Source organism: Rhodoferax sp. ZS1R8 (assembly GCF_056521325.1).
In genome coordinates, this window is the sequence record NZ_JBWMBA010000002.1 from 454,241 (window position 1) to 509,859 (window position 55,619).

Consider the following 55,619-nt stretch of genomic DNA (forward strand, 5'->3'; position numbering starts at 1 on the left):
TACTGGCGCGAAGCCATTGAGTACGCCGAACCCCAGGTCCAAGTGGCACTGGACGGCGACACCATCGTCGGTTTCGTCGGCTTCGACCGCTCGCGCGACAAGAGCACGCCGCAGACCATGGGGGAGATCTGGCACATCTATGTGGCGTCCAGCCACATTGGCCAAGGCGCTGGCCTGGCGCTGTGGGATGCTGCCCGCGAAGGGTTGATGGAAGAAGGCTGCACCCACGCCACCGTGTGGATCGCCATTGCCAACGACCGCGCACTGCGCTTCCACGAGCTGGCCGGCTTCAAGCGCGAGCCCAGCAGCGCCAAGACGGTGCCCATTGGCACCGCGCGCGTCGAAGAGATCCGTTTGAAGCGGGCTCTGAGCTAAATCAGGCTGCAGCCCCCGCGGGTTGTGCGTAAGCTGCTACTGAAAATGTAGCGGCTTGCTGTGTGCTAAGCGCCTACAGCTTTTTGACAACCGCGCTGCCAATCGAATAGCCCGCACCAAACGAGCAGATCACACCCACCTCACCTGCCTTGAAGTCGTCCTTGTGGCGGTGGAAGGCGATGATGGAGCCGGCCGATGCGGTGTTGGCAAACTCGTCCAGGATGATGGGTGCTTCTTCGGGGCTGACATCGCGGCCCAACAGCTTGCGGGTGATGAACTGGTTCATCGACAGGTTGGCCTGGTGCAACCAGTAGCGGCGCACGTCGGTGGGCGCCATGCTGTGCGCTTCCAGGTGGCTGCTGATGTGCTCGGCTGCCATGGGGCAGACTTCCTTGAACACGCGGCGCCCTTCCTGGCGGAACAGCTGGTCACGCTCTTCCGGGTCGCGGTCTTCGGCGCGGGACATGAAGCCCGCGTTGTTGCGGATCGCGTTGGAGAACGTGGTCTGCAGGCGTGTGCCCAAAATTTCGAAGGCGCCTTCTGGCGCCAGGTCCAGCCGCTCCACCAGGACGGCGGTGCACACATCACCAAAGATGAAGTGGCAGTCGCGGTCCATCCAGGCCAGGTGGGCCGATGTGATTTCGGGGTTGACCACCAGGATGGCGCGGGCCGAGCCCGAGCGCACCGCGTTGTAGGCCATCTCCAGCGCAAACGTGGCCGATGAGCAGGCCACGTTCATGTCAAACGCATAACCGTTGATGCCCAACGCGGTCTGGATTTCCACGCCCATCGCAGGGTAGGCGCGCTGCATGTTGGCGGCGGCGCAGTAGACGCCGTCTACATCGGCGGCGGTCTTGCCGGCGTTGTTGAGTGCGTCCTGGCCGGCTTTGACGGCAATTTCGGCCATCATGGAAATTTCGGTATCGGGGCGGGCCTTGAACTCTGGGCGCATGCGCCGGGGGTCCAGCACGCCGGACTTGTTCATCACATAGCGGCGCTTGATGCCGGAGGCCTTTTCGATGAACTCGACGTTGGAATCGGTGAGGGCGGTGCGGGTGCCGGCGGCGATCTCGTCTGCGTATTTTTCGTTTTCGAGTGCGGCGTAGGCGTTGAAGGCGGCCACCAACTCCTCATTGGTAATGACTTCGGGTGGCGTAAAGATGCCTGTGCTGCTGATGGCGACGCGGTGCATAGTAAAAAATTGTGTGAGGGGGATTTTGTATCGGCACTTGCGATGCCGGGCTGATTATGCGCTGGCTTTCTCTACGAAAACGGCAGTCGCCGCCGTTACAAGCCAAGGGGAAACCCGGTCGGGAATGGCGCTAAGCTCACAGAATTTACGCTAAGGAGATTCGCCATGACCGCAACAAAGTTTCGCGCCTGGGCCGCCACCAGCGCCGCAAGCCCCCTGGAGCGGCTGGATTACGACCCCGGCGAGCTGCAGCCGGAAGACGTGGAGATCGCGGTGGAATACTGCGGCGTCTGCCATTCCGACCTGGCCATGGTCGACAGCGAATGGTTCCCCGCCACCTATCCACTGGTGCCGGGCCACGAGATCATCGGCACCATCACCGCTGTGGGCGCGCAGGCCAAGGGCCGCAGCGTGGGCCAGCGCGTGGGCATAGGCTGGCACAGCAAGAGCTGCTGCCACTGCAATTTCTGCACAGGCGGTGAACAGAATCTGTGTCTGAAGCGCCAACCCACCATAGTCGGCCGCCACGGTGGTTTTGCCGACAAGGTGCGTGCGCACTGGGGCTGGGCTTTGCCCATACCTGAGGGCGTGGACCCAGCCAGCGCCGGCCCGCTGATGTGCGGCGGCGGCACGGCCTTCTTGCCCTTTGTGATCCACGACATCAAACCTACCGACAAGGTTGGCGTGGTCGGCATTGGTGGCCTGGGCCATCTGGCCGTCAAGTTCGCCCGCGCCTGGGGCTGTGAGGTGACAGCGTTCACGTCCACGCCCTCCAAACGGGAAGAGGCGCTGCTGCTGGGCGCGCACAAGACGGTCAGCAGCGTCGACGTGAAAGAGCTGAAGGCGATTGCCGGCACGCTGGACTTTTTGTTGGTGACCGTGGGCGCGAGCCTGGAGTGGGACGCGCTGATCAACACGCTGGCCCCCAAGGGCCGCCTGCACTTGGTTGGCGTGGTGACCGAGGCCATGAAAGTTCGCACCGGCGGGCTGCTGTCGTGGCAGCGCAGCATTTCCGCATCGCCCACACCGTCACCGGTCGTGTTGACGAAGATGATGGAGTTTTGCGCCCGCCACGGCATCGCGCCGCAGGTGGAGCATTTCCCCATGAGCAAGATGAACGATGCGCTGGACCATCTGCGATCGGGCAAGGCGCGGTATCGCGTCGTCCTGGATGCGGACTTCGCTTGATAATTTATGAGGAATAGGGCTGCAGCCCTCGTGGGACGCGCGTAAGCAGCTATTATTTTGATAGTGGTTTAGTGGACCCAAGCTTGGCAAGACTTGAACCCTAGAATGAGGCGATGGCAACAGACAGCTCCAACATGCGTTCTTTTTCTTCACTTTTTACTGCCGTCCTCCTGGTGGTAGCCGCCGCGTGCGCACATGCGGCCCAACCTATTACCAACTTCAATGTCGTGCTGCTGCAGCCCAGCCCGGTTATGGAAAAGCGCGTGGTCAGCATTGACGCCATGGCGGACTACATCAAGGCAGTCGAAGCTGCGTCGCGCGATGCCGTAGTTGCCAGCGGTGCCACGCAAGCCGTGGGCGGCTTCATCGTATTGGCCGTCAAGCCGGGCCAGAAGTCCAGGGTCTGGCTTGACTTTGACGCGTTGCTGGACCTGGGCATGCGCAAGCAGATCACCGACAGCGTCAAAGCCATCCCGCCGTTTGAGGTCACAGAGGGCCCCGTGGTGTTCGCGCTGAAAGTAGCGACCTGGGATGCCAAGGAATCCAGACGGGTTGCGCCGTCACCCGTCGAATGGAAGAAGGCAACCCGCAATGGCAAGCCGTTGGAGATTGGCAAGCTGGTAGAAAAGGTCTGGAGCGAATAACTTTTCGCAAGCACGGGCCGGTGGGGCCGGTTCTTAAGAACGATGCCTCGGTCTGTGGGGCACCGCACTACGCGCTTTTGAGATTAGCTGCACGATAGGTGCCTTGGCTATCGAAGAGAGGCACGCATTGCAAACCCATCCATTCAGAGTTGAATTTGAGGTTTTGGGTGGCATAAAGCTGCAACGACCTAGCGCGTTTCGCTAACCTGAACCGCCTGTCTCTATGGAACCATACCGTCTGCTGCGCCAGCAGTCCATTGAAATTCTTGCCGCAGCCATGCAGGACGGTTTTACCGACGCGGCCATTGGCCTTTGGGATCGTGTGGCGATCCACATCATTGCTCTTGTTGGAGAAGCTGGGTTCGATTCACTGTATGCGCGCAGTGTGTTCCTGGCCCGTGCAACGTTCCCCTGGCTCACTGAACCCACGGGCCCCCGCGGCGTGGATGCACGGTTTGCCGAACTCAGGGTCAGCTTTGAACAACACCCACCGGAGCTTTCCAGAGATGCCAATCGACTGCTGCTGGTCATCTTTACAGACACGCTGGCTTCATTGATTGGAGAGTCCCTGACAGAGCGCGTCCTGGTGTCTGCGTGGGGTGATTTTGCCCGCTACGAGACGAACAAGGGAGAAAAAGATGGGTAAAAAAGTCGGCATACGACTCCTGGAAACCGGGGTGCCGGGGCTGGACAATCTGCTGGGAGGCGGATTGCCCGAGTTCTCCTTCAACCTGATCGCGGGCATGCCCGGCTGCGGCAAGACGACGTTGGCGCACCAGATCATGTTTGCGTCGGCAAGCCCGGCCAACCGTGCACTCTTTTTCACGGTTCTTGGTGAGCCCGCTCTGAAGATGCTGCGCTACCAGCAGCAGTTCACATACTTTGATGTCGACAAGGTGAATGATTCCATTCGTTTCGTCAACCTGTCGGCTGAGTTGCTGGATGGAGACCTGGACCATGTGCTGTCTCGCATTGCCGATGAGGTAAAGGAGTTCGGCCCCCGTCTGGTCTTCGTGGACTCGTTTCGTTCGATCTTGAAGTCAGGCACGGATGTCGACCAGTGGGTCACTCACCAGCAGCAGTTCTTGCAGCGCCTGGGTGCCTTGATGTCCAGCTGGAGCGCCACCACTTTTCTGGTGGGTGAATATCCGTTGTCTGAAGCAGAGGCCAGCCCCATATTTGCGGTGGCGGACGGCATTCTGTGGCTGTCCCAGAATCTGCAGCGCAACTCGGTAGTACGCAAGATGCAGGTCATCAAGATGCGGGGTCAGGCGCAAGCCCCGGGGCTGCATACCTTCAGAATGAGTGAACGTGGTTTGCAGGTTTTTCCGCGCGCCATTGTCAAGCAAGGGCTGACTGCAGAGTCCGTGACCACGCACAACCACGTCGTACAGCGTTTGGCTATGGGGGTCTCCGGGCTCGACGACATGTTGGGCGGTGGCCTGCCCACGGGCTATTCATTGCTGGTAGTAGGTCCGTCCGGTTCCGGGAAAACCATACTGGCTATGGAGTTCCTGGCCGAAGGTGCACGCAGGGGTGAGCACGGTGTGATTGCGGCATTCGAAAAAAGCCCCAGCCAGCTACTGGGTAACAAGAAGCTTCACGCGATGATTGAGGCCGGGCAAGTCGGTGTCGTAGATACGCGCTCGCTGGATCTGTCCATTGACGAAACCTTGCATGACCTGATCGAGATGATCAACCGCACACAGGCGAAACGTATCGTGATCGACTCCCTGTCAGGCTTCGAACTGGCGTTGGCACCAGAGTTCAGTGAAGACTTTCGCGGCTCGTTGTATCGCTTGATCGCTGAATTGACAGGCATGGGGGTGACCATACTGATGACTTCTGAACTGGAAGACCGGTTTACCGATTTGCGCTTCAGCCCGTTTGGAAGTTCTTTTTTGGCCGACGCGATTGTCATGCAGCGTTACATCGAGATCGAAGGCCAGTTCAAGCGTGTAATTTCCGTTGTGAAGGTCCGTGGCAGCGGTCACAGCAAGGACATTCGTCAGTTCGACATAACAGATGAGGGCATTGTCATCGGTGATGCACTGACGGATTTCACAGGGGTGTTGACCGGCAGACCAACCTCGACCATAGCGTCCTCAACACCACAGGGAAAATGACGATGAAAAAAAGCACGGCGCCTGAAGAAGTCAAACATGAAGCAACGCTGGCCAGCCGCGAAAAACAGGTATCGATGCGTGAAGACGCCGCAGAAGTGCGAGAGGGCGTGTCTGACATTCGGGAAGACGCTGTACTGCAGCGCGAGGGCGTTACCCATGTCAGGGAGGACGAATCCAACTTGCGGGAGGTGGCCGCTACTCTCAGAGAAGCGGAAATCCGTCTAACTGAAGACGCAGCTGTAGCCAGCTCTGCCGAGCAGATTGATATGTTGCAGCAAGCCAATGCACATCTGGTGATAGCAACCCTTGACGCGAACAAACTGACTGAACAGGTGAAAACGGCCCAGGTCAAACTGGACCATCAGGCCCACCACGATAGTCTTACGGATTTGCCCAACCGCACACTGTTAAAGGACAGGTTGGGCCAGGCTATCGAGGCGGTGCGCCGCCACCGGGGCAAACTGGCTGTGCTCTTCATGGACCTGGACCGTTTCAAGACCATCAACGACTCCTTGGGGCATGGTGTTGGAGACCATTTGTTGCGATCGGTGGCCCAACGACTCGTGGCATGCATACGCCAATCCGACACTGTCTGTCGACACGGGGGAGATGAATTCGTACTGTTGCTTTCGACGATTGAGCATGCACAAGACGCTGCGCAGTTTGCCCAGAAAATACTGACCGAGCTGGCGCTGCCGCACCACATCGATGGACACGACCTCCATATCAGTGTGAGTATTGGTATTGGCATCTACCCCGCAGATGGCAAGGATGTGGACACCTTGTTGAAATCTGCCGACACCGCGATGTACCACGCCAAAGAACACGGGCGCAACAATTACAAATTCTTTGAGCCGGAAATGAATGCGCGTGCGGTTGAGCGCCAAACCATAGAAGCCAGCCTGCGCCGTGCGTTGGAGCGCCAGGAATTCGTGTTGCATTACCAGCCAAAGGTCGCGCTGCACGATGGCGCCATGGTTGGAGTGGAGGCACTTATCCGATGGCAGCACCCCCAGCGCGGTTTGCTGCAGCCAGACCAGTTTGTGCCGATCGCCGAAGACTGCGGCTTGATCCGTCCCATAGGACGTTGGGTACTGCGTGAGGCCTGTATGCAGGCCCAAGCGTGGTTGCGCGCCGGGTTGCGGCCCATCACGATGGCGGTCAACACCTCCGCGTTGGAATTTCGCGCGGAAGACTTTTTGACACATTTGCGTTCCGCTTTGGATGAGACACGTTTGCCGCCGCACTTTCTGGAGATAGAACTTACAGAGAGTGTGCTCATCCGTGATGCCGAAGCAGCGGAAGCTGTTTTGCATGGCATAGCGCAGTTGGGGGTGAAGCTGGCCATTGATGACTTTGGCACGGGCTACTCCAGCCTCAGCTACTTGAAGCGGTTCCCCATTGATACGCTGAAAATCGACAAGTCGTTTGTACAACAGATGACCAGCAATGCTGACGATGCGAGCATAGTGAATGCGGTGATCAGCATGGGTAAAAGCCTCAGGCAGCGCACCATCGCAGAGGGCGTTGAAACATCGGAACAACATGCCAGTCTCCTGGCCTTGCATTGCGACGAAGGGCAAGGCTACTATTTCGGCAGACCGGTTGTTGCAGGCGCCATCACGGCCTTGCTCCAGGCGAGCAATTCTCAGCCAGCAACCGCTGTTCAAGATGCGGCCATGGCAGGTTTGGTCCGGCAGTAAACTCCTGCCACCGCCGTGTCCACAGCAAAAGAATGCCAGCTACTGAATTATTCGTCACCTCCATGGGTACCGTGGCGGGCAAAGAATTGCTTATCCCCACCGGCAAGGAGGGGAGCTACTTCCCCCACGTCCAGGACTGGGTCACGGCGCAGCTCAAGGCCAAGAAGCCCGTCAAGGACGTCAGCAACCTGGTGCTGGTGAAGGGCATCAAGCAATGGGCGGTTTATGAGCAAAAGGCTGGCGCCAAGGCCACGCGCACCGTCTTCAAAATTACCTAGCGGGGGGGGGTATAGGCCGGCACGGACCAGCGCGGCATCCGCTACGCACTGCTGCCAGACATCACCACCTGGTTGCGGCCACAGGACTTGGCAACGTACAGCGCTTCATTGGCGCGCTTGAATACATCTGCGCTATTGTTGTCGGCAGGTCCCCAGACGCTGATGCCAATACTCACCGTCAGATGTCCCACGTCTGCGAATGTGGCGTGCTCTACCGTCGCACGAACTTTTTCCGCTACGGTCAGGGCCTCTTCCTTGTGGTTGGTTTCTGGTAGCAGCACGACGAATTCCTCGCCGCCGTAGCGGGCCACGAAGTCGGTGTTGCGGGTGTGTTCGGTCAGCATATTGGCCAGCTGTTGCAGCACCGCATCACCGGTGCCATGGCCGTAGGTGTCGTTCACGCGTTTGAAGTGGTCGGCATCCAGCACCAGCATGGCAAAGCTGCGTCCGCTGCGTCTACTGGCATGCACACAGGCATTCAATTTTTCGTTAAAGCAGCGGCGGTTGTACAGACCGGTCAGTACATCGCGGGTCGCCAATTGCTCCAATTGCTGGCTGGCCGTCTCCAGCGCTGCTGTGCGTTGCTGCACTTGTTGCTCCAGCGTCTGGTTGAGCGTTTCCAACTGGTGCTCGCGTTGCAGCAGCGATTCAGCCATGGATTGCATGGACTGGTTTAGCTGCGCCACTTCGCGCACTGCGTTGGCAGGTGGGTAGTGGTGGGATGGTTCGCGCCGCTCAATCTGCCGAGCCGCGGCCGCCAGCTGCTCTATGGGCTGGCTGACACTGCGTGCCACCCGCACCGTTACTAGTGTAAAAGCCAGCGTGGCGAACAAGCCTAAGAGCACCAGCCGGCTACGCAGCGCGTGCAGTGGTTGCAGCGCGGTGTGAAGGGGTTGGCGCACGACGATACGCCATCCCAGATCGTTCTGGGTGTGGGCGTCTACTGCAACTTGGCTGGTCAGGTAGTCTGACCCGTCGCTCCACCGTATGGTCGTATAGGACGGGTGTTCAGACAGGCCATCCGGAATCCCCGCTGAGCCCACCAGGGACTGCGGGTATAGCACGGCGCCTTTCTTGTCTACGATCAGTATGTCGGAGTTGGAATCTTTGCCCAGGTAACTGGTGGCACTTTGGACGGTATCCGTTACCCATCGCCAGTAACCGTGGGCGCCGACTACGCCTGTTACCAAGCCATCCTTGTTTTTGATGGGTGCAGCAAAATCGATGAAGCGCAGGGGTTCGCCGGACGCCTGGCTGGGCAAAAGCTTGGCCAGCGGCATGGCGTCGTGTACGTCACCGGTGTAAACGCCTTGCTGGGCCGCGATAAACCAGGGACGCTTGGCCACGGACTGGCCTTGCAGCATACCGCCAATGGCCTGGATAACCTTGCCATTGGCGTCTGCTACGCCCAGCCACGCAAATTCGCCGTGCAGTTTTTTGCGCAGTTCCAGGGACGAGAGAATGTCGGGATGCGCGAGGTCACCGCGGACAAAATGGAACTCCTGGCTGAGCAACGCTATTTCCAGTTCGCGCTCGCGCAGGTTGGCGGCGAGCAAATTGGCCGCCACCTGTGCGGTGGCATGCACCGTTTCGCCGGCGGTCGCCTCAATCTGATGCGTGGCCATGCGGCCAACATAGAGGCCCGCGCCGAGAAGCGTCAGCAGTGACAGACCGCCAAACCACAGTGCGAGGCGCCCTCGAATAGTGGCGGGTGTCAGCATTTCGCGTTGTATCAGCCGGGGGAACCGTTGCGCAGACGTATCAGCGTCAGTTGTAGCAGACGCGCATCGGCGCTGGCGCGGTGGCGCTGCACACCACGCTCGCTGCTGACCTGGGCCTTGACGGTATGCCACTGGTCAGCTTGCCGGTCGTTCAGCAGAGCACGCAGGTTATCGAGTTTGAAGCTCGGGCTCATGTCAGCCGCGTCAAACAGTGTGCCTATCCAGCTGTAGTCATTGACCCAGCCGTCCGAATACACGGTTTGGCCGGCCAACTGGGCGTTGATGGTGCGGGCCACATCCACCACAGATACCCCACGCTGCAAAATCAGCGCACGCGTGATGTGGTGGGTGGCTTCGGCCTGAGCGTCCCAATGGGTCCAATGGGCTTCAGGGCGTACCAGCGTACAGAAAGTATGGCCATTGGGCAGCACAAAGCCGATCTCGATCGGGTAGCTGTTGCGCCCGAAGCCGGATGCCTCAACGTCCAGCACAGTGGGCGGTAGGCTGGCGTCAAGGGCATGGGTCATATGCGCACATTTTGCATCCGGTTGGCCCTGCGACAATGGGTATTTTCCCCCTTAGACCCACCCCACCATGTCCAGCAGCTTGCTAGCCCTGATCGACGATATCGCCACCATTCTGGATGACGTGGCCGTGCTCTCCAAGGTCGCCGTCCAAAAAACGGCAGGTGTGCTGGGCGATGATCTGGCTCTCAATGCCCAGCAGGTAGCCGGCGTGTCGGCTGACCGTGAGCTTCCTGTAGTCTGGGCTGTGTGCAAGGGGTCACTGCTCAACAAGCTGATTTTGGTCCCCGCCGCGTTGCTGATCAGTGTCTTCATTCCCTGGGCAGTGACGCCGCTGTTGATGATCGGTGGGGCATATTTGTGCTTCGAGGGATTTGAGAAACTGGCGCATAAATTCCTGCACCACGACGAGGCTGCGCAGCAGGCCCACCGGTCTGAACTGTTGCAGGCCCTCAGCGACCCCCAGGCGGATCTGGTTGCGCTGGAGCGGGACAAGGTCAAGGGAGCGATACGCACCGATTTTGTGCTTTCGGCCGAGATCATCGCCATCACGCTGGGCACCGTGCAAACCCAGGCTTGGACAACCCAGTTGGCGGTGCTCAGCGGCATCGCAGTGCTGATGACCTTTGGGGTGTACGGCTTTGTGGCAGGTATCGTCAAAATGGACGATCTGGGGCTGCACTTAAGCCGGCTGCCAAACGGAGGGGGCATGCGCCGTGCGCAGCAGTCGCTGGGGCGGGGCTTGCTGGGCGCCGCACCGGGCATGATGAAAATCCTTGCTGTGGTGGGAACAGCGGCCATGTTCCTGGTGGGGGGCGGCATTCTGGTGCACGGCTTGGGGCCGCTGCACCACGCAGTGCAGGGCGTTATGGAACAGATCGGTACCAGCGGTGCCACGGCAAGGTTTGCACAGGCGATCTTGCCCTTGCTGGCAGAGGCACTCACCGGTGTCGCGGCAGGTGCATTGGTATTTGCCGGGCTGGACGCGGTTTCCCGCATGCGAAGCAAGGCGCGCGGATAGACGTCCAGCGGTCGCCAAGGCGACGGTTCGGGCGCCTATATTGCGTGGGCCTGTTGCTCGCGCATCCTCGTTGTGAATGCGCCAGCCGTCAGCGGCCGCGCAAAGTAGTAGCCCTGTACCTGTGCGCAGCCCAGCAGTGTCAGCAGATCGGCTTGTTCCTTGAATTCCACACCCTCGGCGACCACCGATAGACCCAGGCTGCGTGCCATTGCAATGATGGCCCCTGCGATGGCGGCGTCGTCCGGGTTGGTGTGGATATCATTGATAAACGAGCGGTCAATCTTGAGTTCGTCAATCGGAAAACGGCGCAGGTACGACAGGCTGGAATAGCCGGTACCAAAATCGTCCAGTGACAGTGATAGCCCCAATCGCTTGAGCGCTCGCAGGCTGCCCAACGTGCTGTCCAAGTCGTGCATCACCATGCTCTCTGTCAATTCCACAATGCACAGCGAAGGGTCGGCGCCGGTTTCCGCGAAGATCGCGGCGATGCGGTCGGTCAGGTCGTCCTGGCGGAATTGGCGGGCCGACATATTGATGGATACCCGCAGCGGCGCGATGCCCTGCTGGCGCCACTGCACCTGTTGCTTGCAGGCCTCCGTCAGTACCCATTCGCCCATCGGCAGTATCAAGCCAGTTTCTTCAGCCAGCCGTATGAACTCTATGGGATGGATCAAACCAATCTGTGGGTGCTGCCAGCGGATCAGAGCCTCGGCACCCACCACCTTGTGTGTCGCAAGATCAATCTTGGGCTGGTAGTGCAGCACGAATTCGCCGCGCTCCAGGGCTCGGCGCATGGCGCCCTCCATGTCCAAACGGCTGATGGCGGTGGAGCCCATCTCAGGGACGAACTGGCGCACGCTGTTGCGGCCCTGCTCTTTGACGCGGTACATGGCCATGTCCGCATACCGCAGCAGAATTTCACCGTGGTCTCCATCGCGCGGGTATAGCGACACGCCAATGCTGGCGGTCACGAAAATTTCACGTCCGGCTACCGTTGCCGGACGCGACAGTGTGTGCAAGATCTTTTCTGCAATCTGGTGCACTTCGTCCGGGTGCGGCAGGTCGGTAAGGATGATGACGAACTCGTCGCCACCCAACCGGGCAACCGTGTCGGTTTCGCCGACGCATGCGCTCAGGCGGTGGGCCACCTCTTTCAACAACGCGTCACCTGCGCTATGGCCAGAAGCGTCGTTGATGAGTTTGAAATGGTCCAGGTCCAGCAGCATCACGCCCAGCACATGGCCGTTGCGCTTGGCCCAGGCTATGGATTGTTCAATGCGGTCGCCCAACAGGTTCCGGTTCGCCAGCCCGGTCAAACTGTCGTGGTTGGATTGGTACTCCAGCGCGCGCTGGTAGCGCACGCGCTCGCTGATGTCGTTGATGACACTGACGAAATGGGTGGTGGCTCCACCGGCCAGATCATGTACCGGGGCGATATGGAGTTCGTTCCAGAACAGCGAGCCATCCTTGCGGTAGTTGCGCAACGTGGCTGAACCTTCGCGCTTTTCGCGCAGCGCCGCGCGGATGTGTTCCAGGTCAGGCTGGGAGAGGTCGTCTCCCACCAGGAAGCGCCCCTCCCGTCCCAGCACCTCTTCGGCACAGTAGCCCGTGATCCGCTCAAACGCCGGGTTGACATAGACGATGGAATGGTCATCTTGGTCGCTGCGGGTGATCATGATGCCGTTGCTGCTTGAGGCCAATGCCTTCTCATGCAGGTGACGGGTCTGGGCGTAGTCTGCGCGGCGCAGTTTGCGGTCGCTGACGTCTTGCTTGACTACCACCAAGTGGGTTGTGTGACCCTGGGCGTCGCGCAAGGTGGACACCAACCGCCGTTCCCAGTACACCGTGCCATCTCTACGCGTGCTTTGCACGTCCCCGTTCCAAACGTCGTCCGGTTGCTGGGACGCCAATAGATTGCGGTAGATGGCTTCGGTGGCTTCATCCTGTTGCCACGGGTACGGCCTTGCACCTATCACCTCGGCCTTGGAGAAGCCTGACATGTTCAGGAAGCCCTGGTTGCAATACTCCACGTCACCGTCGCGGTTCAAGACGACGATGCCAAACGGGCTTTGCTCAATGGCCTGCGTGAGTACCTCGGGGCGAACGGGTGTTCGATGTTCCAACGATTCGGTTGTGTCAGGGTTCATTGCCTAATCTATTTTTGTTGCGTCTACTAACGGACGCTTTCACACGCACGGGATTCTAGAGCCTTGGCGGCACCGGTTGCCGATGCTCATGTACAGTGGATGCGCACCTGTCGCCCGAGAGGTTCTTTTTTCTATTGAAGCAAATGCCTCCCGCTCTTTCGCCAACTGACAAGCCCGTTACCTCCCGCTCCGCAGCGTTTGGTCTGGCATTGGCGGCGACTGGAGCGGTTGCGTTCAGCGGCAAGGCGATCATCGTGAAGCTGGCCTACCGCCATGGGGTGGATGCGGTCACGTTGATCATGTTGCGCATGCTGTTTGCACTGCCGTTTTTTCTGGCGATGACCTGGTGGGCCAGCCGCAAGACGCCCCGCAACGCATTGGCGCCACTGTCGGCGAAGGACTGGCTGGGCGTGCTCTGGCTTGGCGTAACTGGCTATTACTTGGCGAGCTTTCTGGATTTTGCCGGGCTGCAGTACATCAGCGCTTCGCTGGAGCGGCTGATTCTGTACCTCAACCCCACACTGGTGCTGCTGCTGGGTTTTGTATTTGTAGGCCGGCGCATTGGGCGTGCACAGGCTATTGGCATGGCCATCAGCTATGGCGGCGTGCTGGTGGTGTTTGGCCACGAGGTGACGCTGCAGGGTGGTGATGTGGCCTTGGGCGCGGTGCTGGTGTTCCTCAGCGCGATCAGCTACGCGCTGTACCTGTTTTACAGCGGAGAAATCGTGCAGCGCCTGGGCTCTTTGCGCCTGGTGGGTCTGGCCACGTCGGTGGCCTGCCTGCTGTGCATCGCGCAATTTGTCATGTTGCGCCCGCTGGATACGGCATTCCATGTCGCGCCGCAGGTGGTCTGGCTATCAGTGCTCAATGCCACGCTGTGCACCGTGGTGCCGGTCATGCTGGTCATGATGGCGATCGAGCGCATTGGCTCTGGCCTGGCCGCCCAGGTCGGCATGGTCGGGCCGATGTCGACAATGGCCATGGGCGTGTTGCTGCTGGGTGAGCCCTTCACCGCCTGGCTGGTCGCTGGTACGGTTCTGGTGATTGCCGGCGTATTCGTGTGCAGCCGGGCGAGGGTATAGCGCGCACCCATTGGCGATCTTCCGTCAATTTTCTATACTTGCCCACAGTATCTGATTGGAGTTTTCATGTCCGACCTAGCCGAGTTTTTTGAGACCGCCAAGCTGCCCATCATGACCGAGGTGGCCCATTCGTTGGTGCGCACACTGAACGACCCGGACGCAAGCGCCGCCCAGATCGAGGCCATCATTTCCAAAGATCCGGCGCTGACGGCCAACCTGCTGCGTATGGCCAATAGCGCGCAGTTCGGTCTGAGTCGCCAGGTGCTGTCGCTAGAGCACGCAATCACGATGCTGGGCATGTCGCGCATCCGCTCGTTGGCACTGTCCACCAGCATCAGCACCGCCTTTCCCACCGTACCGGGGCTGGACCGCAAGGCCTTCTGGACCTACAGCATGGCCTGCGCTGGCTATGCGCAGTGGCTGGCCGGCGGCGCAGGGCTCGACCCGCAACAGGCCTGGCTGGCCGGCATGATGCTGCGCCTGGGTGAACTGCTGATTGGCCAACGCTCGCCCGACGCGCTGGTCGAGATCGAAGCACCAACCGCGCATGCACTTGCGCGGTGGGAGCGTGAACACAACCTGCTCGGCTTCGACGAAGTTCAAGTCACGGCAGTGCTGGCCCGCCACTGGAATTTCCCGGAGGCCATCGTGAATTGTCTACAGAGCGCCAGCGCGCCGATGACCGCCGAGACCTTCGACAAACTGTCCGGCGTCGTGCACCTGGCTGCGCTGCTGGCCGACAGCCCCAACCCCACGCCCGATCTGGTCAGTGAATTGCCGATGCCGGTCATCACCGCGTTGTCACTGGACCGCCACTGGATGGTGGGCCGCTTCCCCCGCGCCGAAAACTTCGTTGACGTAACGAGTCTTTAGAGGCAGACCCCCACGCTCCGCCGCTGCGCGAGTCGCCGCCCCACTACCAAAGGGGTCGCTGCGCACCCGTGGGGCTAAGTCGCCTTGGGGTGGCCCGGCGGCGAGTTGTTAAAACAGCTGCGTCAGGTGTACCGAGTCGGCAGTCTTCTCGACTTGTATCGTTGGGGGCCCGTTGCGCGCCAGGCGCAGCATGCGGGTATTGCCCGGCAGGATGTCGGCGACAAAGCCACGCAGCCCCCGTTTCTTGGCATGCCGCACCATGCTGCTCTGCAATGCAGTGCCCAGGCCACAGCCCTGCCAGTCGGGGTGCACCATGAAGGCCGTGTCTGCCAGGTTGGCCGTGGGGTCGATGAAGTAGCAAGATTGCCCGACGATCAACGACTCCTCGCGCGGCCCGGCGGTGGCAACAAATGCCACCTCGTTCTCATAGTTGACGTTGCATAGCCGCTGTACCTCGGCATTGGAGAGACCACGCACATGGCGGAAGAAGCGGGTGTAGACCTCGGCCTCGCTCAAGTGGTGGAACAGGTCGCGTATGCCCTGGGCGTCGCTGGACAGTGCGGGGCGCAGCATCACCGTGCGGCCGTCCTTCAGCGTGATCTTGGTCTCTTCTTCGACTGGGTAGGCGCGCAGGTTTTGCAGCGTCTGGTCGGCGCTGAGGTAGCCCAGCGCCTGGGCCTGCGCAAAGAGTTGGGGGCGGAACTGCGGGTGCGCCAGCTCGATCAGCGCCGTGGCGCGCTCGCGTATCGATTTGCCGAACAGGTAAGCGATACCGAATTCGGTGACCACATAGTGCACATCGGTGCGGGCAATGGTGGCGGATTCACCGGCCAGCAGCGATGGGCGTATGCGGGACTGAGTGCCCTCGGCGGTTGTCGACGTCAGACAGACGATGGGCTTGCCGCCGGGTGAGCGCGACGCACCCTGCAAAAATTCGCCCTGGCAGCCAATGCCACTGTAGAACTCGCCGCCGAACTGGTCTATGCAGACCTGGCCGGTCAGGTCCACCGAAAATGCCTGCGCGATGGCTACCATCTTGTGCTGTGCGGCAATGGCCGCAGGGTTGCAAACCGCGTCCATCGGTTCCATGCTGAAGAGGGGATTGCCGTCTATCAGATCGTACAGCGCGCGTGACCCCAGCGCCAGGCTGGCGACGATCTTGAACGGCTTGTCGGTCTTGCGTGCGCCGGTCAGGTTTCCGTTTTGCAGCAATGGGATGATGGCGTCGGAGATCAGATCCGAATGCACGCCCAGATCCTTGCGGTCCGTCAGGTACTGCAGCGCTTCATGCGCTACCTCGCCCAGGCCGATCTGCAGCGTGGAGCCATCGTCGATGATGCCGGCGATATAGCGCGCGATGCGCTGCACGTCGTCGGTCTGCACCGGCAAGCGCTTGAACTCGGTGACTGGTGTGCTGACCGGCACCAGATGGTCGATGCGGCTGACGTGCAGTGTGGAATCACCCAGCGAGCGCGGCATGGCCGGGTTGATCTCGGCAATCACGACGCGCGCGCGTGCCATTGCGGCAGGGATGATGTCAACCGATACGCCCAGGCTCACGTAGCCAAAGGCGTCGGGCGTGGACACCTGGACCAGTGCCACGTCCACGGCAATGCGGCCCAGCGCCATCATCTCGGGCACGCGCGCCGCCGACATCGGCACATAGTCCACCAGGCCTTGCTTGATGGCGGCGCGCATGTCGTTGCCGACAAAAAAGACCCGGTGCCGGAAACGCGTGGTGCTATGGCCGTTTGCGTCGTGGTCAAAGGCCCCCACGGTGAAGAAGTGCAGCAACTCCACATCTGCCGGCGGGCTGCGCATCTGCTCCAGCGTCTGCACCAGGCCGCGCGGCGCGGCGCAGCCGGTGCCCACAAACACATGGTCGCCGTTGCGAATATGTCCCAGCGCCAACTCGGCCGTGGTGACCTTGTCCGCAAACGGCTTCAGCGAAGGATGTAGTGTGGGTTTGCGTGCCATGGCTGCGTATCATCGGCCCTACCGCTACAGTTTGGCAACACGATTGCAGGAGAGACCACGATGGATTTGGGAATAGCAGGCAAATGGGCGCTGGTCTGCGGCGCCAGCAAGGGCTTGGGACTGGGTTGCGCGCAGGCGCTGGTGCAGGAGGGTGTCAACGTACTGATCGTCGCACGCGGCGCCGAGCAACTTGAAAAATCTGCTACAGAATTGGTAGCTGCTTACGCGCGTCCCACGGGGGCTAGCGTGCTATTCTGTGCACAAGATATCACGACTGCGGCGGGGCGGGCAGCCGTCTTTGCGGTGCGATCAGACTTCGACATCGTGGTGACAAACGCTGGCGGCCCGCCTCCCGGTGACTTTCGCGACTGGGACCGCGAAGCCTGGATCAAGGCGGTGGATGCCAATATGCTGACACCCATAGAACTGATCAAGGCCACCGTGGACGGTATGGCTGCGCGGGGCTTTGGTCGCATCGTCAACATCACGTCCAGTTCGGTGAAGGCGCCTATCGATGTGCTGGGCTTGTCCAACGGAGCGCGCAGCGGGCTGACGGGTTTTGTAGCCGGCGTGGCGCGCAGCAGCCTGGCGGCCAAGGGTGTGACGATCAACAACCTGCTGCCCGGTGTTTTCGACACCGACCGCATCAAGACCATGCTGGCCGCCAATTCCCAGAAGACCGGTCAGTCGGTAGAGGCGTTGGCCGATGCGCGGCGCCAGAACATTCCGGCACGGCGCTTCGGCACGCCGCAGGAGTTTGGTGCCATCTGCGCGTTTTTGTGCAGCCAGCAGGCCGGCTATATCAATGGGCAGAATGTGCTGGCCGATGGCGGGGCATATCCGGGCACCTATTAATGCGACCCCCTCGGGGGGGCAGCGAATTGCACGCAGTGAATGGGCGTGGGGCGCTATTTCTAGACGCCGGGGACCTGATCGGTGGGGTATTTCCAGAAGTCGCGTAGCAGGTAGTTCATCGGCAGATTCAGCGACGTATTTTTCGGTGGAATCGGTTTGGTGAACCAGCGGTCGTAGATGGTGTAAGCCTCTTTGGACACGATCAGGCGCTTCATCTCGTTGTCCAGGATCAACTTGAATTCCGGGTCGCCCTTGGACAGCATGATGGCCAGCGGTTCCACCGTCAGGAATTTGCCGATAACTTTCAGCTTTTCAGGCTCGGCACGGCTTGCAATCAGCCCGTAGAGCAAAACGTCGTCCATGACAAACGCGTCGGACTCGTTCTTTTCCACCATCTCTACACCGCGGGCGTGTTCCGGAGCTTCTTGCAAAACCAGGCGCAGCACACGTTCCCGGTTAGCCCGCTCGACAGCCTTGATGGGTGTAGATCCCTTGGTGGAGACAACCCGCTTGCCTTCCAGCCCAACGATGTCGGTGGCCGTTTCATTGGCGCGGACCAGGTAACGGGCACCGGTAATGTAATGGGGCACCGTGAACGCCACTTTGTTGCGCCGCTCGGCATTGTTGGTCGTGGAGCCGCACTCCATATCAACTTTGCCTTCTTCCACCATGGAAATGCGGTTGCTTGATGTGACCATCACATATTCAATGGTCAAGCTCTTCATGTCGAGCTTCTTCTTGACCGCGTCTGCTAGTCGGGCGCACAGGTCCAGTGCGTATCCCACTGGGCGCTTGTCGCCGTCCAGGTAGGAAAACGGCACTGACGACTCCCGGTGTCCTACAACAATCTTGCCGGTGGCGCGGATGTGGTCCAGCGTGGGGCCAGCGGACGCAATGGACGACAGGCACATCAGCGCCAGGCCAAGCGCCACAGGCGACTGGAGCCACTGAGCAGAGCGAAAAGATGTTTTGAGCATGCTGGTCTTCTTCGTAGTTTTTGGTGTGTCTGCCGCCACTGCGTGGATCCAACGCCCCGCAGCAAGAGTATCTGGTCGATGCCAGGCACTGTCCAATTCAATTCGCACATGGATCGATGTCTAAACTGTATTCTCGCGCATTCCTCTCTAACGGCCTGCGTTGAACTGGTGAATAATGGCCCAATCGCAAAACCAGCGTCCTGGGCGCAGGTATACCGGACACAGATGCCGCCGAATATGCAAACACCGTGCCAGCTGCGACGCTACACATTCGCGCCAGTGCTGTGGGCCTGCGCGTTGTCGCTGTGGGCAGCGTCATTGTTCGCCCAAACCGCCGCACCCGCGTCTGCTCCATTTGTTTCCCTCAGTGCGTATAAGTTGCGGGTGGTCGGCGGCCTGGCGGGGTTAAGCCAGTTCACGCGATGGGAAGAGCCGTTCTGGTCGCAGGAATTGGCACGCATGAGCGATGGCAAATTCAGCGCTGACATTGTGCCTTTCGACCGGGCGGGCGTACCGCAGGCCGAAATGCTGCACCTGTTGCAATTGGGAGTGGTCCCCTTCGGCACAGCCTTGTTAAGTTCGGTGACGGCGCGGGATCTGCCCTACACCGCGCCCGATCTGGCCGGGTTGAACCCCGATATTGCCAGCCTCAAAACCAGCGTGGCCGCCTTTCGTCCCTATCTCGAGAAGAATTTGCGTGAGCAGCACGGCATTGAGGTCTTGGCCATCTACACCTACCCAGCCCAGGTTGTGTTTTGCAACAAGGCCCTGGCAAGTTTGACCGAACTGGCGGGCCGAAGGGTACGGGTGTCGTCTGTCGCGCAGGCCGACTTTGTCAGCGCGCTGGGCGCGGTTCCGATCAATATCGCTTTCAGTGTTCTGGCCGCAGCCCTGAAGAACGGCAGTGTTGAGTGTGCGATCACCGGCTCCATGTCGGGCAATACGCTGGGCCTGCACACCATCGCCAGCCATTTGTACGCGATGCCGTTGAATTGGGGCCTGGCCATTTTTGGTGCCAATCGCGCAGCGTGGGAGTCGCTGCCCCCCGAACTCCGTGCACTGCTGCGCCGTGAACTGCCCAGGCTGGAAGCCTCCATTTGGGAAGAGTCTGAGCGCGATACCGCAGAGGGGGTCGCCTGTAACACCGGGTTGGGCCGCTGCGGGGCCGGGCGCAAGGGCGCTATGGTGCTGGTACCGGTTTCTGCAGAGGACGAGCGCAGGCGCCAGCAAATCTTCACCAGCAGCGTGCTGCCGCGCTGGCTGAAACGCTGCGGTGTGCGGTGCAGGGATGTCTGGAGCCAGACCGTTGGCCCAGCACGCAATATCGCCTTACCGGCAGCTCCATGATTTCTGCGTCTACCACGCGTATCCGGGCCACGGTGTGGGGTGTAGTCGCTGCCTTTTTGGTCGCGATCGCAGCCGGTGCCAGCTACCAGGTGTGGAACGCACGCCAGGTAGCCTTGGCCGAAAGCGAGGCCCAGGCCACGCGGTTCCTGTCAGGTGCCGAGGCCGCGTTCAACCGCGCCATGCTCAGCATCGACGTCTTGCTGGCCGGTACCGACGAATTCCTCGGGCTGTCCACGACCATTCCGCAATGGGTGGATGCCAACGCCGCCAGCCGCCTGCTGCGCAATGCCGCCAGCCAGAACCTTATGGTGCGTTTCGTTGCGCTGGTGGATGAAAAGGGTCGGGTGTTTGCGTCATCGGAGTCGTCTTTTGGCGCGCCTATGCAACGTGAACTGCCCCAGGTCTTCGTTGACGAGGCCATGTCCCAGCCCATGTCCACGCTGGTTGTCAGCGATGCGGTGGACAGCGTCACCAGCCAGGAGCGCGTGCTGTACTTTGGACGCTATGTCCGCATGGCCAACGGAAGCAACCTGCTGGCCGTGGCCGAGGTGCCGACTGCGATGCTGACATCGGTTTTGATGCAGGGCACGGACATTGCCGAACTGGAGGTCACGCTGGAGCGCGGTAACGGTCAGGTGTTGTTAGCTGTCCCGAATCAGGATGCCCGCAGCCTGAAAGACCTGACGCCGGGTCTGAGCACCGTGTCTGCGGCGGCCGGACAAAATGGTGCGATAGCACGCCTGAGCAATGTGCCCGCGTTATTGGTCACGCGCCCTTTGCTCTACCGCGATTTATGGATATCGGCAAGCATCCCCGTCGCGGCCGCACTGAGGGACTGGCGGTTTGACCGCAACATCCTGTTGGCTGCCACGTTGGTGTTTGGCGCGATGTTTCTGTTGGCGGGTGCGGTTGTTGTGGCGTACATGCACCGCATTGCATCCGCGCGCCATGCGATTGCGCAATCCAAGGGTACGCTGGACCAGGCGCTGGAATCCATGGTAAGCGGGTTTGTGCTGCTGGATGGGCAGCAGCGGGTCGTGCAATGGAACCGGCGTTTCGAGGAGTTGTTCCCGTGGACGCGGGGCAACATGCGGGTGCAGTTACCCTTTCGCAAGGTGCTGGAGGCTTCGGCCCTGCACCATCTGCCGCGAGCCAGCGCGGCGGAGCAGGGGCAGTGGGTGGAGCAGCGTGTGTATGCGCTGCTGACCAGTTCGGTCCCGCACGAGCAGGTGCTGCCCAATGGACGGCACATCGAGATCACCGAACGCTCCACCCCCGAGGGCGGCATGGTGATCACCTACCACGACGTGACTGCCATGCGCCAGGCCAGCGCCGAGATCGAGACGCTGGCCTTCTACGATGCGCTGACGGCACTGCCCAACCGCCGCCTGTTGCTGGACAGGCTGGCACAGGCCACGGCCGCGTCTTCTCGCACCGGCATGCTGGGTGCTCTGCTGTTTCTTGACTTGGACCATTTCAAGACGGTCAACGACACGCTGGGGCACGAAGTGGGTGATGATTTGCTGCAACAGGTGGCCAAGCGCCTGCGCTCCAGCGTGCGTGATGTGGACACGGTGGCGCGCTTGGGTGGCGATGAATTCGTGGTCATGCTCAAGGATTTGTCAAAAAACCCGCAGCACGCAGCCAAGTTGGCCCAGCATATTGGCGAAAAAATGCTGCTGACGCTGGAGCAACCCTACTTGCTGGGTGACCATTCGCACCGCAGCACTTGCAGCTTGGGCGCGACGCTGTTTGGCACGGAAGAGCACAACGCCGCCGAACTGCTCAAGCAGGCCGACATTGCGATGTACCAGGTCAAGGCCCGGCGCGGCAATGCTCTGTGTTTTTTTGATCCGATGATGCAGGCGGCAATCCAGGACCGTGCACGACTGGAAGTCGACTTGCGCACGGCGCTGCAGCGGGCTGAATTCACGCTGTTTTACCAGCCGCAGTTTGCGGGGGACGGACGCATGGTTGGCGCCGAAGCCCTGTTGCGCTGGAATCACCCCAAACAAGGCTTGTTGACGCCTGGGGCATTTCTGGCGGTGGCGGAGGAAAGTGATCTCATTGTGTCGATTGGCGATTGGGTACTGCGCGCCGCTTGCCAGCAGCTGGCGGCCTGGCAGGGCCATCCGCTGTTTGGCAGTTTGCAGTTGTCGGTCAACGTCAGCGCCAGCCAATTCCGCCAAAGCGATTTTGTGCAGGCTGTGATGGACGTGGTGGTGGCCTGCGGCATCGCACCGAACCTGCTCAAGCTGGAACTGACAGAATCGTTGATGCTGGACAAGGTGGACGACTGCATTGCCAAAATGGGCCAACTCAAAGACAGCGGCATACGGTTTTCATTGGATGACTTTGGCACCGGTTATTCGTCGCTGGCTTACCTCACGCGCTTACCGCTGGACCAGCTCAAGATCGACCAGTCGTTCGTGCGCAACCTGGGCGTGCGGCACAGCGATGGCCTGATCGTGCAAACCATTGTCGGCATGGCGCGTAGCCTGGATTTGGAAGTGATTGCCGAAGGCGTTGAAACACAAGCCCAAACAGAACTGTTGGCACAGTACGGCTGTGGGCTCTACCAGGGCTATTTGTTTGCCCGCCCGGCGCCGGTCGAGCAGTTGGAAGCGCTAATTGCGGCGCGATGACAGCACAATGCCCGCCACGATCAGCACGAAGGCGAGTGCGTGAAAGAGTTGGGGCGCCTCGCCGAGGAAAGCTGCGGATAAAAGTGCCGTAAATAACGGTGTGAGATTGATGAAAAAACCGGCAGCAGCCGGGCCTGCACGGGCCACGCCACCACCCCAGGCCGCGTAGGCAATTACGGCCGGCCCCGCGGCAATAAATAGCAATGCCGACAGCAGGGGCCAGCCCCATTGCAGCCGGGCATCCGTGATGGCCCACTCGGTGCCTGCAAACAGCAACGACCAACCCAGTCCAAACACAACCTGGCCCAGCAAAAACGTTGCCCAGTGCGCGCGCAGCGGGGCCGACTCGGGTGTGGGGTGGGCCAGCATCCAGCTGTAGTAGGCCCAGCCCATGCTGGCCAGCAGCACATACAGGTCTCCCGCGACCAGGTGCAGGCCCAGCAACAATTCCCACTGGCCCCGGCACAGTACCAGCACCACGCCTGCGATGGACAGCACAGCGCCCAGCATCTGCCGCGCGGACGCCGGTGTGCCGAAGAAGAAACGCCCAATCAGCAGCATCCACACCGGCGTGCTGGCCCCAACCAGCGTGACGTTGATCGGCGTGGACGTGTTAAGTGCCAGGTACAGCAGCGCGTTGTAGCCGCTGGTGCTGAGCAGGGCCAGGAACACAAAACGTCGCCACTGCGGCCACAACGGGCTGTCGCGTCGCAACACACTGCCGGCCAGTGGCAGCAACAGCAGGAAAGCGAACGTCCACCGCAACAGATTCAGCGTCATCGGTGAAATCAGCGGGCTGACGACCCGGCCCACCACCGCATTGCCCGCCCACAGCAGGGGCGGTATGGTCAGCAGCAGGGCAGCGGTGGGCGTCAGGCGGTGGGTCATGCGACGAATGTACTAGGCCATGCCCCGGCGATTGCTTGCACATTGCTTTCAGCCCCCTGCTGTAAATGACAAATCGTGGCACCATGTTGAGCGCTGCCCTTAGGGCACATCCATTCAACACAGGAGAGCACCGTGAGCCAAGCCCAGTCCCGAGCCATTCAGATCGACCAACACGGAGGCCCCGAGCAGCTCAAGCTGGTGCAGGTCAACGTGGGGGAACCCGGCATCGGCGAAATCCGTATCCGCCACAAGGCCGTGGGGCTGAATTTCATCGATGTCTACCAGCGCAGCGGCCTGTACCCGATGGCCATGCCGCTACAACTGGGCATGGAGGCCGCCGGCGTTGTCGAGGCGGTGGGCGAAGGTGTGACCCACTTGCAGGTGGGTGACCGCGCCGCCTATGCCAGCCAGCCGCCGGGCGCCTACTGCGACCTGCGCGTCATGCCCGCCAAGTGCGTGTGCAAGCTGCCCGACAGCATCTCCTTTGACACGGGTGCCGCGATGATGCTCAAGGGCCTGACGGCCCAGTACCTGCTGAAGAAAACCCTGCCGCAGGGCGGGCTGAATGCTGGCGATTTTGTGCTGTTCCATGCCGCGGCCGGTGGCGTCGGCCTGATCTCCTCCCAGTGGGCCAAAGCGCTGGGGCTGCGCCTGATCGGAACCGCAGGCTCTGCAGAAAAATGTGCGCTAGCCCTCGCCAATGGTGCAGAGTATGCTATCAATTACGCAGCAGAAGACTTTGCGGTCCGCGTCAAGGACATCACTGGCGGCAAGGGCGTCAAGGTGGTCTACGATTCGGTAGGCAAGGACACCTGGGACAAGTCGCTGGACTGCCTGGCTCCGTTCGGTCTGATGGCCAGCTTTGGCAATGCGTCCGGCCCGGTGGCACCCATGGCGCCCGGCATGCTGGGGCCAAAGGGTTCGCTGTACCTGACGCGCCAGACGCTGTTCACCCACATTGCCACGCGAGAGAGCACGCAGGCGATGGCCGACGATTTGTTCGCGGTGGTGCAGAGCGGCAAGGTCAACATCCACATCGGCCAGCGTTACGCGCTGGAAGACGTGCAACGGGCGCACCGCGAGCTTGAGGCACGCCAAACAACCGGCTGTTCGGTACTGACGCTATAGAGTAGGCCAATACAATCGGAGGTATTCCCTGAGTACCTTCCCATGAACACACCATTCACACAGCGTCTTCTCTCCGCCGCGGCCCTCGCCGTATTGCCCTGTTCCCTGGTGCTGGCCCAGACGCAGCCAGCGACCTCCGCTGCAGGCCCGGCGAGCGCCTCGCCCCAGAGCGTAGAGCGGGCCAAAGTCGACCGCGCGCTCAAGGAAGACGGCAATTGGTATTTCTCATGGGGCTACAGCCGCCAGCAGTACGCGCCGACCAATATCCACGTGTCCCAGCCCAGCCTGGGCAATGATTTCACGGTGAACCAGGTGTCGGGCAGCGACTTTCCGTCCAGCGTATCGGACACGCTGAGTTCGCTGACCCGGCTGGATCTGACCAACCCCCAGGAGAATGTGCGCATTGGCCGCTTCATGAACCCGGAGAAGACCTTTGCCATCGAGTTTTCGTTGGACCACAGCAAATACAACATCGACCTGAACCAGACCGCAGCGGTGAGCGGAACCATCAACAACCAGCCGTACAACGCGAACATGGTTCTGAATGCGCAGAACTTCAATTACACGCTGCACAACGGTCTGAACCACGTCATGCTGAATGCGGTCTGGCTGCAACACTTGTATGGACCCGAACAACAGCCGGGTGATCTGCAACTGATCAGCCGCGCCGGCGCAGGCATCCTGCTGCCGCATGCCGAAAACACGATCCTGGGCAACACCAACGAGGTAGGGCCGAAGAATGAAAACGTGTGCTGCTCGTCCAGCAAGGACTGGTGGCAGATCAACGGCTGGACCGCCGGTGTGGAGGTGGGTTTGCGCTACCGGGTCTACAAGACAATTTACGTCGAGCTGACGCAGAAATTCGCCTATGGCGCGCTCAAGAATGTGCCGGTGTACAAGGGCACAGCGGACCACAATCTTTGGATGAGCGAACAGGTATTCTCGGCTGGGTTCTTGTTCTAACCGGCACGCGGCTTAGCTGGCACCCTTCAACCTGAGGTGCGGGCTGCCTGGGCGGTCTGCGTAGGTAAAGGGGGAGCCCGCACAGCGGGCGGAGGACACGGAGCAGAGCGCCCAGGCTGCTCGCGCTGGCGAGCAGCGTTCAGCTCTTCCTGACTCGCAGCAACTCGTCCAGTATCAAACAGGCCGCGCCAATGCTGATGGCGCTGTCCGCCACGTTGAAGGCCGGGAAGTGCCCCCCCGCAAACATTGGGGCCAGCCAGCTCCAGTGGAAGTCCAGAAAATCGATCACATAGCCGTGCACCATGCGGTCCACGACGTTGCCGATGGCACCACCCAGAATGCAGGCCATTGCAAAGCTGAACAGCTTCTGCCCGGGGTGTGACTTCAGCATCCAGATGATGACCCCCGCCGCCACGCAACCCAACGCTGTAAAGAACCAGCGCTGCCAGCCCGATTCTCCGGCCAGAAACGAGAAGGCTGCACCTGGGTTGTGCAGGCGGACCACGTTGAAGAAGCTGGTGACTGGGGTGCTGTCACCCTCGTGGTAGTAGCCAACGATCAGCACCTTGGTGAACTGGTCCACCAGCAGGATGATGAAAGCCAGGCCCAGCCACTGCAGCAGGCCGCTGCCGGAAGACTTGTTGTTGCCAAATGGGGAACGTGCCATGTTTAGCCTTTCGAGGTGTCAGGCGTAGACACGGGCTTCGCCCGCGCCATACAGGTTGCTGGTGCAGCGGCCGCACAGCGTGGGGTGGGCCGCATCAATGCCCACATCTTCGCGGTAGTGCCAGCAGCGCTCGCACTTGATGGCTTTTGAGGCTGCAACCCCCGCGGAGAGCGCGTGACCAGCTATCAAATTGATAGCGGATGTGATGAACACAAACTTCAAATCCTCGCCCAGGCTGGACAACAGCGCATGGTCATCGGCATTCACGGTCAGCGCCACATTCGCCTGCAGCGACGAACCCACCTGGCCCTCGGCGCGCAGGATTTCGATGTCTTTGTTCACCGTTTCGCGGATCTCGCGGATACGGCTCCACTTGGCCAGCAGCGCGGTATCAGGCGCGGCGAACTGCACATAACCGTCCAGGAAAATGGACAGCCTGGTGGCCTCAGGCGTCTTGCCCTCGGTTCCCAGCACGGCCCAGGCTTCTTCCGCGGTGAAACTGAGGAACGGTGCCATCCAGCGCAGCATGGCCTGGGTGATTTGCCACAGCGCAGTCTGTGCGGAGCGGCGGGCAGGGCTGTTGGCGGCCGTGGTGTAGAGCCGGTCTTTCAGAATATCGAGGTAAAACGCCCCCAGGTCTTCGCTGCAATAGATCTGCAGTTTGGAGACCACGGGGTGGAACTCGTACACATTGAAGTGCACCAGGATGTCGGCCTGCAGCTGCGCCGCTCGGCTGAGCGCATAACGGTCTATCTCCAGCATCTGCTCCAGCGGCACGGCGTCCTTGCTCGGGTCAAAGTCGCTGACGTTGGCCAGCAAGAATTTCAGCGTGTTACGCACGCGGCGGTAGGTGTCCACGACGCGGGCCAGGATCTTGTCGTCGATGTTCAGGTCGCCCGAGTAGTCGGTCGACGCGACCCACAGGCGCACGATCTCGGCGCCCATCTTGCTGGTTACGCTTTGTGGCTCGACGGTGTTGCCCAGCGATTTGCTCATCTTGCGGCCTTGGCCGTCGGTGGCAAAGCCGTGGGTCAGCAGGCCGCGGTACGGCGCGCGGTCGTAGAGCGCACATCCCAACAGCAGCGAGCTGTGGAACCAGCCGCGGTGCTGGTCATGGCCTTCCAGGTACAGGTCGGCCTCGGGGCCTTCTGCGTGGAAGGGCGGGCGGGCGTACGCATCCTTGTGGCTGCCACGCAGCACGTGCTGGAAGGTAGAGCCGGAGTCAAACCACACTTCCAGAATGTCGGTGCTCTTGGTGTAGTGGGGTGCGTCGGCCGCGCCGAGGATTTCTTCAACCGTCACGCGGCTCCAGGCCTCGATGCCGCCCTTTTCGACGATGTCTGCAGCCTGGTCGAGGATGGCCATGGTGTTGGGGTGCAGCTCTCCACTGTCTTTGTGCAAAAAGAAGGGCACCGGCACCCCCCAGCTGCGCTGGCGGCTGATGCACCAGTCGGGCCGATTCGCGATCATGTCGCGCAGGCGGCCCTTGCCGTTCTCGGGGTAGAACTGGGTCTGCTCGATGGCGTCTAGCGCCAGTTGGCGCAGCGTCTTGGGTGCCTTGTCTTGGGTGAAGACACCAGGGCCTTCGTCCATGCGGATGAACCACTGGGCCGCGGCGCGGTAGATCACCGGCGTCTTGTGGCGCCAGCAGTGCGGGTAGCTGTGCTGGATGGGCTGCGTGGCCATGAGGCGGCCAGCATCGCGCAGCGTGTTGATGATGACGGGGCAGGCCTTCCAGATGTTCAGGCCGCCAAACAACGGCAACTCCGCCGCGTACTGTCCATTGCCCTGCACGGGGTTCAGGATGTCGTCGTACTTCAGGCCATGGGCCACGCAGCTGTTGAAGTCATCCACGCCATAGGCGGGCGACGAGTGCACGATGCCGGTGCCGTCGGAGTCGCTGACATAGTCGGCCAGGTAGACCGGTGCCAATCGGGAGAAGCCAGGGTCCACGTCGTACAGCGGATGCTTGAATTGCAGGCCGCCAAGCTTCTCGCCCTTGGTGGTCGCCACCACCGTACCGGTGGTGCCAAAACGTTCCAGCGACTTCTCGACCAGGCTTTGGGCCAGCACAAGCAGGCCGCGCGGTGTGTCCACCAGCGCATAGGTCAGCTCGGGGTGGGCGTTCAGTGCCTGGTTGGCGGGGATGGTCCACGCGGTCGTCGTCCAGATGACGATGAAGGCCGATGCCGGGTTGGCGGGCAGGGCGCTCAGGCCAAAGGCGGTGGCCAGCGCCTGCTTGTCGGCAGCCTCGAAGGCCACGTCCAGCGTGTCGCTCTTCTTGTCGGCGTATTCGATTTCGAATTCCGCCAAGCTGGAACCGCAATCAAAGCACCAGTAAACGGGTTTCAGGCCGCGGTAGACAAAACCGCGTTCGATGACGCGCTTGAAGGCGCGGATCTGGCCGGCCTCATTCGCCGGGTCCATCGTGCGGTAGGGGCGCTCCCAGTCACCCAGCACGCCCAGGCGTTTGAAGTCCTCGCGCTGCTGGTCGATTTGCTCTGTGGCATAGGCGCGGCTCTTGGCCTGCATGTCGTCACGGCTCAGGTTGCGGCCGTGCAGTTTTTCGATGGCGTTTTCGATTGGCAGGCCATGGCAGTCCCAACCGGGGATGTATTGCGCATCAAAGCCGCACAGTTGCTTGGACTTGACGATCATGTCCTTGAGAACCTTGTTCAGCGCATGGCCGATGTGCAGCTTGCCGTTGGCATAGGGTGGGCCGTCGTGCAGCACGAACAGCGGGGCGTTGGAGCGGGCATCGCGCAGGCGCTTGTAGAGGCCTTCCTCGTTCCAGGTTTTGACCCAGGCGGGCTCGCGCTTGGGCAGGTCGCCGCGCATCGGAAAGGGGGTGTCAGGCAGGTTTAGCGTGCCGCGGTAATCGACGGGTGCAGGAGTAGAGGAATCAGTCATGGTGGCTTGCTCAATCTAGAAATTCGGGTGGGGCCTGTTCGGCACAACAAAAGTTGCGCGGTGCAGAGGCAATACTCTCTTGTAAGAGAAGAGGTGACGCGGGGCAAGGTGCGTCGCTGACCATCAGGCTGGTCGGCCCGGTCAAATTCGGGCTGCGAACCAGGCCCGAGCATCATCGCAGTCCTGGTGTATGCCCTTGGTAAGGGCGTCCAGACCGTCGTATTTCAACTCGTCGTGTAGTTTGTGCAGCAGTTCCACCCGTATGATTTTACCGTAGGCCCCCTCCGGGCCCAGCACGGCGGGCCAGTCCAGGCAATGCGTCTCCAGTAGCACACGCCCGCCGTTCACGTCATCGGGGTCCAGCGAGGGGCGGACCCCCAGGTTGGCCACCCCCTGTATGGGCTTGTCGGCCAGACCATGCACCAGCACCGCAAAGATTCCGCTGGCGGCCGGTTTCCAGTGGGCAAAGCGCAGATTCAGTGTCTTGAAACCCAGTGTGCGGCCCAGCTTGCGGCCGTGCACCACATGGCCGGAGATGCAATACGGCCGGCCCAACAACCGCGCCGCCGCGGCCATGTCGCCCCTACCCAGCGCCTCGCGCACCGCCGAGCTGGAAACGCGCAGGCCGTGCACCTCGTAGCTGTTCATGCGGGCCACGTCAAAGCCCTGGGCGTCGCCCGCGGCGTCCAGAAAAGCATAGTCGCCAGCGCGCTGTGCGCCAAACCGAAAATCATCACCCACCAGCACATAGCGCGCGCCCAGGCCTTGCACCAACACGTTGTCAACAAAGGTCTGGGGCGATTGGCCGGCCAGCTTGGTGTCAAAGGGCAGCACGATGGTTTGGTCCACGCCACAGATGGCCAGGTCGTCCAGCTTGTCGCGCAGCGTGCCGACACGTGCCGGGGCCAGCTCGGGCTTCTTGAATTTTTCGGCAAAGAAGTCGCGCGGATGGGGCTCGAAGGTCAGCACACAACTGGGCACGCCGCGCTGCTGGGCCTCGCCGCGCAACAGCGCCAGCATGGCCTGGTGGCCGCGGTGCACGCCGTCGAAATTGCCTATCGTCAGTGCACAGGCCGGTGCCACGCCCGGATGGTTGAAACCGCGAAAAACCTTCATGGATTTGTTATCTTTTTGATAGCAAGCGACGCCGGGGGGTCGAGCGCCAGAAGCCAAGTTGTCACAGAAACAGGGTATATTGTGACGTAGCAGCCAAGGCCGGTTTCCTGCCATGCTGTTGCAGCCTGTTTCGCAGACCTGTAGTGTTGGGGACTGAGCTGATTCGCTTCGCGTAACTGCGGTCTGTGCCGCAACGTTTCAGGAGGGCGTGTTTTGAAAGTCTTGAAATTGTCGGCCCAGGGGCTACCCCAATCGTGGATTTCGCTGGAACAGGCGGTCATTCACTATGCGTCGGGCGAGGTGCGCTGGGAGTCCGGTGGCGAGGTCGCCGTGTTCCATGGTGGCCACAACGCTGTCACGGGCTTGCAGTCCATTATCAAGGTCAACAGCATCATCGGCACGCGTGGTGTGCCCAACATCAACCCGTTCCATCTGCGCCCCGGTTTAACCAATGGCAAGCTGTTCGAGCGGGACCGCTATGTGTGCGCCTACTGCGGCCAGCGCTTCCATGAACACGACCTGACGCGCGAGCACATCATCCCCTTTGCCCAGAAGGGCGTGGACACGTGGATGAACGTCGTCACTGCGTGCAAACCCTGTAACCACCGCAAGAGCCACCGCACGCCGGAGCAGGCGCACATGCCGCTGTTGTACACGCCGTATGTGCCCAGCCTGTGGGAAGATTTCATACTGCGTAACCGACGCATTCTGGCCGACCAGATGGAGTTTTTAATCGCCCACGTACCCAAGTCTTCGCGGCTGCTGATTTGACAATCCGCGCGATCCACGTGTTGGCGTAACAACTTGTTACGCAAATTGCGGGGCATTCTCAGCTTAATCGCCCTGCGCGCGCTCCCCACGGTTCGACTCCAAAGAGAAATGAACCACAATCCTCAGATAGTCTCCGATCCGTTTTGCACAGTCCGCGCGTGCGGGCACTTTTTTTCACCCAGACAGCCTTTATCGTGAATCGCGAGCAACCGAATTCCACTGTTAAACGCACCGGCACCGAGCCCCAGAACCCTGCGGTTCGGCTCGCGCGCATGCTGATTGCGCAAACCCTGGCTTTTTTTGCCGAGCACGAGACCAAAAACCTGAATTTGGTGCGCAACCGCCTGATGGATCTGGTGGACGACAAGCCGTCGTTGGGCCAGGGGCAGAACCTGCGTTCCGCCCACCTGCTGCTGGGCAAATATGCGCAGCAGTTCAACCGCGGCTTCCAGCAGACGCTGGCCGATTGCCTCAGTGAAGAGCTGACCGGCATCCTGCCCCAGCTGTCCCCATCCGGGCGCCCCAAAGCCGACGATGCCCTCGACGGCATGAGCCTGAGCTTGCTGGACGTGGGCGAGGTCGAACGCGTGCTGCTGCTGGACCGCGTCGCGCAACGCTTTGCGGCGCGTTACGACGCCGTGCTGGAGCCGCTGACCCAGCGCTTGAGCGTGCTGTTCGGCCACGACAAGACATCGGTCCATGACAACCCCTTCCAACCCATGGTGCTGCTGAAGGCTTTCGCCAGCGCCTGGGACAAGTGCGAACTCGACCCCCAGGCCAGTGAAGACCTGGTGCAGTCGCTGGACCCCAATTTCTGGATCGACCTGACGCCGCTGTACACCCAGCTGAACGATACGCTGGTGCGTGCAGGGGTGCCAGCCACGCGGGGGCTGCGCATCAAACACGGCAATAGCGCCCATGCGCCGCTGGGTCCGCGCTCGAACAGCATGCCGCTTACATCCCAGCCTGCGCCGCTGGGAAGTCCCGAGCACGGCCGCTCCGGCTTTGCCCCCATGGATGGCGGCAATGCTGGTGGCCAGCGCTCGGCCTGGGCCTCACTCGACAATGCGGGGCGTACGGTCGCCGCCCATGCGCGGCAGTTTTTGCAGCGACTGGGATTTGGCACCCAGGCCGCAAGCGCACACAGCGGCGGCGTCCACGCCGGTACTGGCCAAGCACCTCTGGGCGGGGGTGATGCCGACAGCGAAATCCAGACCCGCCCCCATTTTGCAGAAGCCAGCCCCGCGCTGATGGGATACCTGGGCGACCTGCAGGCCGGCGCCCGTGCCCATGCAGAGGCTGCCCCCCGCCAGCGCTACGAGGGTCAGGACCTGGCCGACCACAATGTGTTGCGCCAGATGCGCGACCGCGACGAGATCCGCCACGCGCCCGAGCTGGACCGCGGCACCGTGGACGCGCTGGCCGAGGTGTTTGACTTCGTATTTGCTGACCAGGCCATTCCGGTCCAGATGAAGTTCATCATCGGCCGCCTGCAGATCCCGGTGCTGAAGGCGGCGATGATTGACCGCGATTTCTTCTTGTCCGACCAGCACCCGGCGCGCCGACTCGTGGATACGTTGGCCGGAGCCTCGGTGGCCTGGGCGCCCGAGAAGGGCGAAGAAGACCCGCTGTATGTGCGCATAGAGCACACCGTGCAGCGCGTGCTGACCGAGTTCGAAAACGACCTGGCGCTGTTCGTCGACTTGCTACGCGAGTTCACCGAATTCCTGTTCGAGTCTGAGCAACAGGCCCAGGTCCGTGTGGAGCCGGTGGCCGAGCAGGAGCGCAGTGGCGAATCCTGGGACCAGGCGCTGGAGCATGCCGACGAGCTGATCCACGAGCGCATCCAGGCGCTGTCGGCCGAGCAGGCCGTGGCCCCCTTCCTGCTGCCCTTCTTGACCAACCAGTGGCGTGAGGTCATGGCCCGCGCTTGGATGGACGAGACAACCCGCGACGAAAATTATGCGCAGGCCACCAAGACCATGGAGCAGCTGATCTGGTCCATACAGCCCAAGACCTCCGCCGAAGAGCGGCGCGAGCTGGTGGCCATATTGCCGGACATGGTGCGCCAGCTCAACGCCGGCCTGGACACCATCGAGTGGAACGGCAAGCCCCGCGCCACCTTTACCCGCCGGCTCATCACCACGCACACGCTGGCCATTCGCCTCACGCAATCCATGCCGCTGGACACAGGCTCGGCCGCGCTGGAGAACCGCGAAGGCGAGGTCGCCATGCAGCAGCTGGACGAGCGCCGCGCCGTGCGCCAGTTCAACCAGCTGGACAACTTTGATTCGCTGGCCCAGGCGTTCAAACGCGGCATGTGGTTTGACGTGTCCATCGAGCAGGGCACCCACATCCGCTGCCGCCTCAGCTGGGTCAGCCCCATGCGCACGCGGCTGCTGTTCACCAACCGCGACGGCTTTGATGCCTTTGTGCGCTCAGAGCGCGAGGTCTCGGCCATGCTGCGCAACGGCCGCATGCGCGTTTTGGACAACGAGGCCATCGTCGGCCGTGCGCTGGACAAGATCATGGTCGGCACCGGTACCAGTGCTGGTAATGGCACCGGTACCGGCGACATGCAGATGGCCGCCTAGGCGTATCGAACGCCGCCGAACAGACGCTATACATTTGGGAGCGGCTTACGCTCCATCTGCGAGGGCTACAGCCCGATTCGATAAAATTTTCTACCCTGGGCGCAACACCTTGGTTACCGGGTTGGTACGCAGCCGGAACGCATCCGGCATGCCCGAGCCCAAGAGCGGGCGCAGGTAGAGCCGGAATGCGTCCGTCACGTCCGTACCATTGGGCGTGATGAAGTGGTCCTCCATCACGCGGGTCTTGCCAGCCACGGCGTCCAGCGGCAGCAACTCGTAGTCCACCGAATAGAAACCAGTGCGTTTGATGGCCACCGAGCCATCACGGTCACCCCACATAGCAAACTGCACGGCCTTCTCGCCCACCTCGCGGGCTTCGCGTTGGTCTACATCGGACACACAGCCAATGAACGAGCGCTGCAGGTAGCCCAGCGTGTCGCCGCGCACGCGCTTGATGCCAAGCTTGCTTTTAATCTCCTCACACAGCAGGTCGGCCAACGCACCGCTGCCCGACAGCTGCACATTGCCGTGCGCATCGTGTTCCAGGTCTTTTGCCAGTTGCGCGGCGATGGATTGGCCGGACGCAACGTGTATGCCCTCCGACACGGCCACCACGCAGCGGCCCAGCCGATCGTACGTGGCCTTCACGTCGGCCAGGAATTGCGCCAGGTCGAAGGTGCGCTCGGGCATGTAAATCAGGTGTGGTCCATCGTCGGGGAATTTTTTGCCCAACGCCGAGGCTGCGGTCAAGAATCCGGCGTGGCGCCCCATGACCACCGCTACATACACGCCGGGCAACGCGGCGTTATCCAGATTTGCGCCAGCAAAGGCTTGGGCCACAAAACGTGCGGCCGACGGAAAACCCGGTGTGTGGTCGTTGCCCACCAGGTCGTTGTCAATCGTCTTGGGGATGTGGATGCAGCGCAGCGCGTAGTTGGCCTTGCGCGCCTGTTCGCTGACGATGCGCACGGTATCGCTGGAATCGTTGCCGCCGATGTAAAAGAAGTGGCCGATCTCGTGGGCCTGCAGCACCTTGAAGATCTCATGGCAGTAGGCAGCATCGGGCTTGTCGCGCGTGGAGCCCAGCGCGCTCGATGGCGTGTTGGCAACCATCTCCAGGTTGTGGCTGGTCTCTTGTGTCAGGTGCACAAAATCCTCGTTGACAATGCCGCGCACGCCGTGGCGGGCGCCGTAGACATGGGCGATGTTGGCAAAGCGCCGCGCCTCCAGCGCCACGCCCACCAGGGACTGGTTGATGACGGCAGTAGGGCCTCCGCCCTGTGCGACGAGAATTTTTCCTGATGCCATGGTGTGGGTCCTGTGATGTGGTGGTAGGGACAAACTCATCGTAGCAAGTTCCGCATGCCCACCCATGCCATACTCCCGCCCGGGCTGCTCAACGCGGCCCGAGCGGGAGCCCAAACAACAACAGGATTGCAGCAAGAGAATGAGCAACACAGACGCGATTTCCAAACACTTGGCGGAATTATTGGCCGAGGGCGTGACAGTAGTCCCCAATCCGTATCCAGCGGATTTCATCGACAGCCTACGGGCAGATGTCAAAGCTTTCATGCTGCGCAACACGGCGATTTTTGACAAGCACCTGGACGTCGACGGCCACTACCCGCGCATCATCAATCTGCATTTGGCATTCCCCGAACTGCTGTCGGTCTTCACCGATAACCCGGTCGCACTAGGCGTGCAGGACGGCTTCTTCAACGCCAGTTCTTCCATCTACACCACGTTGTACTACGAGCGTGGCTCGGCGCAGCCGATTCATCGCGATTCCCCGTACTTTTGCACCCGCCCCGAACTTCGCTACCTCGGGGTGTGGGTCGCGCTGGAGGATGCCAACGAGGTCAACGGATGCCTGGAGGTCATTCGCAAGGGGCACTTGCTGCCGGAACTGGACCGTGAGCGACTGGCGCTGGAGGAATATGCATCCCTGGATGCCGTCCCGTCGGACTCTCAGGTGATGTGGGATAAGTACCAAGGCCGAGTGACCCAACAGTGCATGGACGCAGGCTTGAAGGTAGAGAAGGTTGCGGTGAAGGCCGGCGATACGGTGATCTGGCATCCGCAGTTGCCGCACGGTGGATCGGCTATCGGAGACATTTCGCGTACCCGGCATTCGCTGGTAATGCATGTGGCACCCTTGGGCACGCCGGTGTACCACCAGGATGTGTTTTTTAACCCCGCCAAGCTGATGCCTGAAAAATCGGCCTGGAAATACCTCGATTGCAAAGACCGGAAATATGCGGCACACCGGTTTGTCGAGTTCGGGCACGCCGACCCTACACCCCCCAAGGCGTTCAACCGATCCCCAGGCAAAGGCGTAGTCGGGAACACGTTGTCGAAGCTGGTAGGACGCTTTACAGGGTCGGCCGGCACCTAAGGCTGCCGTGGCGAGCCTGCCTGCAGCAACTGTGCCATGTCTTCAAAGCCCATCAGAAGGGCCAGGCGCAGGGCCGTCAGGCCGTCTTTATTGACCAAGGACGTATCGGCGCCCATGTCCAGCAACTTGCGCACAGTTGCTGCGCGGCGGTAGCGCACGGCCAGCATCAACGCGGTGTTGCCGTTGTCGTCGCGGGTGTCCATAGCAACGCCTTGCGCAAGCAACTCCTGCATGGATCGTGTGTCCCCGCTGCGCGCTGATTCCAAAAACTGCGTCGTTGCCGCGCCGACGCCGGCATCACGCGCGCGGTTTGTCTGCGCGGGCGCTGCCTTGGCTGCTGGCGCAGCAGCGCGCATGGTGGATTCGGCATTGGCCACGGAAGGGGCTTCGTTGCGCGCCACTGCAACATCCCCCGTCGCTTGGGCCGAGTCCTGCGCCGGTGCAGCGGGTGCAATCGGTGCGCGGGGCGCAATGGATTGACTGGGCGCGGTTGGCTTCGCAGTGGCCACTTCTGCGGCCTTGGCAGGGGGCGGTGCGACAGCCGCAACGGGCGGCTTTGGGGTAACCGTGTCGGGTACGGCAGCGCCGGGTGGCGCCGGGCGTGCGGCGGATGCTGTAGCCGGCGCTTCGCCAGGCGCCACCGTGCCCAGCGCTGCCTCACGCACTTCGGGCGCACCGCGGTCTATCTGCACATACAACAAACCCGCCAGGCCAACGACGGCCAGGCTGGCGGCCAGCGACATCGTCCACTGGGGTTGGTTGGCGGCGGGCTTGGCGACTGTCTTTGAGGCCGGTGTGCCATCTGCGCGCTGGAGCTCTGCCGCCTGGTCGCGCAGCATTTGCGCATGCGCGCGCGCCGCATGCCGCACGCGGTCCGATGGCCGGCGCGGGTCTTGCGCCACGGCGTCTGTGTAGCGCTCCAATAGCTCGTCATTCAGCTTCTCAGGCGGCTCAGTCATGCGTACTCCTGCAGCAGTTCCTTCAGGCGGCTGCGCGCGTAGCGCAGGCGACTTTTGGCGGTTTCAAAACTGACACCGGTGGTCTTCGCAATCTCCTGGACGTCCATGCCTGCTTCTGCCTGCAGCATGAAGGCCTCGCGCTGCGCAAACGGCAGTTGCTCGATGGCGTCGAGCAGGGCCCGCGCCTGTTCCTTGGATTCCAGACGTCTCAGTGGCCCAAAGCCCGAGTTGGCGGCCAGGGTCTGCACCAGTGCCACGCTGTCGGATTCGCCATCTGCGTCACCATCCAGGCTCACGTGCTGTTTGGCGGTGCGAAAGTGGTCCACCAACCGGTTGTGCGCCATCGTGAACAGCCAGGTCTTGAATTTGGCGGTGGGCTGGTAGGTAGCGGCGTGCCGTGCCACCGCAAACCACACGTCTTGCAGCAGGTCGTCGGCCAGGGCCTGCACGCGCACGCTGCGAAACACATAGCGCCACACGGCCATCTCGTGCCGGTCGTACAGCAGGTTGAAGGCTTGCAGATTACCGCCGGCATAGCGCAGCATCAACGACTCGTCGGTGTCTGATGAAGGGTCATGGGTAACGCTGGCCATGGCCCGCATTATGGTGCGGCTGACAGGCTCAGTACTGGCGTGCCGGAGGATCAGGCACGTAGGACATACGGTCCGAATGGGGAAAGGGGTTGGGCACGTGGCCCGGACGCTCTACGATGACACCGGCGGCAACCAAGTTTTCGCGGCTGTCGTAGCGGATGGAGATGACCTCGTTGGGCTGCGATTGCAGCCGCTCAAAGCTGGTGTGCGACACGTAGGAGTCTTCACGCTGGCCATGGCCCGTGCCCAGCTTGGGCGATGGCATGGCTGGGCGCGCAAAGCCGCTGGCATCGGCAGCCCGGCTGCGCTCGGCCATGGCTTCGGCCGGTGCGGCGGTGGCAGGGGCCGCAGCTGCAGCGCCCATACTCTTTTGTGGCGCAGCATTTGCGGCGGCAGCGGGCGGTGGTGGCGCACTGCTGCTACTGTCCATGCGCGACGACTCCCGGTAGTCGCGCTCCTGCCGATAGGGCATGGGAGTGGGCAGTGCCACGGGCTCGGGCAGGCGCTCCTTGAACAATGCCACGCCAATGACGCCCACCTGATTAGGGCGCCCTGTGCGCTCTGCGTAGGAATCGCTGGCCGCTGCAAATTCAAACGCCGCGACTTCGGAGTTGCTCTTGCGCCAGCCGATTATCTGGTAGTGGTAGTTGGCATTGAACACATAGCCGGTTTGCCCCCATGCGGCCGTTGCACCGTTGACCACGTTGATACCGTCCACCGATGTGACCGCCATCAGACGTTCGCCGAGCTTGTTGCGGATGGCGATGGCGTAGCGCGCCCCCGGTGCACCGGCTACCCAATACTCGCCCTTGCTGTAGTACACCGGCAGCGTGGCCCCGGTGTTGCGGTCAGTGACGGTGACGTCGGCCAGACGCCCAATGGCCTGGGCCTGCAGGCCGCTGCACACCAGGACCACGGCCAGACCCAGCCGGTTCAGATGCTTGTACATGTCGACTCCTTGAAAACGGGTTGAGGAGTGGACTGAAACGAAGCAGGGCAGGCAATGGGGTTAACAAGTCAAAGATATTTATGGAGGCCGGACTGCTGGCCTTGGAATTTTCTGGCTCCCGCCCAAGGCGCTCATGGCCGGTTGACCACATGCCTGATTGGTGAAATAGGCTGTAGCCCTCGTGCAGCAGGCGTAAGCAGCTACTGAATTCATAGCATCCATGAGTGGTCGGCGCTAAAAGTGCGATGCCACACAGACGTGGCGTGGTGGCTGCGTAGCATGGGCGTACGGGTGTGCGAACCGATCCATTGCGGCGCAAACCCCGGGGCAAGGCCACCGTGGCCAGCCTTTCGTCCACACGTTTTGTAACGGAGGTATCACTTATGGAAGTAGCAGTCGTCGACCACCAATTGCTCATCATCGGCAGCCTGATCGCTTTGCTGTTAGTAGCCCTGTTGGCACGCCACTTTGGCCAACGCAACACCCACGGCGCCCACAGCCGTTACGGCGATGATCACAGCCAAGCCATCACCGAAATGGGTAACCGCACGCGGGCCGAGGCCCAGCGCAAAGAGCGCGAGCGGTTGAGCGCCACATCGCCTAACCTGAGCCGCTAAGGCCGCACGGCCTTTACCGGTCTCTCGGCGTGCTGACGCGCCGGGAGGCTTGGCGTGCGGTGGAGCAATCGGTGCAATGAGTAGCCCGGTGCTTTGCGAAGACAATCGGGCCTGTCTATACAATTTTCCCAGCTACTCTTTGGCTCGGGAACTGATCCGATGCTTCCACTGTTCAGGTATGCCAGCACGATATTGCTGGCGGCTTCTTCTGCCGCGGCCTTGGCCGAAGCCCCGTTTTCTTTTGCCACCACACCGGGCAAGCTCCCGAAAAATGTTGTGCCAGTGGATTACAAAATCCACATCGTGCCCGACCTGACGGCGTTCACATTCACCGGCACCGAAGACATCCGCATTGATGTGCGCAGCGCCACGCGCAAGATCGTCTTAAACGCCAACCAGATCACGGTGGACGAAGCTTCGTTGAGCGGGCCGGGCATGGTGCCGCAAAACCTGCAGCCCCAACTCAACAAGGCGCAGCAAACGCTGAGCTTTGCGCTGCCACAGCGCCTGCCCAAGGGGCGCTACACGCTGGGGCTGCGGTATCGCGGCGTTATCAACCGCTCAGCGCAGGGCCTGTACTACGATCGGTACAAGGTTGGGGCCGATGAGAAGATCATGATCGGCAGCAACCTGGAGGCCACCGACGCGCGCAGCTTTTTCCCGTCGTGGGACGAGCCCGTATTTCGCGCACGCTTTCAGATGACGGCGGACGTGCCTGCCAGTTTTACTGCCATCTCTAATATGCCAGTCGAGCAGCAGCAAACCCTGCCCAACGGCTGGAAGCGTTTTCGCTTTGCCCAAACGCCCAGCATGTCCACTTATCTCGTAGTGCTCGCGGCGGGCGAACTGGAACGCAGCAGCGCCATGCAGGATGGCACCGAGATCGGCGTCGTTACCACTTTAGGCAAGCAGGCATCGGCTGCCTATGCGCTAAAGGCTAGCCAAGACCTGGTGCAGTACTACAACGAATACTTCGGCGTGCCGTACCCCTTGCCCAAGCTCGACCAGATCGCAGTGCCCGGCGGCTTTGGCGGTGCCATGGAAAATTGGGGAGGCGTCATCTACAACGAGACCACGATGCTGTACGACCCGGCTAAGAGCCCGGTGGCCACACAGCAGCGTGTTTTCAGCACCATTGCCCACGAAACCGCGCACCAATGGTTTGGCAACCTGGTCACGATGGCCTGGTGGGACAACCTGTGGCTCAACGAGGCCTTTGCATCGTGGATGGAGGCCAAAGCCACGGCGCACTTCAACCCGCAGTGGCACGGTGCGCTGGCAGCGAACGACGTCCGTGAAAGCGCGATGGCCCACGACGCACTGCGCAGTTCGCACCCCATCTACCAGCCCATCACCAACGAGAGCCAGGCCAACGATGCGTTTGACCGCATCACCTATGACAAGGGCCAGGCCTTTGTGCGCATGCTGGAGGCTTACCTGGGCGAAGACCGGTTCCGCCAAGGCATTCGCAGCTATGTGGCCCAGCACCAGTACGCCAACACCACCAGCGCCGATCTATGGGCTGCACTGTCCAGTGCGTCGGGCAAGCCGGTGGACGCCATCGCTCGCGGCTGGACGCTACAGGCAGGCTTTCCGCTAGTGCAGGTGGATGCCGTATGCGAGAACGGCCAGCGCAAGATCACGCTGCGCCAGCAGCAGTTCTTGCTGGACCGCGGCAGCAGCCAGCGGCTGTGGAGCGTGCCGGTGCAGATCGGCATGCAAGACGGAAAGCCCGATTACGTACTGCTGCAGCAGCGCAGCCAGAACGTGCTGCGCCCCGGCTGCACAGCGCCGCTGGTGCTGGACCCTGACAGCGTGGGCTTCTACCGTGTTCAATACGCGCCGCAACTGTTGGCTGACCTGACGCGGGACATTGCCAGCTTGCCCGGCAGTGCACGTGTCAAGGTCATGACCGATGCGGGCGCACTGTTTACCAATGGACGCTTGCCGGTGGCGTCGTACTTTGGGCTGGTGAAGGCCTTGTCCGACGAGCCGCGCATGGCGGTCTGGAATCTTGTGCTGGGCCGCCTGCAGGGCCTGGACCATTTGGCCGGAGACGATACACAGTACGCGGCATTGCGCCCGGCGTTGCGCCGTTTCGCACTGGCTGCGGCCCGCCCCAAATTCAAGCAACTGGGATGGGACAGCGTGGCAGGCGAATCGGTGGACAACGCGCAACTGCGCACCGCGCTGATCCACTTTCTGGCCAGCATGGGGGACGCTGAGGTCATCGCCGAGGCGCAGGCCCGCTTTGCCCGCTATCAAACGGACCCCGCCAGTCTGGAGCCAGCGCTATTGGACGTGGTGACCCGCACCGTGGGTCTGTACGCCGACCAGACCACCTATGACAGCCTGCTGGACCACGCGCGCAAGGCCGAGGGCACCGAAGAAAAAGACCGCTTCTACATGGCCGCGTTGTCGGTGCTGGACCCTGCGCTGGCCGCGCAGGCCCTGCCGCTGGCGTTGTCCAAGGACATACCCCCGCTCGTCGCCAGCCGCGTGCTGTTGCAGCTGAGTTTGGAGCACACGGCAAAGGTCTGGACCTATGCCGAAACGCATCGCGATGCACTGCTGAAAATGCAGCCAGACTACGACCGCAACGAATTTTTGTCCCTGCTGCTGCGCCATGCCTCAGACGTAAAGTATGCCGACGCGCTGCTGGCAGCAGCCAAGGCGCAGCGTTCGCCCGAAGCCCTAGTCCTGGCACAGCGCAGCGCCGAGGCCATACGCTTGCGCGCCCGCAACAAGGCACGCCTGCTGCCGCAACTGGCACGGTGGTTGGCGGTGTGACGGCGCCATCATTGCCCGCCTTGAACCTCCATGGTCTGGGCGTGCAAGCGTACTAGAGCAGGCACTCGCCGCTGACGACGCGCCAGACCATCTGTTGGCGGTAGCCCGGGGGCTGGGCTTCAAAGAATTGCCACGCTGCTTTTTGCTTGCGAAATAGCGCGTCCTCATGCGGCAACAGTGCGGCAGTTTCCGTCGGTGCCGCGCTTGTAGAGCCCGACGAGCAACCCGTATTCGGTTGCCGCGTGCTGGGCCGACCAGGCGCGGAACTCTGCAGGAGTTTTGAAGAAGGTGGGTGGCATGGCAACGGGAGTTTTTGGCACAGAAGATTCAGTTACTGGCCACCCACCACGGAGTGGACGAATTCCGTTTTAGCTTGCGTATAAGCCTCCCGGTCCGTGCGGTGTTCAGCGGCCAGCTCAGTCTTCAAGTGTGCGTAGCGTTGCGCAAGGCTGGGGTCGGCGCGCAAAGCATCGCGAAAGCGCAGCCGACGCAACCACTGCGCGCTATCCATGACCACCAGGTGCAGGTGGTGCGTGCGTTGTCCATTTGCCCATCGCATCAACCAGCGGCGATCGGTCAGCGCGGCGTTGAATTCGATTGACGTGGTGTATTGCGATTGCAGCAGCGGCACCATCAACGCATCAGCTACCTCCATGGACGCAACACCGCCCAACAGGTCGATGATGGGCTTGGCTGGCATACCGGGAATGGCTGTGCTGCCGAAGTGCTGCACGTCGAGAAATTGCGTGGGGAACAAGCTCAGCAAACGTTCGCGCTCCCCCAGGAAGCGCGTTGGCCACTGAGGGTTGTACGGATGCAAGGCCACGTCTTCGTGTATGGCGCGTTGCAGGGATTCGGCTTCGGTCATGGTGTCACTTCACGTTACGCCCAGTTTGCAGGCGTTTTCAAGTTCACCATAGCCCAGCCGCTTGGCATCCGAATGGGGCAGGCACAGCGCTCTACACACAATGAAAAAGCCCTCACTAGGAGGGCTTTTGTCGCGATACAGAGTCTCCGTATCAGGCAAACACGCCCGCCGTATCCTGCATACGATTGGACACTTCGCCCAAGTGGTGCAGGCTGTCGCCAAAAGTCATTTCCAGTTGCGTCAGCTTCTTGAAATAGTGGCTGACGATGTACTCGTCGGTCACGCCAATACCGCCGTGCAACTGTACCGCCTGCGCGGCCACAAAACGCATACTTTGGCCCAGTTGGTATTTGGCGCGGGCCATGGCGGCACGGCGCTCGGGTGCTGGCGCATTGAGCTTGAGGCTGGCGTAGTAGCTCATGGAGCGGGCCAGTTCGAGTTGCATCTTCATGTCGGCGGCGCGGTGGCGCAGGGCCTGGAAGGTGCTGATGACCACGCCGAACTGCTTGCGCGTGTTAAGGTATTCGGCGGTGATGGCCATGGTCTTGTCCATGACACCCACAGCCTCGGCGCAGCTGGCTGCGATGCCGATGTCCACCGCATGCTCCAGTGCGGTCAAACCGTCTTGTGTGATCAGCGTGGCGGGGGCGTTCTTCAGCACCAGTTCGGCCGCGCGGCTGCCGTCTTGCGTGCCGTAGCCGCGAGTAGTCACGCCGGCTGACTGGCGCTCCACCAGAAACAGCGCCAACTGGCTGTTGATCTTGGCCGGTACGATGAACGCGTCAGCGTGGTCACCGACGGGTACTACGCTTTTTGTAGCGTTCAACACATAGCCGCCGGGGGCTTGCGTGGCTTTTGCTTCACACGCATCGAGCTTGTAGCGGGCTGCACGCTCTTGGTAGGCCAGCACCACAATGGCTTCGCCACTAGCCACTTTGGGCAGCCATGCGGCCTTGGTGGCGGCGTCGGCATAGCCGGCCAGCACACCACCGGCAATCAGCGATTGGGCCAAGGGTTCGAGCACGATGCCGCGGCCCAACTCTTCCATGACCACCATGCCCTCGACCGGGCCCATGCCCAGGCCGCCATCGTCCTCGGGCACGTAGAGGCCGCTCAGGCCCAGCTCGGCCAGTTCGTTCCATGCTGCGCGGTCAAAGCCGCCGGCTTTTTCGGCTGCGCGGCGGCGCTCGAAGGTGTAAGCCTTGTCCACCCATTTGCGCACCGCATCGCCGAGTTGTACTTGGTCATCAGAAAAATCGAAATCCATTTTTTTCTCCTGCTCAGCTCAAAACGGTTTGAGCCACAATGTTGCGTTGCACTTCGTTCGATCCGCCGTAAATGGTGGTCTTGCGCATGTTGAAGAAGGTTGATGCCAGCGGCGCGTTGGCCACCACGCCACCGGGGAAGTCGCCTTGCCAGCCGGCTTCCATGGCCTCGCGGATCAGAGGCAAGGAGAAGGGGCCGGCAGCCAGCATCATTAGCTCGCTGTAGCGTTGCTGTAGCTCGCTGCCGCGGATCTTCAGCAGGCCGGCAATGTCCAGCGAATTCTTGCCGGATTTTTCGGCGGCCAGCACGCGCAGCACCAACATTTCCAGCGCGACCACGTCCACCTCCATCTTGGCAACCTCGTCGCGGAATCGGGTGTCGTTCCATAGGCCTTCGGCCTTGGCGATGCGCTTCAAGCGTTCGAGTTCACGCTTGGCGCGGTTCACGTCGGCGATATTGGTGCGTTCGTGGCTCAGCAAGTGCTTGGCATAGGTCCAACCCTTGTTCTCTTCACCAATCAGGTTTTCGGCAGGCACGACGACGTTGTCAAAAAACACTTCGTTGACTTCGGCGTCACCGTCCAATAGCACGATGGGGCGCACGGTCACCCCGGGTGACTTCATGTCGATCAGCAAAAAGCTGATACCGGTTTGCGGTTTGCCCTCGGTGCTGGTGCGCACCAGGCAAAAGATCCACTCACCGTATTGGCCCAAGGTGGTCCAGGTCTTTTGACCGTTGACCAGATAGGTGTTGCCCTGGCGCTCGGCGCGGGTCTTGACCGATGCCAGGTCCGAGCCGGAACCGGGTTCGCTGTATCCCTGGCTCCACCACACTTCGCCGCTGGCAATGCCGGGCAAAAAACGTTGCTGTTGTTCGGCGTTGCCAAAAGCCATGATCACGGGCGCCACCATGACCGGGCCAAAAGGCACAACACGCGGCGCGCCGGCCAGTGCGCATTCTTCTTCAAACAGGTGCTTTTGGACCGAGTTCCAACCCGGTCCACCAAACTCCTTGGGCCAGGCATGGCCCAGCCAGCCCTTTTTGCCCAGGATCTTGGCCCAGCGCTGCATATCGTCGCGCGTCAGGTGCAGGGCGTTGTGTACTTTGTGGGCAATATCCGCAGGCAGGTTGGCACCCACCCAGGCGCGAATGTCTTCGCGGAATTGCTGTTCTTCGGGGGTAAAGGCCAGATCCATCAAAACTCTCCAATAAGGTGTGTACCCCCACGCTCTACCGCTGCGCGGGTCGCTGCGCCCAAGGGGGCTAACTCGCCTTGGGGCGGCCCGGCGGCGAGTTGAGCCCAGTTTTTAGCACGGTCGTTCGATTCGCTCTGTCAAAGTTGTGACAGGATACCTAGACTTTTAGCTTGGCGCATACACGATGACTGTGGAACCCGTAACGTACAAACCGTCCCGCCTGCGCGGCGCGTTATTGCGCCTGTTGCCCAGCGGGGCCGATCCCATTGCGCTCGTCCTGCTGGGCGCTAAAGCCTTGCGTGCATTTGGTGACGGCTATATGGCGGTGTTACTGCCGGCGTATCTGCTGGCCATAGGGCTGGGCACGTTAGAGGTCGGCATTGTCAGCACCGCGACCATGTTGGGCTCTGCGCTGGCCACGTTGGCGGTCGGTGCCTGGGGCTACCGCTTTGCGGGGCGCAAGTTGTTGCGCGGTGCCGCCCTATTGATGGTCGCCACCGGTCTGTGTTTTGCCAGCTTTGCGTCGTTCTGGCCTTTGCTCGTCGTTGCGCTGGTGGGTACGCTGAACCCCAGCTCGGGTGACGTCAGTGTTTTCTTGCCGCTGGAGCACGCGCGCCTGGCCGCCGCTGCGCAGGGCCATGCACGCACCGCGCTGTTTGCGCGTTACAGCTTGCTGGGCGCTCTGTGTGCGGCGTTGGGGGCGCTGGCGGCGGCCGTGCCGGATTGGATGGTGCTCCATGCCGGCTTGGCGCGGCTGGATGCATTGCGTGGCATGTTCGTGGTCTACGCGGCGCTGGGGTTGGCGGTGTTTTGGCTGTACCGGCGGCTGCCTGCTGCCAGTGCCGCAGGGGAGTCAGTGCAGCCTGCACCACTAGGCCCTTCGCGCGGCGTTGTGGTGCGGCTGGCGGCACTGTTCAGCGTAGATGCTTTCGCCGGTGGGCTGGTGGTTAATTCGCTGATGTCGCTGTGGTTATTGGAGCGTTTTGGGTTTTCACTGGCGCAGGCGGGCATCTTTTTCTTCTGCACCGGCTTGCTGGGTGCCGCGTCGCAGTTGGCGGCACCGCTGGTTGCACAACGCTTAGGGCTGCTGAACACCATGGTCTTCACACACCTGCCGGCCAATGTGTGCCTGGTGTTGGCTGCGCTTGCGCCCAACCTGACGATCGCGTTGGGGCTGCTGATGGTGCGCAGCGCCTTGTCGTCGATGGACGTGCCCACCCGCACCGCCTATGTGATGGCCGTGGTCACACCGGCCGAGCGCAGTGCGGCGGCCAGTTTTACGGCGGTGCCGCGCAGTCTGGCGGCGGCGTTGAGCCCCACGCTGAGCGGGGCCTTGTTCGCTGCGGGGTTGATATCGCTGCCGCTGATAGGCTGCGGCGTGTTGAAGATTGCTTACGACCTGGCGCTGTGGCGCGCCATGCGGCGGGACAAGCTCGACACGCAGTGAGGAGAGCGGTCGCAGCTGCTATTGGACGGTTGGCACTTTGCGCATCGCTTGCCGTTGGCCGTACATCAGTGTGCGCCACAGCCACTCCAGGGGACCGTAGCGAAAGCGGGTCAGCCACCAGGCACTGAACACTGTCTGTACGGCGTACACCGCAACACCAAGCACCAGCGCGTGCGCTGCACCCCATTGTCCAAAGTAACCCAGGCCGTAGCCAAAAAACACGAAGCCAAAAATGAGCGATTGCATGATGTAGTTGCTAAATGCCATGCGACCCACCGGTGCAAACGCGTTGAGCATGCGGGCCGCAACCGGATGGCTGACAAGCGCCATCACCAGGGCTGCATAAGCTGTGGCAAGGACTAGGGGTGCAAGACTGGACAATGCAGTGCCGAGGTGTCCCCAGCCCGCGAATGCCCCGGTAGCGCCTGCCGATGTCACTATGGCGCCTGCACAAGTGCCTACGCCAGCGGTTATCCAGAATCCTCGACGGTGCCGTTCTGGGTGCTGCAGCATACCGGTGCGCCACACCAACATGCCCATCAGAACCAAGGCCATCGTTCTGGGCATCACCCATATATGCAAGGGCCATAACAAATGCAGTTCGTGTTGGCTAAAGCGCCAAACGTTCAGCAGTCCACCGTTTGCATAGACCGTATTGGCCTGCGCCACGTGCTGCTGCAACGTGTTCACATCGGGCCAGGGGATGGGCAGGCCCAGCATGGGCATGGCCAGATACAGCAACAGACAGGTTGCAACCCCACTGGCAATGCCCCATGTGGGCGCGCGCAGAAAAGCCATTGCCAGCAGCCCGATCAGCGCGTACTCCGTCAGGATGTCGCCATTCCAGATGAACAGCAGATGCACCAGGCCGAACAGCAGCAGAACGACCAGCCTGCGTGTGAGCCAATAAAACGGGCGGTCACGTTCTGAGAGGCGCTCGAACAACACGGCGAGTCCTACACCAAACAGGAAGGAAAAAATTGCAAAGGCCTTCATCTCCACGACCAACGCCACGAATACTTCGACGATGCGGTCGGGCAGGGGGGCAGCTGCTTGTACCGGCAGGAACTGCCGGAAGATGGAGACCCTGAATTCGCTTATCAAATTGACAAGCAGGACGCCAAATAGTGCGATGCCTCTGAGGATGTCCAGGGCTACCAAGCGCCCTTCACAGGAAGGGGCGTTTGGTGATCGCGATGGCTCAGCGATAAAACGCCTCAACCATACCCTTCAACTTGATCAACACCGGGTTGCCTTTGCGGTCCACGGTCTTGCCGGCGGGCACTTTTACCCAGCCTTCGCTGATGCAGTACTCCGCCACGTCGTTGCGCTCCTTGCCGTTCAGGCGGATGCCGACATCGTGCTCGAATACGGCGGCGTTGAAATGTGGGCTGCGCGCGTCGGTGGACAGGTGGTCGGGCAGGGCGGGGCGTTGGGTGGCTTCGGTCATGGTTGCGTCTACTTCTAGGGATTGATTGGATTATGGGATTCTTGCGGTGGGGCAACGCCCAGTTCGGCACACAGCTTTTGCACGGTTTGGCGCAGGCTGGCCACTTCGGCCTCCAGGCGGTCTATGCGCTCTGCGGTGTTGCTGCCAGATGCACCGTCCGCGGATCGGCTGGGGGCGGACAACGCTGTGGCATCCACCGGGCCGCACAGCAGATGGGCCCAGCGCTGCTCGCGGGCACCGCTGGCGCGCGGCAATTTGACGACCAGCGGGCCACCTTTCTCAGCGGAGCGGTCTTGCAGTTCTTCCAAAAAGCCTTCGACCGACGATATATCGGCAAAGCGGTACCAGCGTTCGGCGTTCAGCCGCAACTCGCCGGCTGTCTGCGGGCCGCGCAGCATCAACAGGCCCAGCACGACGGCTGATTGTTCAGGGACGCCAATGCCACGTTGGAAGTTGTGCTCGTACCGGGCGACGCGGCTTCCGCTGGAGGTGCGCACCAAGCCCAGTGGCAGCAGCGTGTCCAGGGCGGTGGCGATCTCGGCTTCGGTGAGTTCCATCACCGGGTCGCGGCTGCTTTTCTGGTTGCAGCCCAGCATCAGCGTGTTCAACGACAGCGGGTAGCTGTCGGGAACGGTGCGGGCCTTCTCCATCAGCGTGGACAGCACGCGGGCCTCTATGGGCGTCAGTGTGATGGGGGCGGGTGCGTCCGTATTCGGGTTCATGTGGGCAGGTCGATCAATTGCGGAAACAGCCGCAATTATCGGGGCTAGCCCACGGGTCTTTCATTGCCCCCGCAGCGGCGGTGTTTCGCGGCCTGCGGTGTGGTGGGCCCGGTCCATGCCCCGGCAATGCCGTGGCTTGTCCCGCTTTGGGCTGGCACCCGTAGTGGCGCGTGCGAGCGGCTTGGCGGTAATCGACAGCAATGCGGTAGTGGTCTGCAGGATGCGGTGGAAGTTTCGGCGTGTGTCGTTGTTCTGGTTCATGGATGTCTGCTGTGTTGTATTGGATAGGGTCTGAAGCCCGGGCAGTACGATAGTTTTTCTGTCGCACCATTACCGTGCGGTGCCATACGCAAGCGGGGCTAGCCTGCGGGCTGCCCGGCGATAATTGCGACCCACATGAAGAACATCGTTATTTTGATTTCTGGCGGCGGCTCCAATATGGCGGCCATTGTCAAGACGGCAGAGCGCGAGGCCTGGGCGGACCGCCTGGGAGCCAAGGTGGCCGCCGTCATCAGCAACAAGGCCGATGCCAATGGCCTGGTCTTTGCCAAAGAGCAAGGCATCGCGACCGCGGTGCTGGACCATAAGACTTTTGCCACGCGCGACGCGTTCGACACCGAACTGGCCGCACTGATCGACCGCTACGACCAACCCGATGCCCCGGTGCTGGTGGTGCTGGCCGGCTTCATGCGCATCTTGACGCCCGGGTTTGTGGAGCGCTACACCGGGCGCCTGGTCAATATTCACCCGTCGCTGCTGCCGGCCTTCACCGGGCTGCACACCCACCAGCGCGCCATCGACGCGGGCTGCAAATTTGCCGGCGTTACGGTGCACTTGGTCACACCGGTGCTGGATGACGGCGACATACTCGCCCAGGCCGTGGTGCCGGTGCTACAAGGCGACACGGCCGACACGCTGGCCGCCCGTGTGTTGTCGCAGGAGCACCTGATTTACCCCCAGGCAGTCGCAAAACTGCTACAAAATCAGTAGCTGCTTACGCCTGTCCCACGAGGGCTACAGCCCGATTTGGCATATAGCACGGTGCTGGTCGGCTACCGCAAGCGCAGTGGGGCAAGTGCGCCGCCCAGGCGTGGCGTGGGCTTGACGGCTTCACAGGAGCGACCGGCTAGCGCAGGCGTGCCGTGCAGGGCTAACAACGCGGCAGCGGTCACCGCCCACCGGGTTTGCGTCTGGCCCGCCGCAGACAGCACCAGGCCTGCGCGGATGACGCTGACGGTCACCGCGCTCAGTTCGCCAAAGCCGTCTCCAGGCGGCGCCACTGGTCTGCGAGGGTAGCCAGGCCCAGTGGCACCGCCGCACCATCGCCCCGCTTGGCGGTCTGCTCCAGCTCCCGCGCTGTCACTCCCATGGCGACAGCACCGGTCATGCGGCAGGCGCCAGCGATTTTGTGGGCCAGGGATGTCACGGTGGCCAGATCCTGTCGGGCCACCGCTTCGGTCAACTCACCCATGCTGGCGCGCGCACCGGCCATAAAAGTCTGCAGCACGCTGGCAATGACCGCGGTCTCGGTGCCGAACATAGCGCCCAGCACACTGGGGTCAAACACGGGGAGTTCGGAAGGGTTGGCGTTCGCAGGCGTGGGGGTGTGCATGGTGGGGGTGGGTGCGTACGGCCCGATGCAGTTTAGCCGTAGAACCGCCGCTAACCCCGAGTGGGGCGGCAAGGGGTCCGGCGGGTCGGGTGGTTGGGGACGGTAAATCGAAGCCATAATCGCGCTCTGCACGAAAAAGCAGCAAACCTGAGCCCATGAACCCAAATATTCCCTATTTGCTGGTCGTCGAGGACGAACCCACGCAACGCCAAATACTGACCGAGTACCTCTCGCGCCAGGGTCTGCGCGTGGCCGCGGTACCTGATGGACGGCTGATGCGCGAGGCGCTGGCGGCAGAAATGCCGCAATTGCTGCTGCTGGACGTGGGGCTGCCGGGCGAAGACGGTTTTGCGCTGGCCCGCTGGTTGCGCGAACGCCACCCCACGTTGGGCATCATCATGGTGACCAGCGCTTCCGATTCGGTAGACCGTATCGTGGGGCTGGAGACCGGGGCCGACGATTACGTCACCAAGCCCTACGACCCGCGCGAACTGCTGGCCCGCATCAAAAGCGTGTTGCGCCGAACCCAGGCGCTGGCTGCGCATCGGGCCGAGCCGATGGCAAGTGCTAATGGTGCTGGGGAGGTGCAGCCTATTCCGCTGGGTCGTTGCAGTTTTGACCGGGGCCGCCGCGTGCTGCTGACGCCAGACGGCCTGCACGAGCAATTGACGGCCACTGAATTTGATTTGCTGGACCTGTTCTGCCAGCACCCCAACCGGCCTTTGACCCGAGAATGGCTGCTGGAAACCACGAGCCAGCGCGACTATGACGGCAGCGACCGCAGCATAGACCTGCGGATCACGCGATTGCGACGCAAGATAGAGCGTGACGCCGACAAGCCGCAAACCCTGCGCACCGTGCGTGGCGTGGGCTACATGCTGGTCTTGGACAGAAGCTGAAACTTTGACTGATTGGACGCCTGCATGGCGCCCAGCAAGGGGTTGCTGGTGATGTTGGCCCTTGGGTCTACCCGGCACCGCCGATCGCTCGCCTCAGCCGCGCGCCACACCTCTCCGAACATGTCCACAATTTCCACGCGGGTGAAATACTGGGCGATTTCGATGCACTCTGACAGGATGTTGGATGCAAACACGTGGTCGCCACCGCCTACGGGAACTACATAAAAGGCATTGCTCATATTCTTGGGCTTTACAGAAGAGGTCAGGGTTGTTAGCTGCCCGGAGTATGCAGACCCCACGTATCGCCTGCGTGTCATAGCCGCAGGGCTTTGTATCGTTTGTATCGCCGCTCAGGCTTTCACCAGTGCGCGTATGGCTTTAAGCAGAACGTCGCGGGTAAAGGGTTTGGACAAGCAGGCGTCTGCCAGCGCAACTGCGCGCTCGGCCTCCGTGTCGCTGTCGGTGTAGCTGGCCAGCAGGATGAAGCGGACGGTATCCAAGGCCGGGTTGGCCCGCACCGCCTTCAGCAGCGCATATCCGTTCATGTGCGGCATACGCACATCAGAAATCACCACGTCCGGCGCGGCGGCCAGCACCTGGTCTAACGCGGCACGGCCATCGGGTGCCGTAGTGACGCCATAGCCTTCCAGTGTCAGCAGGGTGGCTATGAGCTGGCGGATGCTGGGTTCGTCATCGACGATCAAGACGCGTGTCATGCCCCGGATTGTGCCGCGCGTGGCCCGGGCAGTGTCCTTGGGCAGAGACTTTAAGGCGTGGTCTGGCCAGTTACGCTGGCAAACCTTGGCTGGCGTACGCCGTCAATGACCACTTCTTCCTGGAACATCGCCGCGGGGCGTACCCACAGACCGCGCTCGCCGTAGAGCGCGCGGTACAGGGTTAGGGGTTCCAGCGTCTCGCTGTGGCGTACGGTGTCTACCACTTCGTACAGATTTCCCTTGTAGTGGCGGTACAGGCCGGGCGGGGTGATGATCAATGGGGGAAGGTTTTCAATTGTCATTCGGATGCCTTCGCGCTTTGCGCTACGGTATTCGCCTGGGGGCGGCCCAGCGGCTCATGGGACAATCCTAACCTATGCACCCAAAAGCTCTTCTAGATGCCTGCGCCGAACTCGTCAGGCTGACCCTTAAATTTGACCACCCAGCGGACGCCATCGTTTCGCGCTTTTTCCGCGACAACCGGGGCTTGGGTCCGCGCGAGCGCGCCACCATGGCCGAAACGGTTTACACGGTGCTGCGCAAGAAGCTGTTGTTCGACCACCTGGCACCATCTGGCAGCGGTCCCAAAGAGCGGCGCCTGGCCATTTTGGGCTTTTACGGCCCCGGCGATTTTCTGCGCAGCGCACTGAGCGAGCAGGAGATCAACTGGCTGGACCAGTGCGAGAAGGTTAGCCCCCACGATTTGATGGAGCGCCACCGCCACAACCTGCCCGAGTGGCTGGTCGAGCCGCTGAAGGCGCAATTGGGCGCCGAGTTCTGGCCATTGGTGGAAACCTTGAATCTTGGCGCTGGGCTGGATCTGCGGGTCAACACTTTTAAGGCCAAGCGTACCGACGTGCAAAAAGAACTGGCCAAGGCCGGTATCAAGGCCGTCAACACGCCGTATTCTCCCTGGGGCCTTCGCATTGCCGGCAAGCCGGCACTGAACAAGCACGAGGCTTTTGTGCGTGGTGAGTTCGAGGTGCAAGACGAAGGGTCGCAGTTGCTGTCCATGCTGTTGGACGCCAAGCGCGGCGAGATGGTGGTTGATTTTTGCGCGGGTGCCGGTGGCAAGACGCTGGCCCTGGGCGCGGCGATGCGCAGCACCGGTCGCCTGTACGCATTTGACACATCGGCCCACCGCTTGGACGCTTTCAAGTCGCGCCTGAAGCGTAGTGGTCTGTCTAATGTGCACCCCGCTGCCATTGCACACGAGCGCGATGACCGCGTCAAGCGCCTCACCGGCAAGATGGACCGGGTGCTGGTAGACGCCCCCTGTACCGGCTTGGGTACGCTGCGGCGCAATCCAGACCTGAAGTGGCGGCAGAACCTGCAAGCCGTGGATGAGATGGCGGTCAAGCAGACTGCCATTCTGCAAAGCGCCGCGCGCATGCTCAAGTCCGGCGGACGCCTGGTTTATGCCACTTGCAGCGTATTGCCACAAGAAAATGAGGCTATTGCAGAAGCCTTTTCAGCCGCCAACCCGGACTATGTTCCACTGGCTGCAGGGGAAGTGCTGGCCGAGCTGAAGGTGGAGAACGCCGCCACGCTCTGCAGTGGAGGCGAGGGTGGGCAGTTGTACCTGCGCCTGTGGCCACATCGGCACGCAACCGATGGTTTTTTTGCTGCGGTGTGGCAAAAGAAATAATGGCAAAGGGTTAGGCAGCATCCCCTAAAATCAGAATACGCCGGACCCGATCCGGCTCCATAAAAGAGCATTTTCTCGTTGTACGTAAGAGTGATTCGATCATGTTGTTGCTACCCGATTGGGCCATACTGAATTCCGCCATTGACTGGCTTGCCAACGGTCTCTGGGATTTGCATTGGTGGCAAATCGTGTTGTTTACGTTGGCCCTGACGCATGTCACGATGATCAGCGTAACCATCTTCTTGCACCGGCACCAGGCGCACCGTGCGCTGGACCTGCACCCGGTAGCTTCGCATTTCTTCCGTTTTTGGTTATGGTTGACCACCGGTCAGGTGACCAAGGAGTGGGCTTCCATCCACCGCAAGCACCACGCCAAGTGCGAGCAACCTGATGATCCCCACAGCCCCCACGTCTACGGTATCAAGACCGTGCTGTTGCAGGGCTACGAGCTGTACCGCGCTGAGGCACAAAACAAGGACACGCTGTCACGCTACGGCCACGGCACACCCAACGACTGGATCGAGCGCCATGTTTACACCGGGCTGTCGTCGTTGGGTTTGTTGCTGATGTTGGGCATTGACCTGGTACTGTTTGGCGCCGCCGGTTTGGTGGTCTGGGCTGTGCAGATGGCGTGGACGCCGGTCATGGCCGCCGGCATCATCAACGGCGCAGCCCACTACTGGGGCTACCGCAATTTTGAGGCGCCCGACGCCAGCAACAACATCTTGCCCTGGGGCATTTTGATCGCTGGCGAAGAGTTGCACAACAACCACCACACCTATCCCACATCGGCCAAGTTGTCGGTTAAACCCTATGAGTTTGACATCGGTTGGGCGTACATCAGCCTGATGCAGCGTGTGGGTCTGGCCCGGGTCAAGAAGACGCCGCCCAAGGTAGCCTTTGGCGCCATACGGCCGGTGGCCGATGAAAAAACGCTGGAAGCCCTGATCGCCAACCGCTACGAGCTGATGGCCGGCTATGCCAAAAGCATGCGCCAGGCCGCTCGTGTCGAGCTAGATGCCATGCGCACCCGTAGCGCCGACGCCGCCGTCATCAAGGCCGCCAAGCGGTGGATGCACCGTGATGTGGAAAAGGTGCCTGCTTCGGCCGCACCCGAGCTGGCCAAGGCCCGCGCCGCTTCGCCCATGCTGGACAAGATGGTGACGATGCGTGAAGAGTTGCGGCAGATGTGGCTCAACACGTCGGTATCGCGGGAGCAGTTGGCGGCTGATTTGCAGGCTTGGTGCCACCGGGCGGAAGAGAGTGGTATTGCTGCTCTGCGTGAGTTTTCGATGAAGCTGAGGACTGCGCACGTTTGAGTTGTACCTTTGTGCTTGTAGTAAAGCCCGTTTTTAGCGGGCTTTTTTATGCGGGCATAGGTTGGTTTCTGTTCGCTCCAGATCAGTCGGGCTATGGGTTTTGCTCCGTGTCCCCCGGCCTTCGGCCTCCGCCTTTACCTGCGCAAAACCCATAGCCCGACTGATCTGGCGATCTCGTGGGGTGCCGGCGTACGGGACCCAAGGCCATTCGCCGCCAAACACTCCAGCAGCTGGCAAGGGGCAGGCCTTTTGCGCAGGTAAAGGAGGAGCCCGAAGGGCGGGGGACACGGAGCAAAAGGCCTGCCCCTTGCCAGCTGCGGGCGAGAGCCGAAAAGCACTGGAGAAGCGATGTTTGCAGACGTAAAAAAGCCCGCACAGGGCGGGCTTCTTCGGACAAAGGAGAACCTGAGTTACTTCAGTTTCATTTCCTTGTAGTCCACATGCTTGCGAGCTTTAGGATC

General features: G+C 61.4%; 54 protein-coding genes (2 of these 54 running past the window's edge). 25 read left to right on the top strand and 29 right to left on the bottom strand.

Annotated features, from left to right (window positions below):
- A protein-coding gene (locus AC097P_RS08160; RefSeq protein WP_479609894.1) for an N-acetyltransferase family protein crosses the window boundary here: on the top strand, nt 1-375 show its 3' portion. Its footprint begins 153 nt before the window's first position; the window shows 375 of its 528 coding nt (coding positions 154-528); the start codon falls outside the window, past its left edge; its stop codon occupies nt 373-375.
- 73 nt (nt 376-448) lie between these two features.
- Here AC097P_RS08160 and AC097P_RS08165 read toward each other — a convergent pair whose 3' ends face one another.
- Complete coding sequence (locus AC097P_RS08165; RefSeq protein WP_479609895.1) at nt 449-1,567, bottom strand: beta-ketoacyl-ACP synthase III; 1,119 nt, start codon at nt 1,565-1,567, stop codon at nt 449-451.
- Nucleotides 1,568-1,732: 165 nt separating this feature from the next.
- On the opposite strand from AC097P_RS08165, the gene ahr reads away from it, so the two are divergent.
- From ahr to AC097P_RS08195, 6 genes are all read left to right on the top strand, one after another.
- Complete coding sequence (gene ahr / locus AC097P_RS08170) at nt 1,733-2,755, top strand: NADPH-dependent aldehyde reductase Ahr (RefSeq protein WP_479609896.1); 1,023 nt, start codon at nt 1,733-1,735, stop codon at nt 2,753-2,755.
- A 134-nt stretch (nt 2,756-2,889) separates the two neighbouring features.
- Nucleotides 2,890-3,399, top strand: coding sequence for a hypothetical protein (locus AC097P_RS08175; RefSeq protein WP_479609897.1), 510 nt, complete (start codon nt 2,890-2,892; stop codon nt 3,397-3,399).
- A gap of 223 nt (nt 3,400-3,622) precedes the next feature.
- On the top strand, nt 3,623-4,045 hold the full coding sequence (locus AC097P_RS08180) for a hypothetical protein (RefSeq protein ID WP_479609898.1): 423 nt from the start codon (nt 3,623-3,625) through the stop codon (nt 4,043-4,045).
- Nucleotides 4,038-5,525 (top strand): ATPase domain-containing protein, encoded by a 1,488-nt coding sequence (locus AC097P_RS08185; RefSeq protein WP_479609899.1) that lies wholly within the window; start codon nt 4,038-4,040, stop codon nt 5,523-5,525. The genes AC097P_RS08180 and AC097P_RS08185 overlap by 8 nt, the downstream gene beginning before the upstream one ends.
- A gap of 2 nt (nt 5,526-5,527) precedes the next feature.
- A complete protein-coding gene (locus tag AC097P_RS08190) occupies nt 5,528-7,228 on the top strand; it encodes a putative bifunctional diguanylate cyclase/phosphodiesterase (RefSeq protein ID WP_479609900.1) in 1,701 nt (566 codons plus the stop codon).
- A gap of 32 nt (nt 7,229-7,260) precedes the next feature.
- Entirely contained in the window at nt 7,261-7,506 is a 246-nt protein-coding gene (locus AC097P_RS08195; RefSeq protein WP_479609901.1) for a hypothetical protein, read from the top strand.
- Nucleotides 7,507-7,547: 41 nt separating this feature from the next.
- Here the strand turns inward: AC097P_RS08195 and AC097P_RS08200 are convergent, their stop codons facing one another.
- Together AC097P_RS08200 and AC097P_RS08205 are read right to left on the bottom strand one after the other, a co-directional pair.
- Nucleotides 7,548-9,227 (bottom strand): sensor domain-containing diguanylate cyclase, encoded by a 1,680-nt coding sequence (locus tag AC097P_RS08200; protein ID WP_479609902.1) that lies wholly within the window; start codon nt 9,225-9,227, stop codon nt 7,548-7,550.
- Between the two features lie 11 nt (nt 9,228-9,238).
- Entirely contained in the window at nt 9,239-9,754 is a 516-nt protein-coding gene (locus AC097P_RS08205) for a 3'-5' exonuclease (protein ID WP_479609903.1), read from the bottom strand.
- Between the two features lie 67 nt (nt 9,755-9,821).
- Here AC097P_RS08205 and AC097P_RS08210 point away from each other — a divergent pair, with 67 nt between their 5' ends.
- The gene (locus tag AC097P_RS08210; protein WP_479609904.1) at nt 9,822-10,772 is read left to right on the top strand and encodes a DUF808 domain-containing protein; all 951 of its coding nucleotides are present in this window, start codon (nt 9,822-9,824) and stop codon (nt 10,770-10,772) included.
- 35 nt (nt 10,773-10,807) lie between these two features.
- Here the strand turns inward: AC097P_RS08210 and AC097P_RS08215 are convergent, their stop codons facing one another.
- Nucleotides 10,808-12,919 (bottom strand): sensor domain-containing protein, encoded by a 2,112-nt coding sequence (locus tag AC097P_RS08215; RefSeq protein WP_479609905.1) that lies wholly within the window; start codon nt 12,917-12,919, stop codon nt 10,808-10,810.
- 143 nt (nt 12,920-13,062) lie between these two features.
- Here AC097P_RS08215 and AC097P_RS08220 point away from each other — a divergent pair, with 143 nt between their 5' ends.
- Nucleotides 13,063-14,001, top strand: a complete 939-nt coding sequence (locus AC097P_RS08220; RefSeq protein ID WP_479609906.1) for a DMT family transporter — start codon at nt 13,063-13,065, stop codon at nt 13,999-14,001.
- Between the two features lie 66 nt (nt 14,002-14,067).
- A complete protein-coding gene (locus AC097P_RS08225; protein WP_479609907.1) occupies nt 14,068-14,874 on the top strand; it encodes an HDOD domain-containing protein in 807 nt (268 codons plus the stop codon).
- 108 nt (nt 14,875-14,982) lie between these two features.
- On the opposite strand, the gene AC097P_RS08230 is transcribed toward AC097P_RS08225, so the two are convergent.
- Nucleotides 14,983-16,851, bottom strand: coding sequence for a GNAT family N-acetyltransferase (locus tag AC097P_RS08230; RefSeq protein ID WP_479609908.1), 1,869 nt, complete (start codon nt 16,849-16,851; stop codon nt 14,983-14,985).
- A 60-nt stretch (nt 16,852-16,911) separates the two neighbouring features.
- Between AC097P_RS08230 and AC097P_RS08235 the strand changes: the two genes are divergently transcribed.
- On the top strand, nt 16,912-17,706 hold the full coding sequence (locus AC097P_RS08235) for an SDR family oxidoreductase (RefSeq protein ID WP_479609909.1): 795 nt from the start codon (nt 16,912-16,914) through the stop codon (nt 17,704-17,706).
- Nucleotides 17,707-17,765: 59 nt separating this feature from the next.
- On the opposite strand, the gene AC097P_RS08240 is transcribed toward AC097P_RS08235, so the two are convergent.
- The gene (locus AC097P_RS08240; protein WP_479609910.1) at nt 17,766-18,683 is read right to left on the bottom strand and encodes an amino acid ABC transporter substrate-binding protein; all 918 of its coding nucleotides are present in this window, start codon (nt 18,681-18,683) and stop codon (nt 17,766-17,768) included.
- Nucleotides 18,684-18,920: 237 nt separating this feature from the next.
- Between AC097P_RS08240 and AC097P_RS08245 the strand changes: the two genes are divergently transcribed.
- Both AC097P_RS08245 and AC097P_RS08250 read left to right on the top strand, forming a co-directional pair.
- On the top strand, nt 18,921-20,030 hold the full coding sequence (locus AC097P_RS08245) for a TRAP transporter substrate-binding protein (protein ID WP_479609911.1): 1,110 nt from the start codon (nt 18,921-18,923) through the stop codon (nt 20,028-20,030).
- Nucleotides 20,027-22,675, top strand: coding sequence for a bifunctional diguanylate cyclase/phosphodiesterase (locus AC097P_RS08250; RefSeq protein ID WP_479609912.1), 2,649 nt, complete (start codon nt 20,027-20,029; stop codon nt 22,673-22,675). Before AC097P_RS08245 ends, AC097P_RS08250 begins: the two co-directional genes overlap by 4 nt.
- On the opposite strand, the gene AC097P_RS08255 is transcribed toward AC097P_RS08250, so the two are convergent.
- Complete coding sequence (locus tag AC097P_RS08255; protein WP_479609913.1) at nt 22,658-23,563, bottom strand: DMT family transporter; 906 nt, start codon at nt 23,561-23,563, stop codon at nt 22,658-22,660. The two genes, AC097P_RS08250 and AC097P_RS08255, sit on opposite strands and share 18 nt — an antisense overlap.
- A 132-nt stretch (nt 23,564-23,695) precedes the next feature.
- Between AC097P_RS08255 and AC097P_RS08260 the strand changes: the two genes are divergently transcribed.
- Both AC097P_RS08260 and AC097P_RS08265 read left to right on the top strand, forming a co-directional pair.
- Nucleotides 23,696-24,691 (top strand): quinone oxidoreductase family protein, encoded by a 996-nt coding sequence (locus tag AC097P_RS08260; RefSeq protein WP_479609914.1) that lies wholly within the window; start codon nt 23,696-23,698, stop codon nt 24,689-24,691.
- Nucleotides 24,692-24,733: 42 nt separating this feature from the next.
- Nucleotides 24,734-25,654 carry a hypothetical protein gene (locus tag AC097P_RS08265; RefSeq protein WP_479609915.1) on the top strand — a complete coding sequence of 307 codons (921 nt, stop codon included), beginning with the start codon at nt 24,734-24,736 and terminating at the stop codon, nt 25,652-25,654.
- A 139-nt stretch (nt 25,655-25,793) separates the two neighbouring features.
- Here AC097P_RS08265 and lspA read toward each other — a convergent pair whose 3' ends face one another.
- From lspA to AC097P_RS08280, 3 genes are all read right to left on the bottom strand, one after another.
- On the bottom strand, nt 25,794-26,321 hold the full coding sequence (gene lspA / locus AC097P_RS08270) for a signal peptidase II (RefSeq protein ID WP_479609916.1): 528 nt from the start codon (nt 26,319-26,321) through the stop codon (nt 25,794-25,796).
- Between the two features lie 18 nt (nt 26,322-26,339).
- On the bottom strand, nt 26,340-29,231 hold the full coding sequence (gene ileS, locus AC097P_RS08275; protein ID WP_479609917.1) for an isoleucine--tRNA ligase: 2,892 nt from the start codon (nt 29,229-29,231) through the stop codon (nt 26,340-26,342).
- A 141-nt stretch (nt 29,232-29,372) separates the two neighbouring features.
- Nucleotides 29,373-30,347 carry a bifunctional riboflavin kinase/FAD synthetase gene (locus tag AC097P_RS08280; RefSeq protein WP_479609918.1) on the bottom strand — a complete coding sequence of 325 codons (975 nt, stop codon included), beginning with the start codon at nt 30,345-30,347 and terminating at the stop codon, nt 29,373-29,375.
- 213 nt (nt 30,348-30,560) lie between these two features.
- Between AC097P_RS08280 and AC097P_RS08285 the strand changes: the two genes are divergently transcribed.
- Together AC097P_RS08285 and AC097P_RS08290 are read left to right on the top strand one after the other, a co-directional pair.
- The gene (locus tag AC097P_RS08285) at nt 30,561-31,118 is read left to right on the top strand and encodes an HNH endonuclease (RefSeq protein WP_479609919.1); all 558 of its coding nucleotides are present in this window, start codon (nt 30,561-30,563) and stop codon (nt 31,116-31,118) included.
- Nucleotides 31,119-31,276: 158 nt separating this feature from the next.
- Nucleotides 31,277-33,712 carry a DUF1631 family protein gene (locus tag AC097P_RS08290; protein ID WP_479609920.1) on the top strand — a complete coding sequence of 812 codons (2,436 nt, stop codon included), beginning with the start codon at nt 31,277-31,279 and terminating at the stop codon, nt 33,710-33,712.
- Nucleotides 33,713-33,802: 90 nt separating this feature from the next.
- Here the strand turns inward: AC097P_RS08290 and AC097P_RS08295 are convergent, their stop codons facing one another.
- Complete coding sequence (locus AC097P_RS08295; RefSeq protein WP_479609921.1) at nt 33,803-35,020, bottom strand: 6-phosphofructokinase; 1,218 nt, start codon at nt 35,018-35,020, stop codon at nt 33,803-33,805.
- 139 nt (nt 35,021-35,159) lie between these two features.
- On the opposite strand from AC097P_RS08295, the gene AC097P_RS08300 reads away from it, so the two are divergent.
- The gene (locus AC097P_RS08300; protein ID WP_479609922.1) at nt 35,160-36,107 is read left to right on the top strand and encodes a phytanoyl-CoA dioxygenase family protein; all 948 of its coding nucleotides are present in this window, start codon (nt 35,160-35,162) and stop codon (nt 36,105-36,107) included.
- Here the strand turns inward: AC097P_RS08300 and AC097P_RS08305 are convergent.
- The 3 genes from AC097P_RS08305 to AC097P_RS08315 are packed head-to-tail and all read right to left on the bottom strand — an operon-like array spanning nt 36,104 to nt 38,608.
- Entirely contained in the window at nt 36,104-37,066 is a 963-nt protein-coding gene (locus tag AC097P_RS08305) for an ankyrin repeat domain-containing protein (protein ID WP_479609923.1), read from the bottom strand. The two genes, AC097P_RS08300 and AC097P_RS08305, sit on opposite strands and share 4 nt — an antisense overlap.
- Nucleotides 37,063-37,659, bottom strand: coding sequence for a sigma-70 family RNA polymerase sigma factor (locus tag AC097P_RS08310; protein ID WP_479609924.1), 597 nt, complete (start codon nt 37,657-37,659; stop codon nt 37,063-37,065). Before AC097P_RS08310 ends, AC097P_RS08305 begins: the two co-directional genes overlap by 4 nt.
- 28 nt (nt 37,660-37,687) lie before the next feature.
- Nucleotides 37,688-38,608 (bottom strand): hypothetical protein, encoded by a 921-nt coding sequence (locus AC097P_RS08315; protein ID WP_479609925.1) that lies wholly within the window; start codon nt 38,606-38,608, stop codon nt 37,688-37,690.
- A gap of 383 nt (nt 38,609-38,991) precedes the next feature.
- Here AC097P_RS08315 and AC097P_RS08320 point away from each other — a divergent pair, with 383 nt between their 5' ends.
- On the top strand, nt 38,992-39,225 hold the full coding sequence (locus tag AC097P_RS08320; protein WP_479609926.1) for a hypothetical protein: 234 nt from the start codon (nt 38,992-38,994) through the stop codon (nt 39,223-39,225).
- A 159-nt stretch (nt 39,226-39,384) separates the two neighbouring features.
- Nucleotides 39,385-42,015 carry a M1 family metallopeptidase gene (locus tag AC097P_RS08325; protein ID WP_479609927.1) on the top strand — a complete coding sequence of 877 codons (2,631 nt, stop codon included), beginning with the start codon at nt 39,385-39,387 and terminating at the stop codon, nt 42,013-42,015.
- Nucleotides 42,016-42,067: 52 nt separating this feature from the next.
- Here AC097P_RS08325 and AC097P_RS08330 read toward each other — a convergent pair whose 3' ends face one another.
- From AC097P_RS08330 to AC097P_RS08350, 5 genes are all read right to left on the bottom strand, one after another.
- Nucleotides 42,068-42,190: a YdeI/OmpD-associated family protein gene (locus AC097P_RS08330; RefSeq protein WP_479609928.1), complete on the bottom strand. Its 123-nt coding sequence runs from the start codon at nt 42,188-42,190 to the stop codon at nt 42,068-42,070.
- Nucleotides 42,180-42,314 carry a hypothetical protein gene (locus tag AC097P_RS08335; protein WP_479609929.1) on the bottom strand — a complete coding sequence of 45 codons (135 nt, stop codon included), beginning with the start codon at nt 42,312-42,314 and terminating at the stop codon, nt 42,180-42,182. The genes AC097P_RS08330 and AC097P_RS08335 overlap by 11 nt, the downstream gene beginning before the upstream one ends.
- 32 nt (nt 42,315-42,346) lie before the next feature.
- The gene (locus AC097P_RS08340; RefSeq protein ID WP_479609930.1) at nt 42,347-42,883 is read right to left on the bottom strand and encodes a GrpB family protein; all 537 of its coding nucleotides are present in this window, start codon (nt 42,881-42,883) and stop codon (nt 42,347-42,349) included.
- A 151-nt stretch (nt 42,884-43,034) separates the two neighbouring features.
- On the bottom strand, nt 43,035-44,150 hold the full coding sequence (locus AC097P_RS08345; protein ID WP_479609931.1) for an acyl-CoA dehydrogenase family protein: 1,116 nt from the start codon (nt 44,148-44,150) through the stop codon (nt 43,035-43,037).
- 13 nt (nt 44,151-44,163) lie between these two features.
- Nucleotides 44,164-45,345: an acyl-CoA dehydrogenase family protein gene (locus tag AC097P_RS08350; RefSeq protein WP_479609932.1), complete on the bottom strand. Its 1,182-nt coding sequence runs from the start codon at nt 45,343-45,345 to the stop codon at nt 44,164-44,166.
- A gap of 190 nt (nt 45,346-45,535) precedes the next feature.
- Between AC097P_RS08350 and AC097P_RS08355 the strand changes: the two genes are divergently transcribed.
- Entirely contained in the window at nt 45,536-46,792 is a 1,257-nt protein-coding gene (locus AC097P_RS08355; protein WP_479609933.1) for an MFS transporter, read from the top strand.
- A gap of 18 nt (nt 46,793-46,810) precedes the next feature.
- Here AC097P_RS08355 and AC097P_RS08360 read toward each other — a convergent pair whose 3' ends face one another.
- From AC097P_RS08360 to AC097P_RS08375, 4 genes are read right to left on the bottom strand one after another with little or no spacing between them, the layout of a single operon-like run.
- Nucleotides 46,811-47,953, bottom strand: a complete 1,143-nt coding sequence (locus AC097P_RS08360) for a DUF418 domain-containing protein (protein ID WP_479609934.1) — start codon at nt 47,951-47,953, stop codon at nt 46,811-46,813.
- A 40-nt stretch (nt 47,954-47,993) separates the two neighbouring features.
- Nucleotides 47,994-48,242, bottom strand: coding sequence for a DUF3297 family protein (locus AC097P_RS08365; protein ID WP_479609935.1), 249 nt, complete (start codon nt 48,240-48,242; stop codon nt 47,994-47,996).
- A 14-nt stretch (nt 48,243-48,256) separates the two neighbouring features.
- Entirely contained in the window at nt 48,257-48,964 is a 708-nt protein-coding gene (locus AC097P_RS08370) for a YceH family protein (protein WP_479609936.1), read from the bottom strand.
- 60 nt (nt 48,965-49,024) lie between these two features.
- Nucleotides 49,025-49,225: a hypothetical protein gene (locus AC097P_RS08375; protein ID WP_479609937.1), complete on the bottom strand. Its 201-nt coding sequence runs from the start codon at nt 49,223-49,225 to the stop codon at nt 49,025-49,027.
- Nucleotides 49,226-49,360: 135 nt separating this feature from the next.
- Here AC097P_RS08375 and purN point away from each other — a divergent pair, with 135 nt between their 5' ends.
- Complete coding sequence (purN, locus tag AC097P_RS08380) at nt 49,361-49,954, top strand: phosphoribosylglycinamide formyltransferase (RefSeq protein WP_479609938.1); 594 nt, start codon at nt 49,361-49,363, stop codon at nt 49,952-49,954.
- A gap of 62 nt (nt 49,955-50,016) precedes the next feature.
- On the opposite strand, the gene AC097P_RS08385 is transcribed toward purN, so the two are convergent.
- Together AC097P_RS08385 and AC097P_RS08390 are read right to left on the bottom strand one after the other, a co-directional pair.
- Nucleotides 50,017-50,244 (bottom strand): hypothetical protein, encoded by a 228-nt coding sequence (locus AC097P_RS08385; protein ID WP_479609939.1) that lies wholly within the window; start codon nt 50,242-50,244, stop codon nt 50,017-50,019.
- Nucleotides 50,211-50,576, bottom strand: coding sequence for an Hpt domain-containing protein (locus tag AC097P_RS08390; RefSeq protein ID WP_479609940.1), 366 nt, complete (start codon nt 50,574-50,576; stop codon nt 50,211-50,213). Before AC097P_RS08390 ends, AC097P_RS08385 begins: the two co-directional genes overlap by 34 nt.
- 155 nt (nt 50,577-50,731) lie before the next feature.
- Between AC097P_RS08390 and AC097P_RS08395 the strand changes: the two genes are divergently transcribed.
- The gene (locus tag AC097P_RS08395; RefSeq protein ID WP_479609941.1) at nt 50,732-51,475 is read left to right on the top strand and encodes a response regulator; all 744 of its coding nucleotides are present in this window, start codon (nt 50,732-50,734) and stop codon (nt 51,473-51,475) included.
- On the opposite strand, the gene AC097P_RS08400 is transcribed toward AC097P_RS08395, so the two are convergent.
- The 3 genes from AC097P_RS08400 to AC097P_RS08410 all read right to left on the bottom strand — a co-directional run bounded on the left by AC097P_RS08400 (nt 51,448) and on the right by AC097P_RS08410 (nt 52,493).
- Nucleotides 51,448-51,714: a hypothetical protein gene (locus AC097P_RS08400; protein ID WP_479609942.1), complete on the bottom strand. Its 267-nt coding sequence runs from the start codon at nt 51,712-51,714 to the stop codon at nt 51,448-51,450. The two genes, AC097P_RS08395 and AC097P_RS08400, sit on opposite strands and share 28 nt — an antisense overlap.
- Nucleotides 51,715-51,825: 111 nt before the next feature.
- Nucleotides 51,826-52,191 carry a response regulator gene (locus AC097P_RS08405; protein ID WP_479609943.1) on the bottom strand — a complete coding sequence of 122 codons (366 nt, stop codon included), beginning with the start codon at nt 52,189-52,191 and terminating at the stop codon, nt 51,826-51,828.
- A 50-nt stretch (nt 52,192-52,241) separates the two neighbouring features.
- The gene (locus tag AC097P_RS08410; RefSeq protein WP_479609944.1) at nt 52,242-52,493 is read right to left on the bottom strand and encodes a DUF1653 domain-containing protein; all 252 of its coding nucleotides are present in this window, start codon (nt 52,491-52,493) and stop codon (nt 52,242-52,244) included.
- A gap of 74 nt (nt 52,494-52,567) precedes the next feature.
- On the opposite strand from AC097P_RS08410, the gene AC097P_RS08415 reads away from it, so the two are divergent.
- Both AC097P_RS08415 and AC097P_RS08420 read left to right on the top strand, forming a co-directional pair.
- Entirely contained in the window at nt 52,568-53,839 is a 1,272-nt protein-coding gene (locus tag AC097P_RS08415; protein ID WP_479609945.1) for an RsmB/NOP family class I SAM-dependent RNA methyltransferase, read from the top strand.
- 104 nt (nt 53,840-53,943) lie between these two features.
- On the top strand, nt 53,944-55,158 hold the full coding sequence (locus AC097P_RS08420; RefSeq protein WP_479610426.1) for a DesA family fatty acid desaturase: 1,215 nt from the start codon (nt 53,944-53,946) through the stop codon (nt 55,156-55,158).
- Nucleotides 55,159-55,568: 410 nt separating this feature from the next.
- Here AC097P_RS08420 and rpmG read toward each other — a convergent pair whose 3' ends face one another.
- A protein-coding gene (gene rpmG / locus AC097P_RS08425) for a 50S ribosomal protein L33 (RefSeq protein WP_011465453.1) crosses the window boundary here: on the bottom strand, nt 55,569-55,619 show its final stretch. The gene runs 120 nt beyond the window's last position; only the last 51 of its 171 coding nucleotides appear in the window; its start codon lies beyond the right edge, outside the window; its stop codon occupies nt 55,569-55,571.

What these genes read in the sequence shown, in the direction of transcription:
- ahr (WP_479609896.1), top strand. Translation starts at nt 1,733, where the DNA reads ATGACCGCAACAAAGTTTCGCGCCTGGGCCGCCACCAGCGCCGCAAGC.
- AC097P_RS08280 (WP_479609918.1), bottom strand. Translation starts at nt 30,347, where the DNA reads ATGAAGGTTTTTCGCGGTTTCAACCATCCGGGCGTGGCACCGGCCTGT.
- AC097P_RS08240 (WP_479609910.1), bottom strand. Translation starts at nt 18,683, where the DNA reads ATGCTCAAAACATCTTTTCGCTCTGCTCAGTGGCTCCAGTCGCCTGTG.
- AC097P_RS08300 (WP_479609922.1), top strand. Translation starts at nt 35,160, where the DNA reads ATGAGCAACACAGACGCGATTTCCAAACACTTGGCGGAATTATTGGCC.
- AC097P_RS08190 (WP_479609900.1), top strand. Translation starts at nt 5,528, where the DNA reads ATGAAAAAAAGCACGGCGCCTGAAGAAGTCAAACATGAAGCAACGCTG.
- AC097P_RS08350 (WP_479609932.1), bottom strand. Translation starts at nt 45,345, where the DNA reads ATGGATCTGGCCTTTACCCCCGAAGAACAGCAATTCCGCGAAGACATT.
- AC097P_RS08175 (WP_479609897.1), top strand. Translation starts at nt 2,890, where the DNA reads ATGCGTTCTTTTTCTTCACTTTTTACTGCCGTCCTCCTGGTGGTAGCC.
- purN (WP_479609938.1), top strand. Translation starts at nt 49,361, where the DNA reads ATGAAGAACATCGTTATTTTGATTTCTGGCGGCGGCTCCAATATGGCG.
- AC097P_RS08220 (WP_479609906.1), top strand. Translation starts at nt 13,063, where the DNA reads ATGCCTCCCGCTCTTTCGCCAACTGACAAGCCCGTTACCTCCCGCTCC.
- AC097P_RS08225 (WP_479609907.1), top strand. Translation starts at nt 14,068, where the DNA reads ATGTCCGACCTAGCCGAGTTTTTTGAGACCGCCAAGCTGCCCATCATG.
- AC097P_RS08390 (WP_479609940.1), bottom strand. Translation starts at nt 50,576, where the DNA reads ATGCACACCCCCACGCCTGCGAACGCCAACCCTTCCGAACTCCCCGTG.
- AC097P_RS08335 (WP_479609929.1), bottom strand. Translation starts at nt 42,314, where the DNA reads ATGCCACCCACCTTCTTCAAAACTCCTGCAGAGTTCCGCGCCTGGTCG.
- AC097P_RS08165 (WP_479609895.1), bottom strand. Translation starts at nt 1,567, where the DNA reads ATGCACCGCGTCGCCATCAGCAGCACAGGCATCTTTACGCCACCCGAA.
- AC097P_RS08305 (WP_479609923.1), bottom strand. Translation starts at nt 37,066, where the DNA reads ATGACTGAGCCGCCTGAGAAGCTGAATGACGAGCTATTGGAGCGCTAC.
- AC097P_RS08315 (WP_479609925.1), bottom strand. Translation starts at nt 38,608, where the DNA reads ATGTACAAGCATCTGAACCGGCTGGGTCTGGCCGTGGTCCTGGTGTGC.
- AC097P_RS08325 (WP_479609927.1), top strand. Translation starts at nt 39,385, where the DNA reads ATGCTTCCACTGTTCAGGTATGCCAGCACGATATTGCTGGCGGCTTCT.
- AC097P_RS08365 (WP_479609935.1), bottom strand. Translation starts at nt 48,242, where the DNA reads ATGACCGAAGCCACCCAACGCCCCGCCCTGCCCGACCACCTGTCCACC.
- AC097P_RS08395 (WP_479609941.1), top strand. Translation starts at nt 50,732, where the DNA reads ATGAACCCAAATATTCCCTATTTGCTGGTCGTCGAGGACGAACCCACG.
- AC097P_RS08255 (WP_479609913.1), bottom strand. Translation starts at nt 23,563, where the DNA reads ATGACCCACCGCCTGACGCCCACCGCTGCCCTGCTGCTGACCATACCG.
- AC097P_RS08405 (WP_479609943.1), bottom strand. Translation starts at nt 52,191, where the DNA reads ATGACACGCGTCTTGATCGTCGATGACGAACCCAGCATCCGCCAGCTC.
- AC097P_RS08200 (WP_479609902.1), bottom strand. Translation starts at nt 9,227, where the DNA reads ATGCTGACACCCGCCACTATTCGAGGGCGCCTCGCACTGTGGTTTGGC.
- AC097P_RS08340 (WP_479609930.1), bottom strand. Translation starts at nt 42,883, where the DNA reads ATGACCGAAGCCGAATCCCTGCAACGCGCCATACACGAAGACGTGGCC.
- AC097P_RS08235 (WP_479609909.1), top strand. Translation starts at nt 16,912, where the DNA reads ATGGATTTGGGAATAGCAGGCAAATGGGCGCTGGTCTGCGGCGCCAGC.
- AC097P_RS08250 (WP_479609912.1), top strand. Translation starts at nt 20,027, where the DNA reads ATGATTTCTGCGTCTACCACGCGTATCCGGGCCACGGTGTGGGGTGTA.
- AC097P_RS08195 (WP_479609901.1), top strand. Translation starts at nt 7,261, where the DNA reads ATGCCAGCTACTGAATTATTCGTCACCTCCATGGGTACCGTGGCGGGC.
- AC097P_RS08320 (WP_479609926.1), top strand. Translation starts at nt 38,992, where the DNA reads ATGGAAGTAGCAGTCGTCGACCACCAATTGCTCATCATCGGCAGCCTG.
- AC097P_RS08310 (WP_479609924.1), bottom strand. Translation starts at nt 37,659, where the DNA reads ATGGCCAGCGTTACCCATGACCCTTCATCAGACACCGACGAGTCGTTG.
- AC097P_RS08180 (WP_479609898.1), top strand. Translation starts at nt 3,623, where the DNA reads ATGGAACCATACCGTCTGCTGCGCCAGCAGTCCATTGAAATTCTTGCC.
- AC097P_RS08230 (WP_479609908.1), bottom strand. Translation starts at nt 16,851, where the DNA reads ATGGCACGCAAACCCACACTACATCCTTCGCTGAAGCCGTTTGCGGAC.
- ileS (WP_479609917.1), bottom strand. Translation starts at nt 29,231, where the DNA reads ATGACTGATTCCTCTACTCCTGCACCCGTCGATTACCGCGGCACGCTA.
- AC097P_RS08210 (WP_479609904.1), top strand. Translation starts at nt 9,822, where the DNA reads ATGTCCAGCAGCTTGCTAGCCCTGATCGACGATATCGCCACCATTCTG.
- lspA (WP_479609916.1), bottom strand. Translation starts at nt 26,321, where the DNA reads ATGGCACGTTCCCCATTTGGCAACAACAAGTCTTCCGGCAGCGGCCTG.
- AC097P_RS08415 (WP_479609945.1), top strand. Translation starts at nt 52,568, where the DNA reads ATGCACCCAAAAGCTCTTCTAGATGCCTGCGCCGAACTCGTCAGGCTG.
- AC097P_RS08345 (WP_479609931.1), bottom strand. Translation starts at nt 44,150, where the DNA reads ATGGATTTCGATTTTTCTGATGACCAAGTACAACTCGGCGATGCGGTG.
- AC097P_RS08245 (WP_479609911.1), top strand. Translation starts at nt 18,921, where the DNA reads ATGCAAACACCGTGCCAGCTGCGACGCTACACATTCGCGCCAGTGCTG.
- AC097P_RS08375 (WP_479609937.1), bottom strand. Translation starts at nt 49,225, where the DNA reads ATGAACCAGAACAACGACACACGCCGAAACTTCCACCGCATCCTGCAG.
- AC097P_RS08265 (WP_479609915.1), top strand. Translation starts at nt 24,734, where the DNA reads ATGAACACACCATTCACACAGCGTCTTCTCTCCGCCGCGGCCCTCGCC.
- AC097P_RS08185 (WP_479609899.1), top strand. Translation starts at nt 4,038, where the DNA reads ATGGGTAAAAAAGTCGGCATACGACTCCTGGAAACCGGGGTGCCGGGG.
- AC097P_RS08215 (WP_479609905.1), bottom strand. Translation starts at nt 12,919, where the DNA reads ATGAACCCTGACACAACCGAATCGTTGGAACATCGAACACCCGTTCGC.
- AC097P_RS08400 (WP_479609942.1), bottom strand. Translation starts at nt 51,714, where the DNA reads ATGAGCAATGCCTTTTATGTAGTTCCCGTAGGCGGTGGCGACCACGTG.
- AC097P_RS08410 (WP_479609944.1), bottom strand. Translation starts at nt 52,493, where the DNA reads ATGACAATTGAAAACCTTCCCCCATTGATCATCACCCCGCCCGGCCTG.
- AC097P_RS08205 (WP_479609903.1), bottom strand. Translation starts at nt 9,754, where the DNA reads ATGACCCATGCCCTTGACGCCAGCCTACCGCCCACTGTGCTGGACGTT.
- AC097P_RS08295 (WP_479609921.1), bottom strand. Translation starts at nt 35,020, where the DNA reads ATGGCATCAGGAAAAATTCTCGTCGCACAGGGCGGAGGCCCTACTGCC.
- AC097P_RS08370 (WP_479609936.1), bottom strand. Translation starts at nt 48,964, where the DNA reads ATGAACCCGAATACGGACGCACCCGCCCCCATCACACTGACGCCCATA.